General features: G+C 69.8%; 45 protein-coding genes and 2 pseudogenes. 23 read left to right on the forward strand and 24 right to left on the reverse strand.

All coding sequences use genetic code 11. The features are described 5' to 3' along the window. Window positions 1-84: 84 nt before the first annotated feature. Window positions 85-264 carry a hypothetical protein gene (locus tag ACH34R_RS37415; RefSeq protein ID WP_397566323.1) on the forward strand — a complete coding sequence of 60 codons (180 nt, stop codon included), beginning with the start codon at window positions 85-87 and terminating at the stop codon, window positions 262-264. A 27-nt stretch (window positions 265-291) separates the two neighbouring features. Further along, window positions 292-456 (forward strand): hypothetical protein, encoded by a 165-nt coding sequence (locus ACH34R_RS37420; protein ID WP_397566324.1) that lies wholly within the window; start codon window positions 292-294, stop codon window positions 454-456. A 40-nt stretch (window positions 457-496) separates the two neighbouring features. Here ACH34R_RS37420 and ACH34R_RS37425 read toward each other — a convergent pair whose 3' ends face one another. The 7 genes and pseudogenes from ACH34R_RS37425 to ACH34R_RS37455 form a co-directional block, all read right to left on the reverse strand. Further along, complete coding sequence (locus tag ACH34R_RS37425) at window positions 497-6,769, reverse strand: trypsin-like peptidase domain-containing protein (RefSeq protein WP_397566325.1); 6,273 nt, start codon at window positions 6,767-6,769, stop codon at window positions 497-499. A 1-nt stretch (window position 6,770) separates the two neighbouring features. After that, window positions 6,771-7,079, reverse strand: a complete 309-nt coding sequence (locus tag ACH34R_RS37430) for a CU044_2847 family protein (protein WP_397566326.1) — start codon at window positions 7,077-7,079, stop codon at window positions 6,771-6,773. Window positions 7,080-7,201: 122 nt separating this feature from the next. Continuing rightward, window positions 7,202-7,891 carry a TetR/AcrR family transcriptional regulator gene (locus ACH34R_RS37435; protein ID WP_397566327.1) on the reverse strand — a complete coding sequence of 230 codons (690 nt, stop codon included), beginning with the start codon at window positions 7,889-7,891 and terminating at the stop codon, window positions 7,202-7,204. Window positions 7,892-7,932: 41 nt separating this feature from the next. Then, on the reverse strand, window positions 7,933-9,516 hold the full coding sequence (locus ACH34R_RS37440) for an FAD-dependent monooxygenase (protein ID WP_397566328.1): 1,584 nt from the start codon (window positions 9,514-9,516) through the stop codon (window positions 7,933-7,935). 223 nt (window positions 9,517-9,739) lie between these two features. Then, window positions 9,740-10,009: pseudogene (locus ACH34R_RS37445) on the reverse strand (hypothetical protein); the annotation flags it as partial. Window positions 10,010-10,111: 102 nt separating this feature from the next. Next, window positions 10,112-10,306, reverse strand: coding sequence for a hypothetical protein (locus ACH34R_RS37450; protein WP_397566369.1), 195 nt, complete (start codon window positions 10,304-10,306; stop codon window positions 10,112-10,114). 217 nt (window positions 10,307-10,523) lie between these two features. Beyond that, window positions 10,524-10,949, reverse strand: a pseudogene (locus tag ACH34R_RS37455) (helical backbone metal receptor); the annotation flags it as partial. 23 nt (window positions 10,950-10,972) lie between these two features. On the opposite strand from ACH34R_RS37455, the gene ACH34R_RS37460 reads away from it, so the two are divergent. Both ACH34R_RS37460 and ACH34R_RS37465 read left to right on the forward strand, forming a co-directional pair. Continuing rightward, window positions 10,973-11,950 (forward strand): L-threonylcarbamoyladenylate synthase, encoded by a 978-nt coding sequence (locus ACH34R_RS37460; protein WP_397566329.1) that lies wholly within the window; start codon window positions 10,973-10,975, stop codon window positions 11,948-11,950. Window positions 11,951-12,629: 679 nt separating this feature from the next. Further along, entirely contained in the window at window positions 12,630-14,738 is a 2,109-nt protein-coding gene (locus ACH34R_RS37465) for a tetratricopeptide repeat protein (protein WP_397566330.1), read from the forward strand. On the opposite strand, the gene ACH34R_RS37470 is transcribed toward ACH34R_RS37465, so the two are convergent. The 6 genes from ACH34R_RS37470 to ACH34R_RS37495 all read right to left on the reverse strand — a co-directional run bounded on the left by ACH34R_RS37470 (window position 14,720) and on the right by ACH34R_RS37495 (window position 21,699). Then, a complete protein-coding gene (locus tag ACH34R_RS37470; protein WP_397566331.1) occupies window positions 14,720-15,856 on the reverse strand; it encodes a hypothetical protein in 1,137 nt (378 codons plus the stop codon). The genes ACH34R_RS37465 and ACH34R_RS37470 overlap by 19 nt on opposite strands. A gap of 128 nt (window positions 15,857-15,984) precedes the next feature. Next, window positions 15,985-16,503 carry a hypothetical protein gene (locus tag ACH34R_RS37475; RefSeq protein ID WP_397566332.1) on the reverse strand — a complete coding sequence of 173 codons (519 nt, stop codon included), beginning with the start codon at window positions 16,501-16,503 and terminating at the stop codon, window positions 15,985-15,987. 1,397 nt (window positions 16,504-17,900) lie between these two features. After that, window positions 17,901-18,458 (reverse strand): hypothetical protein, encoded by a 558-nt coding sequence (locus tag ACH34R_RS37480; RefSeq protein ID WP_397566333.1) that lies wholly within the window; start codon window positions 18,456-18,458, stop codon window positions 17,901-17,903. Between the two features lie 4 nt (window positions 18,459-18,462). Next, the gene (locus ACH34R_RS37485; protein ID WP_397566334.1) at window positions 18,463-19,584 is read right to left on the reverse strand and encodes a hypothetical protein; all 1,122 of its coding nucleotides are present in this window, start codon (window positions 19,582-19,584) and stop codon (window positions 18,463-18,465) included. A gap of 25 nt (window positions 19,585-19,609) precedes the next feature. Then, window positions 19,610-20,071 (reverse strand): hypothetical protein, encoded by a 462-nt coding sequence (locus tag ACH34R_RS37490; protein ID WP_397566335.1) that lies wholly within the window; start codon window positions 20,069-20,071, stop codon window positions 19,610-19,612. Then, window positions 20,068-21,699 carry a hypothetical protein gene (locus ACH34R_RS37495; protein WP_397566336.1) on the reverse strand — a complete coding sequence of 544 codons (1,632 nt, stop codon included), beginning with the start codon at window positions 21,697-21,699 and terminating at the stop codon, window positions 20,068-20,070. Before ACH34R_RS37495 ends, ACH34R_RS37490 begins: the two co-directional genes overlap by 4 nt. 157 nt (window positions 21,700-21,856) lie before the next feature. Between ACH34R_RS37495 and ACH34R_RS37500 the strand changes: the two genes are divergently transcribed. Next, entirely contained in the window at window positions 21,857-23,068 is a 1,212-nt protein-coding gene (locus ACH34R_RS37500) for a sensor histidine kinase (protein ID WP_397566337.1), read from the forward strand. Then, window positions 23,065-23,781 carry a response regulator gene (locus tag ACH34R_RS37505; protein ID WP_397566338.1) on the forward strand — a complete coding sequence of 239 codons (717 nt, stop codon included), beginning with the start codon at window positions 23,065-23,067 and terminating at the stop codon, window positions 23,779-23,781. Before ACH34R_RS37500 ends, ACH34R_RS37505 begins: the two co-directional genes overlap by 4 nt. On the opposite strand, the gene ACH34R_RS37510 is transcribed toward ACH34R_RS37505, so the two are convergent. The 3 genes from ACH34R_RS37510 to ACH34R_RS37520 all read right to left on the reverse strand — a co-directional run bounded on the left by ACH34R_RS37510 (window position 23,782) and on the right by ACH34R_RS37520 (window position 25,948). Further along, window positions 23,782-24,198 carry a hypothetical protein gene (locus ACH34R_RS37510; protein WP_397566339.1) on the reverse strand — a complete coding sequence of 139 codons (417 nt, stop codon included), beginning with the start codon at window positions 24,196-24,198 and terminating at the stop codon, window positions 23,782-23,784. Between the two features lie 374 nt (window positions 24,199-24,572). Beyond that, the gene (locus ACH34R_RS37515) at window positions 24,573-25,352 is read right to left on the reverse strand and encodes a hypothetical protein (protein ID WP_397566340.1); all 780 of its coding nucleotides are present in this window, start codon (window positions 25,350-25,352) and stop codon (window positions 24,573-24,575) included. A 26-nt stretch (window positions 25,353-25,378) separates the two neighbouring features. Further along, a complete protein-coding gene (locus ACH34R_RS37520; RefSeq protein ID WP_397566341.1) occupies window positions 25,379-25,948 on the reverse strand; it encodes a carboxymuconolactone decarboxylase family protein in 570 nt (189 codons plus the stop codon). A gap of 126 nt (window positions 25,949-26,074) precedes the next feature. Here ACH34R_RS37520 and ACH34R_RS37525 point away from each other — a divergent pair, with 126 nt between their 5' ends. Continuing rightward, on the forward strand, window positions 26,075-26,218 hold the full coding sequence (locus tag ACH34R_RS37525) for a TetR family transcriptional regulator (protein ID WP_397566342.1): 144 nt from the start codon (window positions 26,075-26,077) through the stop codon (window positions 26,216-26,218). 317 nt (window positions 26,219-26,535) lie between these two features. Here the strand turns inward: ACH34R_RS37525 and ACH34R_RS37530 are convergent, their stop codons facing one another. Both ACH34R_RS37530 and ACH34R_RS37535 read right to left on the reverse strand, forming a co-directional pair. Then, window positions 26,536-27,390, reverse strand: a complete 855-nt coding sequence (locus tag ACH34R_RS37530) for an enoyl-CoA hydratase/isomerase family protein (RefSeq protein WP_397566343.1) — start codon at window positions 27,388-27,390, stop codon at window positions 26,536-26,538. Between the two features lie 75 nt (window positions 27,391-27,465). Next, entirely contained in the window at window positions 27,466-28,476 is a 1,011-nt protein-coding gene (locus ACH34R_RS37535) for an Lrp/AsnC family transcriptional regulator (protein WP_397566344.1), read from the reverse strand. Between the two features lie 112 nt (window positions 28,477-28,588). On the opposite strand from ACH34R_RS37535, the gene ACH34R_RS37540 reads away from it, so the two are divergent. From ACH34R_RS37540 to ACH34R_RS37570, 7 genes are read left to right on the forward strand one after another with little or no spacing between them, the layout of a single operon-like run. Then, entirely contained in the window at window positions 28,589-29,872 is a 1,284-nt protein-coding gene (locus ACH34R_RS37540; RefSeq protein ID WP_397566345.1) for an amidohydrolase family protein, read from the forward strand. Further along, window positions 29,869-31,350: an MFS transporter gene (locus ACH34R_RS37545; protein WP_397566346.1), complete on the forward strand. Its 1,482-nt coding sequence runs from the start codon at window positions 29,869-29,871 to the stop codon at window positions 31,348-31,350. The genes ACH34R_RS37540 and ACH34R_RS37545 overlap by 4 nt, the downstream gene beginning before the upstream one ends. 16 nt (window positions 31,351-31,366) lie before the next feature. Continuing rightward, window positions 31,367-31,750, forward strand: coding sequence for a RidA family protein (locus tag ACH34R_RS37550; RefSeq protein ID WP_397566347.1), 384 nt, complete (start codon window positions 31,367-31,369; stop codon window positions 31,748-31,750). Next, window positions 31,747-32,712 carry a threonine/serine dehydratase gene (locus tag ACH34R_RS37555; protein WP_397566348.1) on the forward strand — a complete coding sequence of 322 codons (966 nt, stop codon included), beginning with the start codon at window positions 31,747-31,749 and terminating at the stop codon, window positions 32,710-32,712. The genes ACH34R_RS37550 and ACH34R_RS37555 overlap by 4 nt, the downstream gene beginning before the upstream one ends. Then, a complete protein-coding gene (locus ACH34R_RS37560; RefSeq protein WP_397566349.1) occupies window positions 32,709-33,242 on the forward strand; it encodes a hypothetical protein in 534 nt (177 codons plus the stop codon). Before ACH34R_RS37555 ends, ACH34R_RS37560 begins: the two co-directional genes overlap by 4 nt. Continuing rightward, window positions 33,242-33,820 carry a thiamine pyrophosphate-dependent enzyme gene (locus ACH34R_RS37565; protein WP_397566350.1) on the forward strand — a complete coding sequence of 193 codons (579 nt, stop codon included), beginning with the start codon at window positions 33,242-33,244 and terminating at the stop codon, window positions 33,818-33,820. The genes ACH34R_RS37560 and ACH34R_RS37565 overlap by 1 nt, the downstream gene beginning before the upstream one ends. Beyond that, on the forward strand, window positions 33,817-35,196 hold the full coding sequence (locus ACH34R_RS37570) for an aldehyde dehydrogenase family protein (RefSeq protein ID WP_397566351.1): 1,380 nt from the start codon (window positions 33,817-33,819) through the stop codon (window positions 35,194-35,196). The genes ACH34R_RS37565 and ACH34R_RS37570 overlap by 4 nt, the downstream gene beginning before the upstream one ends. A gap of 443 nt (window positions 35,197-35,639) precedes the next feature. Here the strand turns inward: ACH34R_RS37570 and ACH34R_RS37575 are convergent, their stop codons facing one another. The 3 genes from ACH34R_RS37575 to ACH34R_RS37585 form a co-directional block, all read right to left on the reverse strand. Next, a complete protein-coding gene (locus tag ACH34R_RS37575; protein ID WP_397566352.1) occupies window positions 35,640-36,074 on the reverse strand; it encodes a hypothetical protein in 435 nt (144 codons plus the stop codon). 231 nt (window positions 36,075-36,305) lie between these two features. Continuing rightward, window positions 36,306-37,112: a methyltransferase domain-containing protein gene (locus tag ACH34R_RS37580; RefSeq protein WP_397566353.1), complete on the reverse strand. Its 807-nt coding sequence runs from the start codon at window positions 37,110-37,112 to the stop codon at window positions 36,306-36,308. Then, on the reverse strand, window positions 37,109-39,601 hold the full coding sequence (locus ACH34R_RS37585; RefSeq protein ID WP_397566354.1) for a hypothetical protein: 2,493 nt from the start codon (window positions 39,599-39,601) through the stop codon (window positions 37,109-37,111). The genes ACH34R_RS37580 and ACH34R_RS37585 overlap by 4 nt, the downstream gene beginning before the upstream one ends. 101 nt (window positions 39,602-39,702) lie before the next feature. Here ACH34R_RS37585 and ACH34R_RS37590 point away from each other — a divergent pair, with 101 nt between their 5' ends. Then, complete coding sequence (locus ACH34R_RS37590) at window positions 39,703-40,875, forward strand: hypothetical protein (RefSeq protein WP_397566355.1); 1,173 nt, start codon at window positions 39,703-39,705, stop codon at window positions 40,873-40,875. Here the strand turns inward: ACH34R_RS37590 and ACH34R_RS37595 are convergent. Then, entirely contained in the window at window positions 40,818-42,599 is a 1,782-nt protein-coding gene (locus tag ACH34R_RS37595; RefSeq protein ID WP_397566356.1) for a hypothetical protein, read from the reverse strand. The two genes, ACH34R_RS37590 and ACH34R_RS37595, sit on opposite strands and share 58 nt — an antisense overlap. Window positions 42,600-42,795: 196 nt before the next feature. Here ACH34R_RS37595 and ACH34R_RS37600 point away from each other — a divergent pair, with 196 nt between their 5' ends. The 7 genes from ACH34R_RS37600 (at window position 42,796) to ACH34R_RS37630 (ending at window position 49,565) form a co-directional block, all read left to right on the forward strand. After that, entirely contained in the window at window positions 42,796-43,041 is a 246-nt protein-coding gene (locus tag ACH34R_RS37600) for a hypothetical protein (RefSeq protein WP_397566357.1), read from the forward strand. A 362-nt stretch (window positions 43,042-43,403) separates the two neighbouring features. After that, window positions 43,404-44,024, forward strand: coding sequence for a tyrosine-type recombinase/integrase (locus tag ACH34R_RS37605; RefSeq protein ID WP_397566358.1), 621 nt, complete (start codon window positions 43,404-43,406; stop codon window positions 44,022-44,024). A 625-nt stretch (window positions 44,025-44,649) separates the two neighbouring features. Then, window positions 44,650-44,967 carry a DNA adenine methylase gene (locus tag ACH34R_RS37610; RefSeq protein WP_397566359.1) on the forward strand — a complete coding sequence of 106 codons (318 nt, stop codon included), beginning with the start codon at window positions 44,650-44,652 and terminating at the stop codon, window positions 44,965-44,967. Between the two features lie 53 nt (window positions 44,968-45,020). Further along, window positions 45,021-45,623, forward strand: coding sequence for a hypothetical protein (locus tag ACH34R_RS37615; RefSeq protein ID WP_397566360.1), 603 nt, complete (start codon window positions 45,021-45,023; stop codon window positions 45,621-45,623). Then, a complete protein-coding gene (locus ACH34R_RS37620; protein WP_397566361.1) occupies window positions 45,620-47,761 on the forward strand; it encodes a hypothetical protein in 2,142 nt (713 codons plus the stop codon). Before ACH34R_RS37615 ends, ACH34R_RS37620 begins: the two co-directional genes overlap by 4 nt. Further along, the gene (locus ACH34R_RS37625; protein WP_397566362.1) at window positions 47,742-48,149 is read left to right on the forward strand and encodes a hypothetical protein; all 408 of its coding nucleotides are present in this window, start codon (window positions 47,742-47,744) and stop codon (window positions 48,147-48,149) included. The genes ACH34R_RS37620 and ACH34R_RS37625 overlap by 20 nt, the downstream gene beginning before the upstream one ends. Window positions 48,150-48,326: 177 nt before the next feature. Continuing rightward, window positions 48,327-49,565, forward strand: coding sequence for an MFS transporter (locus tag ACH34R_RS37630; RefSeq protein ID WP_397566363.1), 1,239 nt, complete (start codon window positions 48,327-48,329; stop codon window positions 49,563-49,565). A gap of 57 nt (window positions 49,566-49,622) precedes the next feature. Here ACH34R_RS37630 and ACH34R_RS37635 read toward each other — a convergent pair whose 3' ends face one another. Beyond that, the gene (locus ACH34R_RS37635) at window positions 49,623-52,844 is read right to left on the reverse strand and encodes a S8 family peptidase (RefSeq protein WP_397566364.1); all 3,222 of its coding nucleotides are present in this window, start codon (window positions 52,842-52,844) and stop codon (window positions 49,623-49,625) included. A gap of 711 nt (window positions 52,845-53,555) precedes the next feature. Here ACH34R_RS37635 and ACH34R_RS37640 point away from each other — a divergent pair. Continuing rightward, entirely contained in the window at window positions 53,556-54,896 is a 1,341-nt protein-coding gene (locus ACH34R_RS37640; RefSeq protein WP_397566365.1) for an IS630 family transposase, read from the forward strand. A gap of 33 nt (window positions 54,897-54,929) precedes the next feature. Here the strand turns inward: ACH34R_RS37640 and ACH34R_RS37645 are convergent, their stop codons facing one another. After that, entirely contained in the window at window positions 54,930-56,018 is a 1,089-nt protein-coding gene (locus ACH34R_RS37645) for an IS630 family transposase (RefSeq protein WP_397566366.1), read from the reverse strand. Window positions 56,019-56,181: the final 163 nt, after the last annotated feature.

Consider the following 56,181-nt stretch of genomic DNA (forward strand, 5'->3'; position numbering starts at 1 on the left):
TGACAGTCACGCCTCGCCCATGGTCTTCATCATGGAGCGCGGCTTTCCGGGGCTTCGGGCGGTACGGCGTGGACGAGTCGCACCGTGTGTCGGCCGCCGATCAGCGTGGCCGCGGTGTGCGCCGAGCGCGCCGGCACCCGGCGTTCGCTGCGGCTCACCGACGGCGTCACGCTCGACCTCGACCCCGACGACCGAGCCGACCACGACAGGCCCCTACAGGTCCGGCCCGGCCCGCGAGCACTGGACAGGGATCGTCAGACATGATCACCAGCCGTTCGGCATACGACGCCGGTGGGCGGACGCCACCCCTGCAACGACGACCCGATCGCGTGTCTGACGCTGCGGTCGCGCGCCCGTACCAGCGATGAGATCGGCATCGTCGGCCATGGCCCCGCCGGTTCGATCCTGGTTGCCGGTACCGCCGATCTGCGTCACCAGTGGGACCGGCGCGGGTGAGTGCGCATCAGAGCGCAGTCCGCAGGTCCGGGGCGGCCGACTAGTCTTCCGGCGCCGGCCGAGGGCGGAGTTCCTTGACGCGGCCGGTGGAATTGACGATTCGGCCGAGTGCGTCGGCGGCGGCGAAGCGGCCGTCGGAGTCGGTGCCGGGATCGACGGCGAGTTCACGCAGGATCTCGATGGCGGCGTGGGTGTGCTGGTATCCGAGGCCGGCGAGCGATTCGGCGATCTTGGTCCTGGCGTCATGGTCGATCGACGGGTCGATCGCCGACCGGTGGAGGGCCCCGGCGGCGGCGAGGCGATGAGTCGCGTCAAGGGCGGCGAGCGAGATGTGCGTGGCGGCCACGTGGACGGGATCGGCTTCTTCGAGCAGGTCCTTCAATACGAGGGTGGCCTCGGTGCGGTGTTCGTCGTCGAGGTCGGCCAAGGCCTCGGCCGCCGCCCTGCGGTACTTCGGCGTGGCGGTCGTGTCACGGGCGAGCCGGGCGAGCTGCTGGGCCGCTCCCGGCCAGTTCCGTTCTCCGATATCGGCGATCTCCAGGGCGGCCAGCGTTCGATCCGCCGCGTCAAGTGACGGATCCTCCGCCATCTCCTCAAGAACGCGGAGAGCGCCGCGTCGCCGTTCGCCTCCGAACCGAGCCAGCCGGCGTACGGCGTCGCGGCGGTCGGCCGGTGGCGTCGAACCGTCCGCCGCCACAAGACGCAGCGACTCGGTGGCCTGGCCGACCCATGCGAGACCGAGCTCGGTCAGGTCGTTGCCCGCCCTGCGACGCTCGACGGCCGCGACACGCCCGTCGGTGGAGATCGCACGCAGGGCCTCCGCCGCCCGCTCCGCCGCGGACGGGCCGAACCGTGCCAGCGTCATGGCCGCATACCGCCGCTGCGCAGGGGAGATGTCCGGATCTTCGGCGATCATCTCGATCAGGCCGGCGGAACGGGCCCGGCAACCGGGATCCAGTTCGGCCGCCGCGAGCGCGGCCTCGGCCCGCTCCCAGGGATCGGCGGACGTCTCCTCGGCGAGCACGGCGAGTCGCCGCGCCGCCTGGGCGCGATGGCCCGGGCCGAGCCTGGCGAGCAGGTCGGCCGCCTGGCGTCGCTCCCACGGGCGCAGGCGAGCGTCGTCGGTGAGGTCGCCGAGCAGGCGCCCGCCTCGTTCGCGCAGCGCGGGGTTGAGCCGGAGCAGGGCCTCCACGGCCTGCAAGCGGTCCCACCCGCGGGCAGAGCAGTCGGTGGCCAGCGTCGCAAGGCCCTCGGCGGCATGGTGATCGGACAACTGCTCCAGGCAGGTGAGCGCGGCGGCGGCAAGAGCGCGATGCAGCCGCCCGGCCTTGGTGTCGGCCGTCAAGCGGGTCAGGACGCCGGCCGCTGCCTCGCGAGCACGTGGGCCCAGCTCCATCAGCGCCTCAGCGGACCACAGACGGTTCCAGTCGTCGGCGTCGTCCCCAAGATCGCGCAGTACGGCCAGGGCGCGATCGAGGAGACCGGGCCCGAGGCGGGCGAGGGACGTTGCGGCGCGGCGCCGGGTGAACGGGTCGATTCCGGCGGCGGTGCACAGGGCGAGCAGGGCGCGTCCGGGCGGCTCGTGATCCGGCGACCCGAGCTGCGCGGCCGGTTCGGCGGCATCGAGGCGGTCCTCGGGATGCAGGGACGGCAGGGCGGAGGCGCGCGCGAGCGCGTCGGAAGCCATGCTCTGCTGCTCCGGGCCGAAGCCGGCCAGAGCCATCGCGGCGTCGCGGCGGAACCACGAAGACACCTCGGCCGTGGTCACCCACGCGGCCATCGTCCTCGCGGCCTGGTCGCGGTGACCTCTGCCCGCCGCCGCCACATGCTGGGCCGCGCCAAGAAGGGCAGACGTGTCTTCGCTCGGAGGCGGCGCCGGAGTCGTGATGATCTGGGTCAGTTCCTCGATCGCATGCTCGCGGGCCTCGGGGTCGTAGCGCCACAGCGACACCAGCGTGCGTGCTCTGCCGGCTCGGCCTTCCGGTTGCCTGCCCAGCTCGTGAAGCTGCTCCACGGCGATGGCGCGGTGATGGCCGCCGAGGTCGGCGAGGCGCTCGGCGGCGGTGCGGCGAAGCGGGGCGGAGCGCTCGGGGTCGGCGGCCAGCCCGCGCAGCAGGGCGGCGAAGCGGTCATGCTGGGCGTCACCGAGAGCGGCGACGACCTCTGCCAAGCGGCGGGACTCGAAATCACGCGTCGTATGCGCGGCGTCATCGGCGATCACCTCGAAGACGCGCTCATCATCGGCGCCGATCGTGATCAGTTGCTGCGCGCATCCTGCTCTTGTGTAGGTGCCGATGGCGCTCCCCATCAGGGCGGTCAAGATCTCGGCGGCGCGCGGGATGTGGTCGTCGCCCCATTCGATCAGGGAGTCGATGATGCTCGCGCGGTCCTGGCTTTTGATCCCGGGGCCAAGGCAGGTGGCGGTGGCCTCGCCGGCGGCGGCGTCCCGGTCGGCCGGATCGAACCAGCCCAGCGCCTCCAACGCCTGCCATCGGGTGAAAGGGGCGGTCAGCGGGTCGGCAGCGACGGCGTCAAGGGCCGCTCGCCGCGATTCGTCCTCCGGCCCCAGGTATGCCAGGTGCATGGCGGCGGTCAGCCGGTTCCGGGGGGCGACGGTGGGATCGGTGGCTACCCGCCCGAGCGATTCGGCGATCTGCTCACTATGCTCCCCGGCCAGGTCGGCCACCGTCTGGATGGCCGTCCCACGGATGTCGGTGAGCGGGTCGGCGACGACCTGAACCAGCGCGTCGATCGCTTTCGCCCGGTACCGCGGTCCCAGCTCCAGCAGCGCCTCGGCGGCCTGCAGCCGGGCGGACGGCTCGGTGCCGGGATGCCGGGCGATGGCCTGGACGACCAGGGACGCCAGCGGGCTCGCCTCAGGCTGGAGCGTCGCCATGACGCGGGCGGCGGTGATGCGGTCCGGCTGGGCGGAGAAGGAGTCGTGCAGCAGGTCACCCATCAGCGCGAGCACGCTCATACGGTGTTCGGGGCCGAGTTTGGCCAGTTCAAGGGCCGCCAGGCCGCGCAGGGACGGGGCCACCGCAGGCATGGCGGCGATGTCGCCGAGCGCTTCGGCGGCATGTGACCGGTGGCCGGCACCCATCTGGGCCAGCATCTGCGCGGCCTCGAAGCGATCGTCTGCCGAGAGCACAGGGTCCGCCGAGAGTCGCCGCAGGGCGTCCGCGGCACGATCGCGATGGCCCGGCCCGAGCTCGATCAGCTTCTCCGCCGCTTCGAGGTTGTAGCCCTGTGAGCGTTGCGTGACAATGCTCGAATACAGCGCGCTCGCGACGCGGTCGTGGAACCGCTCTCCCAGGTTCGACAGGTGCATGACGCTGATGAAGCTGCGACTGTCGTGGTGGCGAGGATCGGCGATGAGCGATTCCAGCACATCTGCCGCGATCGCCCGATGTTCGGCACCGAGGTCGGCCAGCGCCTGAGCGGCTTCCGCTCTGTCCCAGAAAGAGTTCGCCGGATCGACGGCGATGTCGCGCAGGACGGCCGCCGCCTCCCCGCGGCAGGCCGGGTCGATCTTGGCTCGCGCGGTCCAGATCTCCAACCGCGCGGTCGCCATCAGCCGGGAGCTCGCCGCCATCCGGGCGAGGATCTCGTTCGCCTGCCTTCGGTGGTCGCCGCCGAGTTTGGCCAGTTCCACCGCGGCGTGGCAACGGCTGTCGACATGGGCCGACGCCTCCTCGGCCATGCGCCGCAGCGCGGCGCCCGCGCGCAGGCGGCCGGCGTCGTCGATCTTGGCGAGCTCCCTGGCCCGGTCGAGCCGCTTCCAGAGGTCCTGCGACGTGTTGTCGGCCATGTGTTGCAGCGCGTCGGCGGCCCGGACGCGGTGGTCGCCGCCGAGGTTCGCCAGCTCGATCGCCGCGTCCTGACGCACGTCATCCTCGCCGTGCAAGCGGTTCGCCAGGTCCGCGAGTGCTTCGGCGGCTCGGGTGCGGTGTGGTTCGCCGTACTTCGCCAGGACGGTGGCCGCGGCGATGCGCACATCTGGCGCGCCGTTGTCCGTCGCCAGGCTGGTGAGCAGCGACAGGACGTCCTGGCGAGCGATCTCCGAACGCTCCCGGAGCAGGTCGATCATCACCACCTTGGCCGCCGGGGCGACATCGGGGTGACTCAGCAACCGCTCCAGCCAGGCGCGCACGTCTTGGTGCCGGATCAGACCGGCCATCGGCTGGAGATCGGGCTTTCCGCCAGTGAGGAGCCGGTCCGTGATCCAGGCCAGGTACGCCCTGCGTTGGCCCTCGCCGCACGGCACACCCTGGGCGATCAGCTTTCCGGCGAGCTCCATGTCGTCGCGAGTGCCGCCCTGCAGATGGTCGAGTACGGCGCCGTCGTGGCCGGAACGGTGCAGGTGGTGGACCAGCACCCGGCCGGCCTTCTCCTCACCGAGCCGGAACCGGATGAGGAGGTCCTCCCATTCCTGGTCGCCCGGGTGGAACGGCGGAAGCGCCTTCGCGTCGGCGTTGGCCGCGAGGTGCTCGGCGAACGTCTGATGGATGAACTCCAGACGCGTGCCCACACGGCGGATGATCCCCGTCTGGACGAGCCACTCCTCGATCTCCTGCTCCCAGCCCCCCGGTGACGGCATCTCCTCGGCCAGCATCTCGCGGGCGACCGCAGGCAGCGGGCGCTCCGTCGAGGTGTAGGCGACGGCCAGCCGTTCCATCAGGTTCGCGCGGCGCTCCTCCAGCCGGTGCGCGAGCGCGCCGTCATCCGGCAGCGCGGCGGCTCTCGCCTCGCGGCGGGCCTCGGCGAAGCGCTCGATGCATTCCTCGTACAGCTCGTAGCGGCTGGCCGGGAGCGAGCGGCGGGACTCGAAGACCAGAGCCGCGACCGTGGCGAGCAGCGGCACGTTGAGGATGCTGTCCAGCCCGGCCAGGCGCACCTGCTCAAGGAACTCCTGCGCGGCCCGGTCGCCCGCCGGCGTGCCGCCGGGGTCGAACCAGTTACGGGCGAACTTGGTCAGGGCCTCCTCATCGAAGGGCTGTAGCTCGTACAGGCCGATGCGAGCGCCGCGCAGCCGCTCCACCTCGCCGGGCGGCAGCGGCCGGGTGGTGATGACGAGCCGCGCCGGAGCGTCGGGGTCGGCCATCTGGTCGGCCAGCGCGTACAGCAGCGTCTCCCGATCCGACTGATCGGGCACCTCGTCGAGTGCGTCTACGACCACCAGCCAGCGCAGCCCGTCCACCGGCCTGGTGAAGCGGGCGGCGTTCAGCGGGCCGCCCGCCAGTCTGCCGTACTCCTCGGCCACCGCGGTCGCGAGCGCATCGGCCCAGCTCAGGTTCATGTGAAAGGCCAGCCGCCGGGCCGGGATCACGACCGGGACCAGAGCGTCGGCGGCCGGAGCACGAGACAGCAGACCTTCGGCGAGCCGGCCGGCCAGGGTGTTGCCCAAAGTGGTCTTGCCCAGGCCCGCCGCGCCTTCCAGGACCAGGTGGTCGTGCTGGCCGAAGATCTGCTCGAACGGCTGCGCCAGGCCCGACACCCGCAGGTCCTCCACCGACGGAGGGCCGTCGTCGGGGGTGCCGTCCTCGCGCATCCTGCGGGTCTCCTCCAGGGCCGCCGCGCTCTGCCGCACGTAGACCGTGGACAGGGCACGCCTGCCGCGCGGACCGGACGGCTTGTAGGGCAGTTCGTCGGTCACCTGGCGGACCCGGCGCAGCAGTGCGGCCAGCTCCGATGGGAGCGCCGCGGCTCGCAGGCCGGGCCAGTGGGCGTCGATCTCGCCGAGGGGCAGCATCCACGCTACTTTCGCGGTTTCCTCGACATCCTCGGCCACCACGATGCCCAGCACGTGACCGGTGCGTTCGTCCTCGACCGGTGTGCCGCTGAAGCCGTGCTCGATCCTGCGTCCGGTGACGCGGATGGCGTCCAGTTGAATCCACTCCGCGCCGCCGCGGTCGCCGACCTCGTAGCCGGTCGCCCAGACGCCGAGGTCCATCCCGGGCGGGTAGCCGTACGCGCGGATCGGCGTGCCACGCTGGACGTCCCGGCTCAGCGAGGCGGGGGAGGCATCGCGCGGCGGCGGGGACAGCAGGCGCAGCACGGCGACGTCGCCGCGTTCCCCCGTGGTGATCGGGAACCAGCCGTCGTCGGTGACCTTCGCCTCGATCACGCCTTGCCCGGCGAACGCGGCGAAGTCGACCTCCACCGTCTCCGCCGGGTGCTCGGATGCGCGCGCGTGCCTGCGCAGGGCGTCGTTCACCACATGGGCGCAGGTCACGATGTGCCGGTCATCGACCAGGACGCCCGCGCCGCACGGCCGCTCGCCCCGGCGGACGCGGACCAGCCAGGGCCGCATCTCACGCCTCCGGGTGCTGCTGCCAGGTCAGTTTGACGGTGAGGTGCCCTTCGGCGGTGGTCTTGGCGATCACCGCGCCCGCCTCGGCGTTGAGGCGTACCCCGAACTCGATCTCGATCCCGTCGGGACGGGCCTTGCGGAAGGTGTCGAGGGCGGTCTCGGCGGCCTCCTGGATGGGCTGGAGCGCGGTTTGGAACGTGTCCATGGCCGCGTCGATCATCTCACCGGATCGCGACGCCCGCCGTACGCCCGCGTCCTGCTCGGACACCTCCACGATCAGACGGCCTCCGCTGGGCAGAGGCACGCGCATCAGCTCACTCACGGCGATCCCATCCGAACGTGGAGCGATTCCTCCGGGTTGGACATCGAATCGTAGCCTGCGCACGCGCCTGGCATCCTCCACACGCTCAAGTGGTGTGAGCGTGGGCAGGGTCAGTCGCCCACGGGCGTGTGGGCGATGCCGTTGATGAGCATCCGGAAATGCCACGACAGGCGCTGCTGCGGGGTGCCGTCGAGAAGTTGGGCGGCCAGGGCGTGCAGGTGCGGGTGGGCTCGTTCGTCGGCTCCGTGCAGGGCCTCGCTCAGCGCGTCCCACTCCTGGTCGGCGTGCGGCGCCTGCGCGCGCGCCGATGTTTCGGCCGCGGTGGCGGTGGCCGCCTGCAGCAGCGCGTCCACGCCCCAGGCCGCCTGCGCCGGTGGCACCCCGCCCTCGTCGAGCAGCGACAGCAGCCGCTCCAGCAGCTTCAGGTAGTGCTCGCCGCTGGGCCGGGCGGCCAGGGCGGCTCGGGCCAGTTCCGGATGCGCGAACAGCACCAAGGTGTAGGAGGTGAGCACTCCTACCAGCCGTTCGTGCCAGTCGCGGCCGTGGGCGGCGGCGTCCAGATCGACCTCGCCGAGCAGTTCGTCCAGCATGGCGGCGTGCAGCTCGTCGGTGTTGGCCACGTAGACGTACAGCGAGGCGGGGCCGGTGTCCAGCTCCTTCGCCAGCCGCCGCATGGTCACCTTCGCCGGCCCTTCGGCGCGCAGGATGGACACGGCCGTGGCCACGATTCCCTGGCGGGTCAGGGCCGGCTTGGCGGGGCGCTCGCGGCGGCTGATCGGGGTTTTGGAGCGTGGCGGCATGGATCACAGCGTAACGAACGCGTTCGTCGCCAGCCTTTCGATCAGCCCTCTCCCGAGCTTTGCCCGGCCCCGGTCAGGTGGCCGAGCGCCGCTGTCAACGCGTGGGCGCGGTCGGCGGGGGCGTCGGTGGTGCGCCAGGCGATGTATCCGTCGGGGCGGACCAGTGTGGCGCCGGTGGCGGTGATGCCGTAGGCGGCCGGGAAGGCGTCCGGCTTCACCGGCTTCGCGTCGGTGCCGATGCCCACGAAGGTGATCGGGACGCCCAGGCGTCGCCCGGTATCGCCGGCGGCGATGGCCCAGCGGTCGTCCTCCGACAGCAGCACCCAGTCGCGCTGGAACAGGTCCAGGATGGACTGCTCTCCCTCTCCGCCGCCGGCGAGGACGGGCAGGTGCGGCGCCCGGGTGCCGGGCTGCCCGGCCCATTCGTCGGGACGCCGTGCCGGCGGCAGATCCGGCCCGGCGCCGAGGATCGCGGCCGAGCGGTAGAGCTGCCCGAGTTCGAGGGCGACGTCGTCGAGGACCGGTACGTCCGGCTTCGGCGTCTTCAGATGGGCCTTGTAGTCGGCGCGGGCGAAGAGCTGCTCGTGCCGCAGTGTCGCGATCGGGCGGCGTTCGGCGTCATAGGTGTCCAGCAGTGCCGGCGCCGCCTGCCCGGACAGGACCGCGGCGAGTTTCCAGGCCAGGTTGTGCGCGTCGTCGATGCCGGTGTTGGCGCCGAACCCGCCGCGGTTGGGCGGCAACTGGTGGGCGGCGTCGCCGGTCAGGAACACCCGGCCGGAGGAGAAGCGGTCGGCGATCAGGGCCGCCAGTTCCCAGCGGCCGGTGGTGATCGGTTCGATGGGGACGTCGGTGCGTCCGATCGCCTTGCGTACCAGGTCCCGCTGCTCGTCCTCGTCGCGGCCGACGTCGTCGCCGAGCATGAGGACCCAGCGGCCGTCGGAGTAGGTGGTGAGGAACGCCCGGAAGTCCGGCTGCTCGATCTCGAACTGGACGACGCCGTGCTCCAGATACTCATCGAGAGGAGCGCGGAACAGGATGCTGCGCTGTGTCGAGAGCAGCCCCTCGCCCGTACGGCCGATGCCCAAAGCCGTGCGAATCCCGCTGGCCGCGCCGTCGGCCGCCACCATGTATCGGGCGCGCACGCCGTACTCCTGGCCGTTGTCGCGGTGCCGCAGCACTGCGCTCACCCCGTCGTCGTCCTGGGTGAAGCCGGCCAGCTCGGTGCTCGGCCGGATGTCGGCGCCCAGTTCGAGGGCTCGCCGCCGCAGGATGGGTTCGAGCCGGTCCTGGGGAATGGCCGTCGCCCGAACCGGCGAGGACTCGATGCCGGGCGGTGCGCTGCCCGGTGTCCAGGCGTACTCCTCGAACCAGGCGCCCGCCAGGCTTTCCACCCGGGCACGCCGTGGTGGTCTCGATCCGTGCGGGGATTCGGGCACCTCGATGCCGGCGGCCCGGAACAGTTCGAGGGTGCGGGTGGTGTACCCGATCGCGCGGGGGTGTGGCGAGCTGCCCGGGTGCCTTTCCACCACAACGGCAGGTACGCCCCGCCAGGCGAGGAACACCGCCGCGGACAGGCCGACGAGACTGCCGCCCACGATGAGGATCGGTACCGATTCTGTGGTCATGACACGTCCTCCTGCATAGGTTCGATAACACGATCGTAGCGAACATGTTCGCTACGATCGCGTTCGCCCTCACATCAGCCCGATTCGGGCCGGTCAACGTGAGGTGCTGGTCGGCCGCATCGTCATCGTCGACGCGGCCCTTGAGCAGCGACAATCGGTCAGTGAGGGAGGCGTGACCGCGAAGGGCTTGAACCTGGGCGACGTCGGCGCCGCCTTCGCGTAGGCGGGTGGCGTAGGTGTGACGCGGCCGATGCGGTCGAAGCCCAGGCAGGCCGGCTGCCTGGCCGATGGACAGGATGACCTGGACGATTCCGGAGATGGTGAGTGGGCCGCGCTGCCCGGTCCACAGCGGACCGGGGTGGCGTCCGCGGATGTCGAGCCAGGCGGAGATGCGGGTGCGAGCGATCGGTGGGATCGGGGCGGTGCGGACCTGATCGCCCTTACCGTGCAGGCGGATCGTGCCGGTGCGGGCGGTGATCGCGATGTCGTCGATGTCGAGGCGGGCGCATTCCTCTTCTCACGCCCCGGTCGTAGAGCAGCACGGCCGTGATGGCGGCGTCACGCACGCCACGCCGCCCGGCGAGGCCGCGACGAGTCAGATCATGCGTCGTAGGGCGATCTCGACGGCGTCGCTCAGGGGGTCGCCTTCGGAGCGCGGGTGGCGGGCGAGGCCGAGCTCGACGTCGGGGAGGGCGGGCAGGGCGGCGGTGTGGTGGCAGGTCATGGCCGGTTCGAGGTTGGCGGGCATGAGGGCGGCGACGCCGAGTCCGGCTCGTACCGCGGCCAGCACGCCGAGCAGGTTGACGACAAGGCGGTTCCATGGGCGGGCCGCATCGTCCAGCCGGGCCGCGCGCGGTGAGCGGCAGGCGATGTGAGGATCCCGTCCGGGGACTCCGGCGCCTCATCGACGGTCCGGGTGACGGGCGTCCGCACCGGAAGGTCCGAAGGTCCGTTCGCCGCAGCGCGTCCAGGCCGGCTTCATGGTTCTCCTCGAAGTTGGCGAACACGACGTCGGGACGCAGTGTGACGATGCGATTCAGCTCAGGGCTCTTCGTGCCGCGCACGCGCCGGACGTCGAGATCGGCGGCGTGGGAGCACCGGTCGGTCGCGCCGGCGAGCAGACCGGGCGAGGTCGCCGCCATGGCATCGGTCAGCGAGGGGACCAGAGACACGACGCGGCGCACACGCCGGGGGAGGGGCGCCGCATGGCCGAGATCGTCGTTCTCCACGCCCCCATCCTGACGCGACCACCCGCACAGCACAGACCGGCAGGCCATGCGTGGGCATGCGCGCGCGCCAGGCAGGGACACAAGGCACCTTGATCGCCACAGTCGTCCTGTCGCTGTCGGCCCACAGGGACAACCGTCCGCACCACGCGCACGTCGGCGACAGCGCGTTCGGCCGGGTGCGATGAGACCACGGATGTGCGGCATGGAACAGTGAGAGGATTGCGAGGGTGACGGCAACGACCAGTGACATCGACAAGGCGGCCGGTGTGCTGCGCGCCGGAGGCCTGGTGGCCTTCCCGACCGAAACCGTCTACGGCCTGGGCGCCGACGCCGAGGACCCTACCGCGGTCACGCGCATCTTCCAGGTCAAGGGGCGCCCGCCCACCCACCCGCTGATCGTCCACATCGGCGGTGTGGAGCACCTGAGCGACTGGGCCGAAGACGTGCCCGCGACGGCGCGGCTGCTCGCCGGACGCTTCTGGCCGGGGCCGCTGACTCTGGTGGTGCGGCGCGGCCACCGCGTGCCCCTTGAGACGACGGGCGGCCTGGAGACGATGGCCGTACGCGTCCCCGGCCACCCCGTCGCGCTCGCGCTGCTGTCGGCGTTCGGTGGCGGTGTCGCGGCCCCGTCGGCCAACCGCTTCGGCTCGGTCAGCCCCACCACGGCCGGCCACGTCCGCGCGGAGCTCGGTGAGGCCGTCGACTTCGTGCTGGACGGCGGTCCCTGCGAGGTCGGCGTCGAATCGACCATCGTCGATGTGACGGGTGATGTGCCGAGCGTACTTCGGCCTGGCGGGGTGACCCGCGAAGATCTCCAGGCGGTGCTGGGGCGCCCGCTCGCGGTCCACTCGGCGAGCCGGGTCCGGGTACCCGGCCGGCACCCGTCGCACTATGCGCCGCGTGCCCGGGTCGTCCTGGCCGAGCCGCAGAGGGTCATCGCCGAAGCGGAGCGCGCGCAGGACCTCGGGCACCAGGTGGGCGTCCTCGTGCCGCAGCCCTTCGCCGGTGCCGCGGTGAAGGCGCACGCCGTGGTGATGGTCCCCGGCTCGATGGCCGCTTACGCGCGCCGGCTGTACGGGTTCCTGCGCGAGTTCGACGGGCAGGGGTGTGACCTCATCGTCGCGTCCTTGCCGGTGGAGGAGGGGCTGGGACTCGCGATCGCCAACCGGCTCCGCCGCGCCGCAGGCCCCCGTCCCGCCGAGTGACCGGCCCCCGCCCCGTTCGGCGAGCGCGCGCTCGTGCGCGCAGCCAGCCCTCAGCTTCAGGCGATGGTCGCGTACAGCGTGTAGTCCCGGCGGCGGGGCGATGAACAGTCCCCTGCGCCGCTGCGCAGGCCGGGGTTCAGGGGAGCGGGGTCCGCCGCTTGAGCCGGGAGATGGCCGCAGGGTGGCATAGAGGGCGGGACCGGCCATGCAAGGGTGTCTGACCTCGGCGCACGCCGGGACCATCTGGGCGGCACTGGCGCGATGAAGAATCGGTGCGGCCATTCCAGCGGCCACTCCTGGCTACGCCTGCCATGCCTGGCCGTTCCGGCAGGGATGAGGTCGGCGTTGATCTAGGAGTCGGCCTCGATCGTTACGCGGATGCTGACGTACTCCCACACGCTGTGCCGGCGCAGCACACGGTGCGGCGGTGCGCCGGTGCGCCGATCCGAGCAAGGGCCCCCGCGATGCGCCCATCCGCTCGAAACCGGCACCAGCCAACTGCGCGTAGAGTATCGCCCGGCCGGCTGCGCAAACCAAGATCGCCCTGCTGGCCTGCATGTTTCGTCCCTACGGTATTCGTGTCAGGGCTGTTGTTCGCACCCGACCTGACCTTTGAACCCCCATAGCAGTTCCTCAACACATTGGTAGTGCCCCGAATTATGAGTCAAGATGGGGACTCGTGAGCGCAGGCGTCAATTTATTCGATGGCCGATCCGGCACGGTGGTTCAAGTTGGCACGCTCAACGGGTCGGTGGAGCTAGGACAGCAGGCTCGGCGGGCAGTTCGGCTGGTGCCCGCGGTCACGTCGGTGTTTCGGGACCGTGCCCCTGAGTTCACAACGCTCAACATGTGGGCCGAGAAGACGGAGACCGGCGGGAGCCGTCTGTGGAACATCACCGGGCCGTCGGGCATAGGGAAGACGACCCTTGCCCTGACCTGGATCAACGAGAACCGGCAGCGTTTCGATCATGCCCAGATCGCGATGGAGTGCGGTGGTGGTCCAGGCGAGGGCCACGGGCGGAGCGTCGAGGAGGTATGTGACCGCTACTTCGCGTTGACCGGCCAGACATACGGGCTGTCCGCCGAGACTCCTGCGGCGAAGATGAGGCTCTTGAGCTCGTTGATCGATGGGGAGAAGGTGGCTCTGCTCTTGGATGACGTGCGGTCGGCCGCGCAGGTTCTCCCTTTTCTGTCGAACCTGCCAGGGGTGCTCATCATGGCCACCAGTCGGTTGCCCCTTTCAGGGCTCGCACCGTATCAGCCGCAGCGGTTGAGCCTGCAACCGCTGCCCGATGAGGCGGTGAGGGAAACGCTGGTCGAGATCGTTGGCGCGGACCGTATCGCGGCCGAGCCGAAGGCCACAGCGGATCTCGTCCGGTTGTGTTCGGGGTTGCCCATCCTGGCGAGCCATGCCGCCGGCCTTTTGCATGATGATGAGGGACTTCGCCTTTCCGACCTTGTGGAGCGGATGGCCGAACAGGGACGCTTGGCAGCATTGGAGGCCGGGCACGACGACCTCATGGCCAGGCCCTCTGCGGTGTTCGAGGTGATGTACCGCGAATTGGGCGCGTCGGCGGCCCGGCTCTACTGCGCGCTCGGGCTCCATCCGGTCCGGGACTTCGACCCGGGCCTGGTGCCCGCACTGTTCTCCGAGGCGCCCGCCGACGGCGCGGCAGGGTTGGAGCAGTTGCGCAAACGCGCGATGGTCAGATCGGATCAGCGTGGCCGCTACTTGATGGAAGACCTCACCTACGAGCATGCCGCGCTGGCCGCGCGACGAGACCTTGAACCCGCAGAGCGGGTACGGCTGCGCTCCCGCATCGCCGACTACTACCTGCACGGCGCGGTCGCGGCGAGCACGCGGCTGTCGCAGCGCTGGACGCTGAGCCCCCTCTACGGGCGCCCGGCGCCGTTCCCGCTGCCGGATTTCGCCGCTTCCCAGGGGCAGCGAGACCCGATCGCGTGGATCGGCGACAATCTGCCCGCGATCATGGCATGCATGGAGCGGGCGGGCCGCGTCTGGGAGGGGATGGGGCTACCGCCGGGCTATCGATGGCAGATGGCGGAGGCCACCCATGCCTACTTCACCGGCAGGGGCCGGAGTGACGAGCGAGCCACGATTCTGGCTTGGGCCGAGCAGGACGCTGATGCCTGCCAGAATCCGGACGCGCAAGCCCGCATCCAGGCTCAGTGGGGTGAGATGTACTTGGGGCAGGGACGACTGGAGGAAGCGGAGCAACGGTTTCAGCGTTCACTGGCGGCGGCCAGGCAAGGCGCCGAAACTCGCGGAGTGGGCGCGGCACTGGAATGGCTGGGCATAACCGAGCGCCGCCGCGGCAATCCTGAGGCGGCATTGGAAAACTTCGATCGGGCGGTGCCATTCCTCGATCCGGCACGTCCGCGGAGTCAGGCGCTGCTGCAGATGCACCGGGGGGACGCGTACGCGGTTTTGGGCAACGTGGCGGCGGCGCTGGACGGCTACGCGGCGGCGGCCGCGTTGTTCCGCCGCCTCGCCGCCGAGGGCAGGCGTGATCACGTCAACGAAGGAAAGGTCCTCGTGGGGCAGGCCGAGCTGCTGATGCGTGAGCATCCGCACCAGGCGCATGCCCTGTTCGAGGAGGCGCTGAGCCTGTTTCAGGCCGCACGCCGTCCCTACCAGGAGGCAAAGGTCTGGGAGGCGCTCGGTGACCTTGGCGATGGAGCCGAAGCGTGGCGGACGGCGCTGCGGCTTTATGAGAGCGTCGGCGCGCAAGAGGCATGTGCGCGGATTCAGGCGAAGCTTTCGTGAACGTGCACCTCGAACGTGGCCTTGATCGACCGATCTGGCCCGGTGTGCAGGGTAAGGGGGCTGAGTGCAGCGATATCGTCCAATCCGCAGAAAAGACGCTCGGCCAGGACGACGAACACCAGCTCGGCATCTTCGAGGCTGCCGCTCTGGTCGAGGGTCACCTGGATCAGTGAGCCGTCTCGGGTGCGCAGACGGGCAGTGCGCTCGTCGTGAACGAGGGTGAGCACAACGCCGGGTCGGTACTCAAAGGCAGCAGCCGACCAGGTGGCTTCGTCACAAGGGAGTTCATCCTGCCCGATTCGAATGATGTCGGCCGTGCCGGCTAAGCGGTGGTCCAGTTCTTGATCGGAGACGATCAATACTCCGGCCGGATCGGATCGAGCGATGGAGGCGGGCAGTCGACTCACCGACAACTCGCTCGGATCATCCGTGGGCTCGACATGTGCCCAAAAGGACGCGGGTGAGATATCGGCGACCTCAGGAGAATCAACGGCCGCCAGCATGGGCTCGGTGTCAGGTGGTATTGCATCCATCATCCGGTAGACCTCGTCGCGGATCAGAGGCAGCGAACGCCCTGGCGCGGAACTGATCCACGTGGCGGCGATCTCACGGCATCGATCGCGCAGTTCCTCAGCATGGCGCAACTGGGGAGCAAGGGCGGCGAACAAGTCGAGACTTGGCGCGATGGTCAGGAGCCTGCCGAGCGCGGATCGCGGATCGATCATGTCCTGGCCGGTCTTGTCGAGGAGGACCGGCCGGCCGAGGGCCGCTGCGTAGACACCGATCGACCCGTGGTCGGACAGCACCCAGTCGGCAGCGATGATCGCGGCTCGCCAGCCTTCTTCCGGGCGCAGGAGAATCAGCCCGGCACGGAGGGCTTCTGCCAGCCACGCCCTGATCTGAAAACTGCTGTGCGAGGCCCAGATATTCGGGTGAAGGATCAACGCGACCCGATATCGGTCATAGGGCAGTTCACTCAGCAGACGAGATGTGAACAGGGGATCAAGGCCGAACAAAGAATCCTCTCGCCAGGTGGATGCGACGGTGATCAGTCGCTGGCCTGGGCGCAGGCGAAAAGCATGGCGATAGTGGAGTCTGCGGGGCAGGCTAGCGAGCATCCGGTCATAGCAGGGGTCGCCGGCTATGAACGCCCGGGGAATCGCGTCGGGGCACCCCTCGGCCAGACGTTCGAACTGCTCTGTGTGAGAGAGTGCGATGGCCGCGGGAACGATTCGTTCGTGGTGTTTCAGCGTGTCGGCAGACAGGCCAAACGTTGATTGTTGATTGTTGATTGTTGATTGTTGATCGCTGATCGCTGATCGCTGATCGCTGATCGCTGATCGCTGATCGCTGATCGCTGATCGCTGATCGCTGATCGCTGATCGCTGATCCAGCGTTTATTGTAGCCATTCCCGTGAGAAATTCGCAATATGGGCGACTGAATCTCATGCAGGTTATCGCCCAGGCTGGCGGTAATCACCGCATGGAATTCCAGGGCGATCGCCTGCTCCCAAGTCAGGCAAAGAAAGCCTCGGTCTTGCATGAATTTCTCGACGCCGGACGGGAACATGGAGTCGCTGGTCTGTGTGCAATATAGCTGGATACGCTGGTCCTGGAAAATAGGAAGAAGGTCGGCTAGCCTGGTCGCGGCTGTAAGGCTATGGATGACAAACAGCACACGCCTCGATGTCCGGGCGGTCCGCCACCCGGCCAGCACCGAACTGATCCGCTGGACCGCCGGGGGAAGATCCGCTACCCAGTCCATCGCAACCAAGCATAGTGGGACAGAAGGTACGGACTGTTCGCTCTGGTGTCATTCCCCAGACTGGCCCGTCCGTCAGTCTTCACGCGTTTGCTGTGTGTCGGTTTGTACGGCGGCCTGGGCGGTCGGCCGGGGCAGTGCCCTGCTAGTGGATCGGAAGCGCCCCGGTGCGCTGCTGACTGGGATGGACGCGGCCGGTCGGCTCCGCAGTACCCCGCCGCGCAGCCGACACTGGGAATGTGTTCCATGTTGCCGGAGGCCTGTGTGAAGGCAGGCTACCGAGACTGGAATGGCACTGGTGCCTTCACGCCGGCCAAGGCGTCATCGTAGCGGTCTTCACAGGACACCCATGGAAAGGCGTCAGCCGAACCGCCAGCCGGCCGTCCATCCGCCGGATCGCCGGCGGTGCCGCTGTATCAGGCGATGTGGGACGCCGCAGGCGTCGGTTCGACCGGCCGGTGATCAACGTGTACGGCTCTACCGACGAGGTGAACTGCCACACGGGCCGCGGCCCCGGTAGCTGGCGGCCGGGGCCGGCCGGACGCCCCGACCGCACCGTGGCGCACATGACCATCCGCGAACGCCGACGGAAGACCCGCACCAGCCGGGACGGCGGGCGAGATCTGGGCCGTGGGCCCGATGACCCCGCTGTGTCATGTGGCCGCCCCCGAACTGGACGACCGGCACCGGGCCCCCGGCGGATGGGGCCGTACCGGCGACCTGGGCCGCCTGGACGCCGATGGCACCTTGTGGATTCTCGACCGAATCAGGCGCGTCGTGGCCAGGGCGGGCTCACCCTGTCGCCCGCTGGAAGTGGAGCGGGAACTCGCCCCCCACCCGCCGTCGCGGACGTGTGCTGTATCCCCATCTCCGACGATGATCTGGGCGAACAGATGTGCGTGTGCATAGCGACACCGAACGTGCCGACACCGTCCCCGCCGCCCTGACCGCTTACCTGCGAGACGAACGCGGCCTTGAGTCACGCAAACTCCCAGAACACTTTCTGCTCTTGCCCGAACTACCGCCCGGCCCTACCGGCAAGATCTGCGTCGCCACCCTGACCCGCATAGCAGCCGATTCGGCCGTTGCGGTACGCCGGGACAGCGGACGCCGGACCATATCCCCTGAGGACCAGATGGTGAGCACATCACGGCACCGGCGACATGGACGCCGAACTCATTCCGCGCAGGAAGGAGGCGTTCCGCTCGTATCAGGCGCTCACGCCGCCCCGGATCCTCACATCGGACCGCGGGAGTACGGTCTGCCGGCCGTCGTGGGTGTGGTGCGGGCCGGGCCGCCCAGCTGATCTGGGACGGCCAGCGGATCTGCGTTCAGGCAACCGAGGGGTACGTGCAGATCCTCGACTGAAACGATCCCATCGTGAGCAGATCACCGAGCTGTCAGACGCCCAGCTTCGCGAGATGGCGGGAGGGGCGGTGCCGCCGCCAGGCGGCGGCCAGGAAGGCGATCAGCCCGAGTACGGGCAGCGTGCACAGCGTCCAGCTCAGTGCCAGCGGCGGGCCGGGCTGTTCCAGGACCGTGAGGTTGCCGAGCGTGCCCGTGCCCTGCCCTTTCGGGCCGTTGATGGTGAAGGTGAAGCTCCACTGCCCGGCCGTGGGCAGCGCCTGGATGTCGAGGCCCCAGACGTCCCGTTTGCGTGGATGGCGGGACAGCGCGGGCGCCCCGCGCATTCCCGGGTTCATGCCGGGGCCGGTCATGCTGAGGGTGCCGGACTTGCCGGTCAGCCCGCCGTCCGGGATGAAGGTGAAGTCCAGCGACTGCATGGCGCGCAGCGGCCAGGTGGAGAAGCCGATGGTCAGGTGGTAGGGGCCGGCCTGCACCTGCTCGGTGTGGACGATCTCGACCGGGGCGTACACCGGCTCGGCCTGCGCGGGCCGGGCGGTGAGAAGCACGGCCGCGCTGGTGACGCACAGCGTGAGGAGTGTTCTGTAGCGCATCGGTTCAGCGGCCTTCCTGGTCGGCGGCGGCGGGGGCGTTGAGGCGCAGCAGGACCGCGAATCGGGCGGCGAGGAATCCGGCCAGCGCACCGAACGCCAGCCCGACGAGCACGTGGGTCGCCATGGCGGTCAAGGACGTGGCCGACCGGCCCATCGGCCCTCCGGCGCGGAGCATCGACGTCTGCACGAGCAGCGACACGCTCACCACCACGCCGCCGGCGGCACCGGTGAGCTGGGGCAGCCACCGGGCCGGCCATCCGCGCCCGCGTCCCAGCCTGAGCAGGCCCTCGATCACCAGTGCCGCGGCCAGCATGAACATCGGGATACCGGACGGCAGCACAGGCGGGACGTCCATGAGGTTGTCGCGCAGCGGCAACCCGACGTAGCCGGCGTAGACCCTCGCGGCCCACGGCGAGAACCACCACAGGAACACTTGCATGAGGCCGAGGACGACCGCGATGAACAGCGCCACCCGCGGGCGGCGCAGAGTCATCGTCCCCAGCAGGACGAAGCAGACGGCGAAGAAGACACCGGCCGCGAGCTGGGGAGGGACGGGCAGGCCGATCCTGTTGAAGGCGCTGGTGGTGAGCGGAGTGAACACGATCAGCACGGGGATGCCGACGATGAGCCCGATCCGGCCCCAGCGCTGGGCACGGGCGGCGGCGAAGACGATGACGCTGCCCACCATGGTCACGCTGATGGAGATGAACAGGGCGACGTGAGGCGGGGAGTCCAGCACGGCGTCGAAGCCGTACAGGGAGTGCCACCACAGGTCGAGCAGGCCGTACAGCAGGAAGAGCGCGCCGCCTGTGCCGGCGATGAGGTAACCGAGCGGCGCGGTGAACGTGCCGCCGAGAACCCGGACCGGACTGCCGCCGACGGCGGGATCGGGTGCGTGCCCGGCCCGTTGAGCGAAGGTCGCACGCAGCACCATCACCAGGCTCGCGATACCGGCGACGGCGCTCCCGCTGTACAGCAGGAGGTGGGGGAGGGTGAAGAAGGTGTCCGGGCCGACGTCGACGTGCCATTGCACGTCCCAGTTGACGCCGACCAGCGACAACAGGGTGCCGGCCAGCACGGCGTACGCACCGGCCGGCGGGGACGTGGAGGTGGGAGAAGGGGCCATCGGGCTCGTGTCCTTTCTGGTGGAGTCAACGGGGGACGGTGAGGGGGAAGCCGAGCCTGCTGTGGCGGCCGGCGGCATCGATGACGACCAGGACCTGCCAACGGCCGGCCATCATCAGCGGGAGGTCTGCCACGTGGTAGATGTCGTCCGCGGTCCTCACCGCGGTGTACTCCGGTACGGCGTGACCCGCGGTGGGCAGCACCGCGGAGATCGTGACCACCGGTGCGGCCCCGCCGGCCAGTGCGTACGCCGCTTTGTCGCGCGGTACGAGCCGGACATCGACGGCGGTGGTGCCGGTGACGGGCGTGGAAACCGTCAGGGTCACCGTCTCGTGGGCGGTGCCGCCGGTCAGCGTCGCCGCGCCTTGCGGGGCATCGGACGCGGGCTGTGCCGTACCGTGCCACGGGGTCCACAGCGCGTGCACCGACAACGCGGTGAGCAGGGTCGCTGCCAGGAGCACCGCGGCTACCAGGACGCGCCGGCTCACGGGGTCCGCTCCGCGGTGCCGGTGACGTGGAGCAGGTAGGGGGCGGTCAGGATGGTGTGGTCGCGTTCGGCCTGGATCCAGATTCGGTAGAAGCCGGGTGTCGGAAAGGTGTAGACGAAGGAGACGTCGGGGCCATAGGCGGCGACGGTCTCGTCGGCGGTGCTGTCGCCGTTGACGGAGGTCAGGCCGCTCATCGCCGGCATGCCCGAGCCCATGGACGGGTCCGGCGTCGCGCCGTGCACGTGTCCGCTCGTCGTGCGCTGTGCGTCCGGCATCGCGCGGTGCAAGTGTCCGCTCGTCGTGCGGGCGCCGTCCGGCATCGCGCCCATGGAGTGGGAGTGGGCCCACACCTGGGCGCCCTGCGTGGCCGTACCCGCCGCCGCCTCGGGTGAGAGCGGGCCGGCCACGACCAGATGCCCGAGCATGCCGAGCCAGGGTTGCAGCGTCGCCCTGTCGCCAACGCGGGCGGTCAGTACGGCGGCCTTGCCCGCCACCAGGGCGGACGCGGTCAGCCGCACCTGGACGCCGGCCACCGTCCGCGACCCGGTTCCCACCGGGAGGTCGGCGGGCGCCGCAGGCCCGGCGGCGGACACCGCGTCGATGCCGGAGGCGGAGCGTAACTGCTGGACACCGCCGCCCCGGCGGGCGAACTCGGCGGAGACGGCGTAGTGGCCGGCCTCGGGCAGGGGCAACCGGACCTCGAACACGCCGGCATCGGTCCTTACGGGGTGCAGATGCCACAACCGTCCAGAAGGGCCGACGACCAGCAGGTGCAGCAGCCCTCCATCGTGGACGACGACATCATCCAAGGGCAGACCGGTGGACGCGTCGGACAGGGTCAACCGTAGATCGGTGACCTCCCCCGCCCGGGTCGTGGAGGTCGACAGCACCATCGTGCCCGGCGGGCGAGCGTAGTCGCCGGTCTGCTGACCGGCATCGGCATAGGGATCGTTGACGCCGTCGACGGTGGCGTCGACCTGCCCTCCCTGGGACGGTGGCGGCGGCAGCCGGGCGGACAGCACCGCGCCGGTGACCGCCACGGTCAGGCAGGCGACCAGACCGCCGACCGGCGCCAGCGCCCACCAGCCGCGGCGCACCCGCACGGCGACCACAACGGCGACGAGGACAAAGAGCCCGGCGCCGACGAAGCCCAGATAGGCCGCGGTTTCGGGCGGCGAGGTGAGCTGCTTCGGCACGATGAAGGGGATCGTCGCGGTCCGCTTCTCGTCGCTGAGCGACAGCTCCCATGGGCCGACCTGGGTGACGTCCAGTACCGCCGAGTAGGTTCCGGGCCGGCCGGCCAACGTGACCACCGCGGCGTCCACGGTCGTGCCCGCCGCCGAGGCAGCGGACGCGGACGCGGATACGCCCGTGGGGACCACCGCGAGTTCGATACGGCCGGCGGCCGTGCCCGCATGGGTGATCACGTCCACATGCAGGGGCCCGGGCACACCGGTGATCCGGCGCAGGATGACGGTCAGTTCCCGGTCACCGAGCGTCTGGGCGACCTGGACGTCTCCACCGGCGGTGCCCGCTTCGGCCATGGGGCCGCCGGCGAGCAGCAGCGTCACAGTGCTCAGCAGGACGGCGAGCGCGGCGCCGAGGCGGCGTGGGGGCGTGTCGTTCATCGTGCGCGCAGCCTAGGGACGCCCGCCCGCCGCTGTCGTCACGGTGCCAGGGGAGGCGGGGTCCCCCGGGCGGGGGACTGACCCATGGTCCATGAACAGGCATTATGTTGTGTCCGCCCGCCCACATGGCCGCGGGCCGTAGGACGGAAGGGGTCCGGTGCCCGGCAGGGAAGGGCGCGGTGCGGAGTCGGTCCGCATCCGCGACGTCAGCGGGTCGCTGACCCGCCAGGCGATCGTGATCGCCGCGGTCACGCTGGCGATGGATGCTCTGGCCTTCGTCCTCTTCGCCAGATCCGCCTCCCATCCGATGTGGAGCTGGGCCGTTCTGGTGGCGATCATCGTGGTGGATGCGGGCCTGGCCAGCGCGCCGCGTCTGTCGGGCGTGGTGGCCGTCGCCCAGGCGGCCGTCATGGCGGTCGGCGCGGCACTCTTCGCCCACGCCGGTCAGGCACTGCCCGCCGGGCCGCTGCAGACGCCGCTGCTGAACAGGGCGGGCCTGCTCATCGCCGCCTACCGGGCGGGCGCCTGGCTGAACCGCGGACCGGCCGCGCTGTCCCTGCTGTGCCTGACCGCGGTGGTGGTCATGCGGCCGCTCCTCGGAGGGGCGCCGCTCGAGCTCGGGGGGTTCCTGTACGGCGTCATGGGCGACGCGCTGCTGCCCTGGCTCGTCGGGCGGTACACCACCGCGCGCCGCGCGCACATCGCCGAGATGGAGAAGCGCTCCGAGCGGGCGCTGTCCACGGCCATCGCCGAAGAGCGCAGCAGCATCGCCCGTGACCTGCACGACGTGATCTCTCACCAGGTCAGCGCCATCGGCATGCACGCCGGGGTGGCCCGGATGCGGGCCGCGACAGCGGCGAACGCACCGGAACTGACGGCATCGCTGGCCGCCGTGGAGGCCTCCAGCCGGGCCGCCATGCTCGACCTTCGGCGCCTGCTGGACGTCCTGCACGGCAACCCGGCCGGAGAGGACAGCCAGCCCGGCCTGGACAACCTGCCCGAACTTCTCGACACGCTGCGCACCGTCGGGCTGCGGGCGCGAGTGACCGTCCGCGGCGTCCCGTCCCGGCTGCCGGAATCGCTGGACATCGCCGCCTATCGGGTGGTGCAGGAGATGCTCACCAACGCGCTGCGGCACGGCGCCGACGGCGTCGCGGAGGTCGACCTGCGCTACGATCCCCTTGGCCTCACCGTGACCACCTCCAATCCCCTCGTCACGGGAAACCGCGTCCGGCCGGACTCACCGCACCGCGGGCTGCAGGGCATCCGCAGTCGTGTCACCATGTTCGCGGGTTCGACCAGTTACGGGCCCGCCCCTGACGGCAGAACCTGGATCACCTCCGTGACCTTCCCTTTGGACCCCGTATGACCTTGCGCGTCCTGATCGCCGACGACCACGCCATGTTCCGCTCCGGTCTGCGTGCCGTCCTGGACACCCAGGACGACCTGATGTGCGCAGGGGAGGCGTCGGACGGACAGGCGACCGTGAGCGAGGTACGGCGGCTGCGTCCCGACGTGGCGATCATCGACATCCGCATGCCGCGCCTGGACGGCCTGCGCGCCGCGGAGGCGATCCTCGCCGACCCGGCCAACACCACCAGGGTGATCCTGCTGACCACCTACGATCAGGACACCTACGTCCATCGTGCGCTGCGGGCAGGGGCCAGCGGGTTCCTGCTGAAGAGCCTTCCACCGGAGGAACTGATCGCGGCCATCCGGGTGGCCGCCCGCGGCGAAACCCTCATCGATCCCTCGGTCACTCGCCGCCTCAGCGCCCGCCTCGCCGACGGTATCGCCCCGCCTCCCACCACGGCCGACCTCGACCTCCTCACCACGCGGGAACGTGAGGTCCTGCTCCTGCTCGCCCAAGCCCACAGCAACGCCGAGATCGCCGATCACCTCGGCATCGGCGACGAGACCGTCAAGACCCACGTCTCGCGGATTCTCGCCAAACTGAACCTGCGCGACCGGATCCACGCGGTCTCCTACGCCCACCACCACGGCCTCATCAAGCCGGCTGCGGACCGCCGCAGGCCCAGGCTCGCCCCATGGGTCAACGATGCCCACAGCGAGGAGGGGTAGCTACGAGGGGGCGGTCGTGGGCGTGCTTCGGCCGCCGGTGACCTGCCCGTCGGGCTTGTGCCTACTGGTGGGGCGCGGCGGCAGCACGACGATGAGCAGGGCGCCGAGCGCTACGCAGACCGCGCCCGCGGTGAGGCCGCCCCCGTAGCCCATGAGGGCCAGGGCGGCGACCCCGACGGCGCCGATGACGACCGGATCGCTCCAATCGCTCTCGCCGACTCGCAGCAGGCCGTACACCAGCGACACCGCGGCGCCGGTGACCAAGACCGCCCCGGGAACGTCGAGGCGGTGCCGGCCCTCGGCGCGCGACTTGGGGACCAGGCGGGGGAGCAGCACCAGGGCCACGGCGACGACGGGCAGGTTGATCAGGAAGATCGCGCGCCAGGACACCAGGTCGCTCAGCGCTCCGGACAGCACCAGGCCCGAGGTGCGCCCAGGGCCGCGATGCCGCCCCAGATGCCCAGCGCCTTGGCCCGCTCCTGCGGCCCGGGATACAGCAACGTGATCATCGACATCGCCGCCGGGCCGACACGCTTCGGCGCTACCTGGTCAGCCGTTGACTTCGGCCTTCTTCTTGGCCGGGCCGCCAGAGTAATGACCTGGCACCTTCGCAAGCAGCGGTGATCTTCCCAACCGGGCGGCACATCGACGGCGGGTGGGCCGACGTGACCAGGCGGAGGCGGCCCCACAGCCCGTGCGAGCGGCGGGCCCGCGAGGGATGTGTGGTGATCACAGCGCGGGTCGGGAGTTCGGTGCGGAGGGCGGGCAGGCACGGTGCCGCGCCGCCGCGGTCACGGTTCGGATGGGGCGCCGATCGCGTCGGCCCATGCGCGGATCGCTTCGTCGAATCCGGTGAAGTGCCCGCGCTGGAGCACGCCGCTGGGGTCGATGTGGCGTGAGCCGGAGAGGCCGAACCGGCGGAGGAGGTCGAGGACGAGTGGTCGTGCCGTCATCGTGAGGTGTGGCGACAGGCACCTGGCCAGGTCGATCGTGCGGCGCGTGGAGACGGCCTCGGAGAGCCGGTGGCCTCCTGCCGGTCCGTACATCGAGCCGGCGTGGTTCCACACCTCCATCGCCGTGCCGGCACCAGGGGTGATGGTCGCTTCGGCGGCGGCCTCGCCCAGGACCATGGTGCGATGGGCGAAGGCCGCCATGAGGCGCAGCAGGGCGATCGTGATCCACGCGATGGCGCCTTCGCCGAGCACCCAGACTTCGCTGTCGTCCGTGGGGCTGTCGCGACGTGTTCCCAGTTGCAGCGCGCCGAGCGCGGAGCCGTCCGCGTGGAGTTCGCAATAGTACGTGGTGGCCGGTCGGCCGGGGCTGCGCGATGGTAGGAAGGTCAGCTTGTCCGCGTACGTCGCCGGCTGTTCGGATGCGATGGGGATCGGTGCCGGCCAGTCCGCGACGTGCTGTTGGAGCCAGCGCCGCAGCTCATCGCCGCTCGCAGGGACGAGCTCGACCGGCGTCGGCTGGATCGGCACCGCGCCGACCACGAGCCAGGGCGACTCGCCATCGATCTGGGCGGTCGCGTCCGTGACGAGGCGCCCCAGGCGCTCGTAGTGTTCGATCACTGTTGGCGTTCCGTGTGCATCGGGCGTTACTCCGCATCCGGTGGCAGTGGGACGTCGTAGGCGTTGAGGACCATGGAGATCGCGGCGTACTGGGCGATCAGGAAGACGAGTTCCGCCGTGCCGTGCTCGCCGAAGCAGGCGACCACGGAGCGGTAGAGCGCCCCTGGGAGCGGCGCGCCGGTGTAGAGGCGGGCCGCCACATCGTGTGCGACCGACTCCTCCGGCGTCAGTCCCGCGGGTCGTTGCCCGGCGGTCAGGCCCGCGACGACGCCGTCCGGCAGTCCGATCTCCGCCGCGATCCTGCTGTGGGAGTAGAGCTCGTAGGCGGCGCCGTACCGTGAACCGGTGGTGAGGATGGCGACCTCGCGCACCCGCGGCGAAAGCACGCTGCCGCTCGTGACGGTCGTGAACCATTCCAGCAGTGGCCGGGCGAGTCCGGGAAAGCGCAGCATCACGGGAAACGGCCCGATGAGCGCGCCGCTCTCATCCGTCGAGGTGAACGGTGTCCGCAGGCCGCCCATGACCTGGCGGACATGTTCGTCGAGCGGGCGTTGCTCGTCGGACAGTTCGTTCGGACAGATGGGGGGCATCCTCACGATTTCCTCCTGTTCGCCCTGTTGGGCGCGCCTGCGACGGGCATACGGCCTTCCAAGAAAAGCACACTACACCGTGCAGTGTAGTATTCGGGCAAGGTACTGCGGTTCCAGAACAAGCGAGCCGCCATGCCGAACGCCGCCGAGGCGCTGTTCGTCTCCGAGGGTTACGAGCTCACCAGCGTCGATGCCATCGCGGCCCGGGCAGATGTGTCCATCGGAGGGCGATCGAGGAGGGGCCCGCGGAAGGGCGGAACCTGCGCGACGCGCTGACGGCGTTCGCGTCGCGGGTGGCGACCGAGGCGTTCCCGTCGCCGGGCTACGCGACCTTCCGCCGGCCGGCCTCCCTGGGACGGCCGGCGCCCCGGCTGCCCGAGGCCGTGCGCGAGCGTCCGGAGCGCATGCTGAGGAGCGGTTCGCGAAGCTCGCGGCCAAGGATGGCCCGTCGGGCACGGTGAACGAGGCACAGATCGTCGCGATCATCGCCGACGGAGTGGACGCGTTTCTTCGCGCCTACCGCTGACCGCGAAACCCGCCGGGGCTGACCGGGCTCGACGACACGAATCCGGATGGCCCGCCGAACCCGCAGGTCAGAATAGCTTGCGGGTATCGGAGTCGGCCAGCAGCTCCGGGTCGGGCACCAGGGACTTACTGGCGACGTTGGCCAGCATCTGGTGCGCCATGTGGAAACCGAAGTCCTCGGCCACCAGCTTCCTCCAGTGCCGCGAGACGATGTTGTGCGTCGCCCACCTGGTGTAACGTGGCCGTTTCATGATGAACCGAGCCAGTTCCCACGCCCGGTCGAGGAGCTGCTCGCGGGGCAGCACGTCACTGACGATGCCCCATTCGAGAGCCTTGTCCGCGGGGATCGACTTGGCCGCGTAGATGTGGTAAGCCGCGCGCTTGGGGCCCATCAGCGCCTGGAGCGCCAGGCCATGGCCGTCTCCCGGCGGCGAGCCGAGCCAGAAGTGCGGGTCCATGAAGTCGGCATCCGGTGCCGCGAACGTGACATCGCTCATCATCGCGAACTCGGTGTGCACCCCAGGGCCGTTGACGGCGGCGATCGTCGGGATGTCGATGTTGTTGACGAAGCTCTCGATGAGCTTCCAGCCGTCGGCCATGCGCTGGTAGATGTGGTCCGGGTCCAGGTCGGAGGCGGGCTTGGGGTTGAGTCCCTTCGGGTTGCCCGTCATCCACCTGTCGCCGGTGCCCGTGATGATCAGCACGTGGTTCTCGGGGTCGTTGCCGATCTCCTGCCACACGCGCGTCCACGCGTTGTGTGCGGCCGGCGTGTGGGCGTACGGGCCGTCGTTCGTGTGCAGGCGAACCTCGATGATGCCGCCTTCGCGCCTCATCCGGAAGAAGTCCGCATACCTGGCCGAGTACTCCTCGAACGCGGGCGGGGCGAGGTAGCCCTCCCAATGCTCGGCCGGATCGAATGCCATGTCATTACCTCCATGCGGGGCCGTCGTCGCTCGACGGACTCCGCAAAAGTACACCAGTCAGTGTGGATTTCGACCCTACCCGTTCTCCTCGGAGACGAGCGGCACGGCGCGGACGGATCGCCCCTCGGCGTCCAGGACGCGTCCCAGCAGCTTGGTCATGCTCAGCACGACCGAGCGGTCCTGCATGCGCAGCGCCGGCAGTTCCTGGCCCATGCGCCATTCGAGGTCGTGCACCTCGGCCGTCGTTCGCAGCGACGCGTCGACGATCATGTTGAAGGGCCCGGCGACGAACGTGGCGGCCCGAACCCCCGGAAGCGAGCGAATGCGTTCCTCCGCGGCGCCCAGGTCCTGGATGTCCAGCGAGCCGAAGTACACCGCGGAAACCGACCGGCCGGAAAGATGCCGGGAGGCGTCGCAGCGGAAGGTGATGAGCCCGGTCCCTTGCAGGCGCGACAGCCGGCGGCGCACGGACACCGGGCTGATGCCCACGTGCTCGGCGAGCCGTTCGAACGACATCCGCCCGTCGGCGTGCAGCGCGCGGACGATGCGCAGGTCGGTCTTCTCGATGCCGTCGGCCTCGCCGGGCTGCGGCCGAGGATGGGAACCGAGGCGACGCCGCTGCTCGGGATCGAGCGCGCCCTCCCGCCAACGGCTGGCTTCGAGGGCCGATCGGGTGATCACATGGCTGCGGACCTTCGCGATTCCCGGCACCTGGCCCACCAGATTGAGGAGGTAGCCCGAGAGCGAGGCGAGGTGGGGCGCCTGCGCCAGCACGAGCACGTCCCTGCCGCCGCTGGTCACCTTGACGGTGGCCGCCTGCGGGTGTTCGGCGAGGGTGCGCGCCACCTCGCTGATCCGCCCCGGCGCGCAGTCGATCTCCACCAGCGCGCACGCCGGGGTCGCGCTTCCCGAGAAATGGGCGGCGACCCAGGCGACGCCCTCGGACTCCATGCGCGCCCAGCGGCGGCTCACGGTCACCGGATCGACCCCGAGCACCTCCCCGAGCCTGCGCCAGCTCTCGCGCGGGGCAGAGCGCATGGCATCGACGATGGCGACATCCAGCTCGTCAAATGATGTGGTTGACATTTCCTGCACATATCTGGGGTCTGATGAAGGTTTCCTGCGATTCGCGGCCGAATTGCAGAATCACTCTACTGTGTCGCTCGTCACAGCAGAGCGAGCGAGAACAGGTCGGCGAGTGGGATTCAACTACGGGGCCGCGCTGCGGGTCCACAACGTGCGGCTCATCGACGGCGTCAGCCCTTATGTGGTGGACGATGCCGTACTGGAGTGCGACGCCGACGGCCGGATCGCCTACGCGGGTCCAGCGGCGCGGGCGCCCGCGGGGCACGCGGACGTCAGGACGATCGACGGCCGAGGCGGAACGTTGCTTCCTGGGCTGTTCGACTGCCACACCCACCTCGGGATCCCCTCCGACCGGTCGCTCGTGGAAGCAGCCCTCCTGACGAACCCCGTCATGGGCGTCCTCCAGACCGCCGAACGCATGAGCCGGACACTCGCGTCCGGAATCACGTCCGTCCGGGACCTGGGCGGCCTGCCCGCCGGGTTCCGCGACGCGGTCGTCGCCGGACTGGTCACGGGGCCTCGCGTGCAAACGTCGGTCGGCGTGATCAGCCACACCGGCGGGCACGCCGACGGCACCCTGCCCAGCGGAAAGAGTCTCGGCCTGGACTACTGCGAACTCGCCGATGACGTACCGGGTGTCCGCAAGGCCGCGCGCCGGATGCTGCGCGCCGGCGCCGACGTGGTCAAGATCTGCACGAGCGGCGGGATCAGCAGCGCCCATGACGATCCCGATGACCAGGACCTGCTGGACGATGAGATCGCGGCGGTCGTGGACGAGGCGCGGCGGCACGGCGGACGCCCGGTCGCCGCACACGCGCAGGGACGAGCCGGCATCCTCGCCGCGATCCGTGGCGGCGTCCGCTCGGTCGAGCACGGCTTCGGCATCGACGACGAAGGCTGCGACCTCCTCGGGGAGCGGGACGCGTTCCTCGTACCGACCCTGTCGCCGCTCTTCCAGCGGATGGACCCGAAGAAGACGGCGCCGTGGCGCTACCAGAAGAAGCTGCGCTGGAACGAGCGCGCCAAGGAGAACCTCGCCGGTGCCATCGCGCGGAAGGTGAACATCGCGGTCGGGACGGACGCCGGCATCACGCCGCACGGGCAGAACCTCTACGAGCTGTCGTACCTGGTGGAGCTGGGCATGTCGCCGATGGACGCCATCCGCGCGGCGACCTCCACCAGCGCTCGCCTGCTCGGCGTCGACGACCGGCTGGGCGCCCTGCGGCCGGGTCACCTCGCCGACATCGTGCTGTGCGCGGCGGACCCGCTCGCCGACATCCGCTCGCTCAGCGATCCCACCCGCATCACCCTCGTCGCCCAGCAGGGCGTCGTGCGCACCACCTGTCTTGACGATTCCACCGTTGAGGCGCCCAGCACAGAGAGAAAGCACTCATGACCGATCTCAGCCCACCCACCACGGCCGGCAGGCCGGCGGTCGTGCTCCATGACGGATGGAAACCTCGGGTCATCGGCTATGTCGCGATCCTTGTCCTCGTCAACGTCATGGTCGACAGCGCGATCGGGGCGCCGACGTACGTGCTCCCCGACCTGGCGCGGGCCTTCGGCACCGATCAGTTCGCCTGGATCGGCTCGAGTGCGATGTTCGCCGGCGCCCTGTGGTCGCCGCTGCTGGGCAAGAGCGCGGACATCTACGGTAAGCGCAAGGTGCTCGTGGCCACACTGCTCGTCGCGGCGCTCGGCGGGCTCGTGTGCCTGTCCGCGCCGAACCTCGGCGTGTTCGTGCTGGGACGCCTCCTGCAGGGTGCTGTCGTGGCGGCGCTGTTCCTCTCGGTCGCCATCGTCCGCGATATCTTCGAGCCGAAATTCTCCATGGTGGTCACGGGAATCGTGACGGCCGGGTCGGCCGCGTTCGGCATCGTGACGCCGTTCGTCGTGGCGCCGGCGATCGAGGCCTTCGGCTGGCAGGCCGTCTTCGTGATCTCCACGTCGTTCGCGGCCCTCGCCGCGCTGCTGGTCCGCCTGCTCGTACCCGACAGGGGGAGCCGGACGCCCGGCAAGGTCGATGTCACGGGCGCGCTCGTCCTCGCCCTCGGTGTCGCGGGTGTGCTCGGCTACATCAGCCTCGGCCAGGTCTTCGGCTGGCTGGGTGTGGTGTCGCTGCTGGTGCTCGCGGCGGGTGTCGCCGCCCTGCTGTTCTGGTTCCTGGTGCTCAGCCGCAGGCCGGAGCCCATCATCAACGTTCGCGGCATCTCCCTCGTGTTCGGGGTCATGCTGCTCGTGGTCGTCATGGGCACGGGCGCCTATCAGAGCAAGCTGCAGCTGATCAGCATGCTCCTGGAGGTCTCGCCCGAGCAGGGGCTGGGATACGGTCTCGCCAGCCCTCTCGCGCTCGGGCTGATGTTCGGCATCCCGTCCATCGGCATCGTGCTCGGCGGTATCGGCGCCGGGGTCCTCGCCACCCGCATCGGCCCCGCGCGGTGCCTGGCGGTGGGCGTCCTGACCGGAACGGCCGGCACCGCGCTGATGCTCTTCGGCGGCGGCCCGAGCAACCTCGCCGTCGCCGTACCGGCCTCGTTCCTGCTGAGCATGACGGCCGGCAACCTCATGACCTCCGCGTTCAACCTGGCCTCGATCCTCGCCCCGAAGGCGCGGCAGGCCACGGTCTCCAGCATGGTCATGTTCATGGTCGCCATCGGCGCGGTGACGATGAACTTCGTCGGATCCGCGATCCTCGGCCAGACGGCCATCGTCGTCGACGGCGAGACGGTGAACTCGGCGACCGGCATCTACGCCTACATCGCCACCGTCGGCGGCGTGTTCGTCCTGGCCGCGATCCCGGCGGCGATCCTGGTCCGCAAGGTGCGCGGCAAAGCCGGCGCCGGCACGGAGACCACCTCTCTCGGCCACCTCTGACGCTGTAAGGAAAATGATGACCGACTCGGCCCCCACCAGCCCCGCGCAGGCGCGGCACCCGTACAGCCCGGTTCGCGAAGCCTCCGGAGGGCTCGTTTTCATCTCCGGGCAACTGGGTCTGGCCAACGGGGCGCTCGTCGGCGGCGGCGTCGCCGACGAGACCCGGCAGGCCGTCACGAACCTGCGAGCCCGGCTCGCCTCGGCGGGCCTCGGCCTCGAAGACGTCGCGAAGATCACGGTCTACCTGGCATCCATGTCCGACCGGAACGCCATGGACCAGGCGTACCAGCAGTCGCTGCCGGAACCGCTGCCCGCACGCACGTGCATCGCCGTCGCGGAACTGCCCTACGGGGCCCGCGTCGAGCTCGACGCGATCGCCGTACGGGGCCCGAAGCCATGACGGTCACGGCTTCCGACATCGTCGAAGCGCGGGCCCGGATCGCCGGCGGCGTCGTCCGGACGCCGCTGCTCGCAGCGCCCTGGGCTCGGGGGGAGCTGTATCTGAAGGCCGAGAGCCTCCAGCCGATCGGTGCGTTCAAGATCCGTGGCGCGCTCAACGCGGTACGGCGGCTCCGCCCGGAGGCGCGGGCGCGCGGGGTGGTCACGCATTCGAGCGGGAACCACGGCCAGGCCGTCGCCTGGGCCGCGCGAGCAGCCGGGGTTCCTGCGGTCATCGTCATGCCGGAGGCCGCGGCGCAGGTCAAGGTGAACGCGACCAGGGAGCTCGGCGCCGACGTGATCTTCGCTCCCGCCGCCCGCCGCGAGCCGGTCGCCGAGGAGGTGCGGGCCGACCGCGGGATGGCGATGATCCCGCCGTTCGACCATGCCGACGTGATCGCCGGGCAGGGGACGCTCGCCCTGGAGTTCCTCGAAGAGCTCGACGAAATCGACACGGTACTGGTGCCGATCGGCGGGGGCGGGCTGATCTCCGGGGTCGGCGTGGCGGTCAAGCAGGTGTCACCAGGTACGCGGGTCATCGGCGTAGAACCGGAACTGGCCGCCGACGCGCGTGACTCCCTCGCGGCCGGCCGCCGGATTCCGTGGAACGCGGAGGACACCTCGCGCACGATCGCCGACGGGACGCGGACACCAGTGGTCGGTGAGCTGACGTTCCCGCTCATCCAGGCGACGGTCGATGCGATCGTCACGGTGAGCGAGCGCGAGATCCTGGCCGCGGTCGCGGTGCTCGCCCGTCGTTCCCGTCTCGTCGTCGAGCCGAGCGGCGCCCTCGGTGTCGCCGCCTACCTCTCGGAGCCCGGCGGGTTCGGGCGAGCCGTCGCGGTCGTGTCCGGCGGCAACATCGATCCTGGCCTTCTCGCCGGCGCCCTCGCCCTTCCCTACTTGGAGGAATCACACCCATGACATACGCGAAAGCCGTCGCCGACGGCATCTGGTCGGCCGGCACGGCACGTGTCGGGTACATCCCGTCCGTGACAGTGGCGCCGATCATCAACTCGCTGGTCGCGTCGGATGACGGGGCGAACGGCGTCTCGCCGCGCGTCACGCCGCTCTCGCGGGAGGAAGAGGCGATCGGCGTGATGGGAGCGGTGGCGTTCACCGGCGAACTCGGCGCCGTGGTCATGCAGGACAACGGCTTCGGCAACGCGCTCACGGCGCTCACGACGTTCACGCTCGCCTACCACCTGCCGCTGCTCGTCTTCGCCAACACCCGCGGCGGCCTCGGCGAGTACAACTCGATGATCCACTCCATCAGCCAGCCCGTGCCGGCCATCCTGCGCGCCGCCGGACTTCCCGTCATCGAGCTGGATCGCAGGAGCGGCCCCGAGGACTGGCAGGACGCCGTGCAGGAGGCCGGGGTGCACGCGGTCATGACGTATCGGCCTGTGGTGGTCCTCGGGTCGTTCTGGAACACCGACGGGAAGGTCGCGTGATGAAGCGCATCGAAGCACTCGAAGTACTGGTGAGCCTGACGAGCCGGCATCCCGTCGTCGTGACCTGCGCGGCGACGAGCCGGGAGCTGGCGTCGGTGAAGGACGGCGACAACCACCTCTACCTCCTCGACTCGATGGGCCTGGCGGGATCGGTGGCGACCGGGCTGGCGCTCAGCGTGGGCCCGTCCGTGCCCAAGGTCGTCTGCGTCGAAGGGGACGGTTCGCTGCTCATGAACCCGAACGTCTTGCCGACCGGCGGCTACCTCGCGCCCGGCAACCTGCTCCTCGTCGTCCTCGACAACGGGGTGTACGCATCGACCGGGGCCCTGCCGACCTACTCATCGAGAGTCGACCTGGAGAAGCTGGCGGCAGCCGCGGGCTGGGCCACGCGCTCGGCCGACACCACCAGCGGGCTGAGCGCCGCCTTCAACGAACTGCTCGCCGTGCCGGAACCGGCGTTCCTGCACGCCCGTATCGAGCCAGGGAACGCCGAGGGTGTCGAGAAGCTGCTGATCGACCCGGTCTCGATCACGGGCCGGTTCGCGCTCTGGCTGCGTGAGGCGGGGAACGCGGTATGACGCGCGCGGACGCCGGCATTGTCACCGTCGACCCGGCATCGGGCGACGAGCTGGACTTCTACCCGTACACGACTCCCCAGGTCATCGACCGGGTGCTCGACGTCGCCGCGGCCTCGCGCTGGGAACGGTCCCGCCTGGAGGAACGCGTCACCGCGATCGGACGGCTCGGCGACCTCCTCACGGAGGGGCGGGAGCCGCTCGCGACGCTCATCACCCTTGAGATGGGCAAGCCGATCACGCAGGCGCGAGCCGAGATCGACAAGTGCGTCGCCGCCTGCCGCTACTACTCCGGGCGGCTTCCCGAGATTCTGCGGCCGGAGATCTTCGACGTAGACGGCGACACCGCGATCGTCCGGGTCATGCCGCTCGGAGTGGTGTTCGCGCTCCTCCCATGGAACTACCCGTGGTGGCAGGTGATCCGCGCGATGCTGCCTGCGATCGCGGCCGGTAATACCGTCGTGCTCAAGCACGCGGAGTCCGTCACGGGAAACGCGATGGCGATCGAGAAGGCGTTCCTGGACGCGTTCGGCCCCGGCGTCCTGCAGGCCGTCGTCGTCGACCCGGCCACGGCATCGGACATCATCGGTGACGGCCGAGTCGCCGCCGTCACCTTCACCGGCAGCGATCGGGTGGGCGCCCTTGTCGGCGCGCGCGCCGGCGCCGCGCTCAAGAAGTGCGTGCTGGAGCTCGGCGGATCTGACCCGTTCATCGTCTTGGCCGACGCGGACGTCCCCGCCGCGGCTGCCGCCGCGGTGCGATCCCGGTTCCTCAACAACGGGCAGAGCTGCATCGCCGCAAAGCGGATCCTCGTCCACCGTGACGTGCGTGACGCGTTCGTGGAGGCATTGGTCCCGCACGTTCGCGAGCTGAGGGTCGGCAACCCGGCGGACGAGACCATTGACGTCGGGCCGCTCGCGCGCCATGACCTGCGCGACGTGCTACGCGAGCAACGTGCCCAGGCCCTGGCGGCCGGAGCCCGGGTGATCGCCCAGGCCGAAGCGCCCGAAAGTTCCCGCGGCGCGTGGTTCTCGCCGTCGGTCGTCGAGGTGGACGGGCGCGACTCCGTTCTCCTCTCCGAGGAGACGTTCGGTCCGCTCGGCGTGCTCACGACCGGCGCGTACGACGACGAGTTGATCGCCATCGCCAACTCTTCACGCTACGGGCTGAGCAGCAGCCTGTGGAGCACCGACGACGATCACGCCGCCTCCGTGAGCACGCGAATCCATGCCGGGGCCGTCTTCATCAACACGATCTCCGCGACCGATCCGCGCCTTCCCACCGGCGGGGTCAAGGCCAGCGGCCATGGGCGCGAGCTCGGCAAGTGGGGGGTGTACGAGCTGGCCAACCTTCAGGCGGTGCGCATTCACACGACGTGAGAGCCTCACCTCGCCCTGGCGACCTCCAGGACGAGTGTCGACGAGCCCGTCGGACGGAGCAGGGCCGGCTGGTCGCCGGCCGGTACCAGCCGCCCCGCTGCCGCAGTGCGGCCACCGTCAGGCGAGGGCGCGGCCGGCCGGGGTGAGGTGGTGCATGGACCGGGTGCGCCGGCCGGTCCACGGTACTCCCGCCGCTCCAGGACCCGGCTCGCGACCATAGCCGCCATGCGATCGGCGAGCACGTCAGAAGCGATGTCGAGCAGGGACGGGCCGATCCGCCGACGCGCCCAACCCGGCGTCGACCTCGCGCGGAACCGCCGCGAAGGCGTCGGTCTTCCGGGAGCAGTATGCTCCCGTTTCCATGGCCGACACTGATCCCCAGGCCGCAGGCCTGGGGAAAGATGGTGGGCGATACTGGGATTGAACCAGTGACCTCTACCGTGTCAAGGTAGTTCGGACTGTCCGCTGGCCTGCGGCTTTTCCAGATTCGCAGGCCAGTGGCGTTTGATGGGGTCGGTTGACGGCGGTTGAGAGCGTTCGGGATCGATCGGGTGCTCCTGTTGATCTTCTATGCGGCCGGGAGCATTGGGAGCACGCGACCACAGCGCGTGCTCAGAGCCTCTTAGCGCCTGTAACCCGATCTGCGCGACCCGGCTGAGCGGCAGCGCTCTCTCGGCCGTCGGTAGGTCCTGCAGGGAGCGCCCGCGCACCAGTTCCATGATGACCCGAGGACGTCCGTCATCATCCGCTCGCTCGGCGGACGGGTGGATCAGCACGTTGCCCAGTAGCCCCTTGGTGGCTTCATGGCCGGTGCCGTGGGCCAGCGGGTAGATCAGCGCGGCCGCCAGGAGTTCGTTCGTGTCGGCCAGGACCAGCAACCCGTCGGGCCGAACCGTTCATCCGCTGGGACGACCAGTGTGACGGCCGCAGGGGCGGCCGGCCGTGCGCGTGCAGGGCCAGCCGGTAAAAGCCGGTATGCCACCGTGGAGAGCTCTTCACCCTCAGGCGGCGAAAGACCCGCCAGGAGGCGTGGTAGCAAAAGCAGCCGCGATCGCAGCAGGAGCGGGCGGCCCGCCAGCTGTCGGTCACCGTCAGCGGCGACCGGCCGATCACCGCGTACCCGCCGTCCCCGTGCGGGCGATCACGTGGATCTGCCGCCCGACCCGCCGGTAGGGGTCGCGTCGTCCCGCTTCCCATTCGGCCTCCAGGACCTGGTCGAATCCTTCGCCGACGGGTTCGTCACCGAGATGGTCGGTGAACACGCGCACCCCGTACCACGCCACCGTGGCCGCCCCCGCCCCCGCCCCGGCCAGCAGGGCCTGCAGCGCCTCGAGGCTGTCGGCGCGGGTGGCCACGCCGAGGTTTCCGATCTCGGTAGCGGCGTCCATGACGGCCAGGGCGTCCGCCCACCGCCGTTCCAGCGCCGGGCGCATGGCCAGCGCCGTGGCGTTCTTCGTCAGCAGCGACACCAGCCCCCCGCCGGGGCGTGCCGCCTTCACCGCCGCCTGCACCAGCGGCCGCGGGTCCTGCACGTACATGAGCACCCCGTGGCAGCACACCACGTCATGGCCACCGCCGACGAGATCCACCGCGTCCTCCCCGGCGCCCTGGACCAGGTGAATGCGCTGCCGGACCGGCTCGGGCTCACCGGCCAGGCGTTCCCGGGCCCGCTGCAGCATCTGCGGGTCGGTGTCGAGCACCGTCACCTGATGACCGGCGCGGGCCAACTGCACCGCCTGGTGGGCGTCGCCACCGCCGATGTCCAGGACCCGCTGGGGCGCGGCGGGCAGGTGGACGCGCAATGCGCGGGCGACCAGAGCCTGGCGCAACGCGCCGCGCAATGTCCCACTGTGGCGCGCGTACCCGGCCGACAGGTCGCCGCCGGATGCCGATGTCCACGTGTTACCGGCGTTCACGATGGTGCCTCCTTGAGCTGCTGCCTGGTCAGAGTGTCGAACAGCGGCCGGTGCGTGAGCACCAGCAGGATCGATAGGTAGCGCGTCTTGAGCAGTTCCCGCAGCCGGTCGGCCTCCGGCGTGCCGGGCAGCGCGCCGTCGCGGGCCGCGCAGCGCAACGCCAGGAGAGCGGGCACCTGTTCCTCCAGGCCGGACAGAACCTCGGGGGAGCGGCCCAGCCACGCGCCGAACCGCTCGCCGTCATCAGCTCCCACACCACCGCCTCGCCCCAGCGGCCGCGCCCGGGATGCTCGACGGTGAGCAAATGCGGCACCCGGACCACACCGCCGCGCGGCAGCGGCGGAATGACCGGGCTGGTCACGCACGCGCCGTCCATCCCGCGGCGGCGGCGGATCGCGTACAAGTGCTCGGCGAACGCCAACGCCAGGCCCGCCTGTGCCGGTGAGGCGGCGGCCGGGGCGGCGGTGACCGCGTCCAGCCACGAGCGGCGCGCCACCGCGAGCGCGACCTGTACCGCGGCCGCCGGATCGGCCTCGGGATACCAGCCGGGCTGGCGCCGCATGCTGCGGGTCGCCACCCCGAGGCCGGGGATCCTTCACGTCGTGGGAGGTGAACACCCGCTCCACCCGCTCGGTGATCACCATCGTGGGCCGAACCGGGTGTAGTAGCGCTCCAACAGCCCGCACCCTTCCAGGACCCGATCGGTCAGGGCGACGTTGTGGCCGGGCCTGAACGCGTGGCCGGGGGGCGAGCGTGGCCGCGCCGACCAGGAGAGCGGCCAAGATCAGGTCGGAGGAGGAATTCGGCAGGCTCTCGGCGAAGTGGAAATTGATCGGCAGGCCGTCGCCGACCAGCGTCACATCCGCCCCGGGCCGCAGCCACAGCCGGGTTCCGACCACGCCTTCGCCGGTGATGGCGGTGGCCTCCTCGGCCAGTTCGGCGATCGCGAACTCCCGATCGCGGGACGTGGTCGAGACCAGGAAGCAGTCGCGGGTGATGGCGGCCGCGTGCTCGCCGCGCACACTCGTCCGGCCCGTGCTGCCGACCACGAGCACGGGCCGGCGGCTGCGCCACAGCGTGCTCAGGCACCGCGCGGTGAGCAACCCCCGCTCCTGCGCGGCGATGAGCCGCACGATCTGCCGGTCGTAGACGGCCACCCGCATCCGCCGCGCGTTCAGCACCGCGGCGATCTGCTCGCCGATCCGGCCGAACTCGATCACCAGCGCGGGCTGTCCTTCGAGCTTTTCCTGCGGCAGCACGTGCAAGAGGTTGCGGATCGCCGCATCGGCAACGCCGTAGGACTCGATCGTCGCCTTCAGCCGGGACTCGGCCACGCTGAAGACGGGCAGCGGCAGGCGCGGCCACCGCTCCAGCCGGGTGATGCCCGAGATGGTCTGCTCGACCAGTCCATCGAAGAACGGCAGCAGGTGCGGGCGGTGGGTGAGCAGCACCGGCAGTGTGTAGCCGCCGTCGTCGATGAGTAGCCCGCGCCGGCCGAGCGCGGCCGCGCGCCGCACATGGCTGTCCAGCGCGTGCGCGGTGTGCTGCCACGGCCACACCGCGATTCCCTGCCGCACCAGGTGGGCATCGACCCGGTCGGCGTGCTGGTAGGGGTATTGCTTGTCGATGACCGTGATGGCCTCGGGCGGGACGCCCATCGCGCGCACCGCCTCCACCAGCACCAGGAAATCGGTCATGTGATGCACGGTTAAAACGGGCGCCACCGCCGACAGGCAATCCGGTGGGAGGAACAACGGCAGCTCGGCTGTCAACGGCATCTGATCGCGCAGCGCTGTCATCTCGGTCGGCGTGAACGGCACCCGCCGCATCGCGCCGAGCAGCGCCGCCACCTGGCGGGCGGGCAGGGTGGCCGTGCCGTGCAGCATCGCCGTCACCGTGAACGTCCCCCACGGGTGGGCCGCCGGCTGGGCAGGGACAGCGGCCACCAGGCGCACGACCGCGCCGCCGGCCAGGCGCAGCTTCGTGTCCTGGACGTCACCGGCGACCTCGATCACCTCGGCGACCTTCGCAATGGCCTCGATCAGCGCGTCCCGCACGACGGGCAGATCGCTGGGTCGGCCGCGGAACTCGGCGCAGGCAACGCGGACGCTTCCGGCCGGTTCGCCGGCTTCATCGGGAAGCCGGTACTGACCCGGCTGTTGCCGTAGCTGGGTTTGGGGCATGTCTGCTCCCATCGTCGCAATGATCATGCGTTGACCGCGCACCGGCCGGTACCGGCCTTGTGGCATGGTTGGCCCGGGCCTCAGGCCGTAAAGCGCGAGGTCGGGCATCGGACCAAGTCCTCCTTCACGGGCAGGTGATCGCTGATGCGATCGGTGGCGCCCCGGCGATCGCGGCAGGTGAACACCGCCGTGATCGCCGCTCAAACCGACCGGGCCGATCGGGCTGGCCGGGGCCGGCCCTTTCGGGGGTGCGCTTCCACCGTCGCCGCGCGATGCCCCGTCAATCAATGCCGCGCCCCGGGACATTGCCGCCACGGCAATGTCCCGGGGGCGATCGGCGGGTTATCGTCGACGGCGGATGGTTGCGCCGGAGGTCACGAGGGTCACGTACGAGGGGCGCCATGACCATGAGCCGAGCACGACGGGCCGAGCTGCAGCGCCGGGCCAGGGAGATCCGCCTGGAGGCCCGGCGGCGCGGTCTGGGGGTGGACGACATTGCCGAGGCGATCGTGGCCGCCCTGCCCGATCTGCTGCCGCTGGAGGCCTGGCGGCTGGCCTGCGGCTGGTCCCGGCCGGTCGCCCTGCAGGCCCTGGCCGCCTTGTATCAGGCCGACGGGCTGAGCGCGCCGCCGGTGAACTCGGCGATGCTGTGCCGCTGGGAACACGGCACGGTCGCGGTGAGCGCCGGGTACGCGGCGGCGTTGTGCCGCCTGTACCAGGTGCCGCCGAAGCGGCTGGGATTGCCGCATGAGGGCTCTGCGACGACGACGCGTGGATACCCGCTCCGCCGCCCGCCTGCGGTTACAGTGGGCGGACACGACGACAGGCAGGGAGCTGATCCGATGCGGCGACGCACACTGCTGGCCGCCGGGGTGAGCATCCCCGCTGCGGTATTGGAGCGGGTCGATGACATGCTCGCGCTACCGCCCCGGCTAGGCCCGCGCCGCGCGCTCCCGCAGATCCAGGACCGGCTCGCGCACGCCCGCCGCCAGTTCGACACCAGCGCGCTGGGCGACTTGGTGGCCGCCTTGCCCGGCCTGCTCACCGCGGCCCGCGATACCGCGGAGCAGTCGAACACCCCGGGCGGGTGGGCGATGCTCGCCGCCTGCTACAACCTGGCCACCGACACCCTCAACAAGGTCGGCCGCAAAAAGTCGGCGCGGATCACCGCCGACCGCGGCGTGCTGTACGCCGAACGCTCTAGCGACCCGGTGGCGATGGCCTCCTCGGCGCGGGCACTGGGCATGATGCTTCGCACCGGAGGCCGCCACCAGACCGGCATCGGGGTGTTCCAGCAGGCCATCGACCGGCTTGACGCGACCGGGCTGCGCACCCGCGCTCAAGCGTCGGTGCTCATGCGACTGCAGTGCGCGTCGGCGTACACGGCGGCCTGGGCCGGTGACCGCGACGGCGCGCTGGAAGGCATCAGGCACGCCGAACACGCCGCCGACCGAGTCGGACGCCTGGCCGCCCGGCCCGGCACCGCCCGGCCGTTCACCAGCCTGTACCGGGTCAACATCCATCACGTTCTGGGGGATACCGGCAGCGCGTTGCACGCCGCCAGCAGCGTCCGTACCTGATCCTCGGCTCCGGCCTCTCGCAGCCTGTCCAGCAGTTCGGCCACCCTGTACGGGGCGTCCAGGGCGGCGTGTCTGGCGGCGTGCTGGGCCGGGCGGCGGTCTGTGGGATGCAGGGCGTGCAGGTTAAGGACAAGCGCTGCAGCAGCGTTCGGGTCTCCGTGGGAGGTGGCGTGTTTGTTCAGCTGAGCGGCGTCGCGATACAGTCCGCGTGTCCAGGCGGCGTGGCCGAGTTCTGCCAGGTCGGCGGGGTGGGCGTGCGCGGCGGCCGCGGTCCAGAAGTCGATCGGAGGGATCTGTTCGGCGCGGTGGCGCCGGCCGTGCTGGTCGAGGTAGTCGGCCAATCGGTACAGCGGCCCGGACGCCGCCCCGGCGCGTGACGGCGCGGCAGGGCCAGCCGCTCCCCGGGGACGACGGGTGCGCTGGTTGCGGGGAGTGCCGGTCTTCACAGGGATCAGGATGCCGGGGATACCGTTGCACGGGGTCGTGGCGTAGTCCAGGGCCTGCTGCAGCCAGCCGTCGCCGGCCTGCTCCCATTGGGTGTCGGTGAGGTAGCCGGGTGCGGCAGCGGCCAGCAGCGCCAGCGGCAGATGCGGCCCGGCGCCCATGCGGCGGGCGTCTATGGCGGCCCAGATCAGCGCTTGGGTGGCGGGCGAAGCCTGGGCGTAGCGGGCCAGCAGCACCGGTACCCCCGCCAAATATTGAGTGATCTGGCCGTCAGCAGCATGCTCGGCGGCCTCGTCCAGGCGGCGGTCCCGGGCGCTGTGGCCGGCCAGCACGTCAAGGTCGGCGCGGGTGAACGCGTCCGGAACCCTGATGTCATGCCCGTTCAGCAGTAGCAGCCGAGCCTGAGCGTGCGAATCGAACTGTCCGGCATCCGGGCCCGCGGTCAGGGCCTCCCAGTGCTGCGGCCACAAGGTGGCCAGCACCAACACCGGCCCCCGGCCCGGATCGCGCAGCAGCTCGCGCAGCCCGGCGGCGACCTGCTCACCCAGCTTGTCCGGTCCCAGGTAGAACTGGGCCTCGTTCAGCCACACCACCGTGTACGGCGCAATGTCGTGCACCTCGGCCAGAGCCGCGCCGGGACGGGTCGGATCGATCGGATGCCACAGCCGCCACGGCTCGGGGCGCTCGCGCAGCAGGTGCAGGGCTTCCCAGCAGGCCCGGGTCTTCCCGGTGGAGGATCCGCCGACCAGCACCGCGGTGCCGCTGTGGCCCTTGGCGGCTGCCGCCACCACCTTGCCCAGTACCTCGTCGTGCAGGCGCGGCACATACACCGGAAGCGCCGGCAGTTGGCCATCTCCGGTGTCGATGGCTCGGTGCACCTCCAGGTCGAACCGGAACGGGTCGGTCACCTCGCTCAGCGGCCAGCCCGGTGCCGGGGCCGAGGAAGTGGCGGGGGTCGGCAGAGGACAAGCCGGCGGCCGATGGCCTTGCGCGTCGTTGTAGGCCCGTTTCCAGCCGCTCATGAGCCCGAGTACCGCATCGGGATCTTCTTTGCCGCGCTCCACCCACAGGCGTAAGGCGATCAGCAGCGGCTCAACCTGGTTCGTCCAGTCCGGCAGTCGTTTGCGACGGCCGCTGATCAGGAACTCGACCGTGGTCTGCGGGATCGGGGACTTCGTGGCCAGCCATTGGGCTGTTGGCCTACCGGCCGCGATATGGGCCTGCTCCAGATATGTGATGAAGGTGTGCGGGCCCTGTACAGGATCGGTCGCCTGCCCCATCCTGCCGCTCCTTCCCGGAAAGATCGCCGTCCTTTGCCGTTGACCTGGATAAGCGGCAGCGTAGACACCCGCGATCGGCTGCGCAGGGGAAAGAGACGGCCTTGTCTTCATCGTCGTCGTCATGCGCGGATTCCGGGCGACCCGGGGTTACCCGGATTACCGGACTGATACGGCACCGGCCCGCTGAAATCGAGGCATGCCCCGAACGACGTCGCGGTACGGCCGCGTGGTCACCGTCACCACCGCCACCGTCAGCGCTCCGGCTGCCGTCTGGCTCGTCCACCCGGCGCTGAGCATCATCATCGCCGGCCTGCTGATCGCCCTCGGCATCGTCATCATGGCCAGCGCCCTGTTCGGCTCCGAACGGCTCAGCGAACGCGCCTTCCGGCTGCTGCGCTGGATCGCGAACAGACCCGAGCCACCAAGCGCCAGCCCTGGATGACACCCGGCTTTGCCCGGCATGCACTCATGTCGCCTGTGCGCTGACTACGGACACTGCTCGTCGGTGGCGTACCACTTCATCGGCTTCGGGGATCGCCTCCCGGACGGGCGGTCACCTTGTACCCAGATGGCGCACGTGGAGCCGAGGCGCTGGGCAACGCCTTCGGCGAGCGCCCATCCCGGGGCGAGAGAGCGTCGAGATCGACATCCTCGGGCCGGTCAGCGCCGTTGCGCGGGGCCGGCTTGATGATGCTGGGCATCAGGCGCCGTCCTCGGCGAGGTTTTCCATCCGCTCGGCGTCCCGCTCTTCCCGCTCGATGAACGCGACGGCGCGGGCCATCGCCGCGGCGTCGGCGGGCCGGTGTGAAGGTGGCCGAGCTGTCGGGGCCGCTGTTCGTCACGGACTCCGGGATGCGGTTGTGGCGATCGACGGCGAGCGAGGCGGTGCATCGGGTCGGGCGTCTGGCCGGGCTGGGGCAGGTGCAGGTGCATCCGCACGTGCTGCGGCACGCCTGGGCGACCCGCGCGGCCGAACTGGGCGTGGACCCGCGCCTGATTCAGGAGTACCCGAATCATGAGAGCCTGAACACGACCATGGTCTATCTGGATGCGGCGAAGACCGTCGAGCGTGACCCGTGGCAGCTCGTGGCGTCGTCGTGGAGAGGGGTGACGGCGGAGGACATGCCATCTGGTCACGGGACTTTCACCGCATATCACGCGCGAGGTAGACGCGTCACGATCAACGCTGAGCATCCATCTCGCGCGTCGACATGTGAGGGGATGGGTGTACGGTTCGACGTCTCAGAATCGACTACAGCGCTTCAGTGCTGGTCGGCGAGGTGTGCTGCATCGCAGCAGATACGAGCGGATCACTCCCTGTACGGTGTTTCCGCTGGTCGAACCCCGAACGCGGAGTGGGAGAGACGCGTGACAAGCGAACTCTGTAGCAGCCCGTTGCTCGTTCGACACCACAGCGACGCGTGAAACGACATAAGAGGCCGCCAGACCGAAGTAAAACTAAACAGCACGGCTCGGATAAAATAATGCCGCGCGGGGTGATTAAATATAACCCGCGAAGATAAGTTAGCACTCCAGCGGCGCGCTAAAATAAGAAGAACCCCGGGGCGGGAGGGCTGCAACCCTCCCCACCCCGGGGCCTGGGAAGACTCCGGCCTGGCCCTCAAGCGTAGGCGGGGTCACCATCGGTCCTGCTGGGCTGGTCGCTCAGCAGGACCTTCCCATCTTCTCCGCAAGATCCAGCAGCGCTAAAAGCAGCTCTGATGTGCACAGCGCCACCTGTAGCCACCAGAACGCCTCCTCTCTGCGCCTGTCTGGATCGCCCGGGTCTCAGTCCTCCAACGAGGACCACTCCCTCCAGTTGATGATCGGACGCGTGAGGCGGCGATCCTTCGGCCGCCTCGCGAGTATCGCGGCCGAAAATCCGAGCTGGGTGAAGTACGACCCGGTAAATCATTATTCTGTGCCCCATTAAGTTATCATCTCACATGGTCGCCAATTGGTTTAGACCAATCGAGGCCAACCGTGACGATGGGCGCGACTACCGGTTGTTCTGGCTAATTCGCCCAAATGGGCACGGTGAGGAGGTCCTATGGCGCTACGGCCTCCGTTCGCCTACTACGGGGCGGAAGGCCGTCTTGCGCCGCTCCTCGCCGGGTTGCTCCCACCGCATGAGGTGTACGTCGAACCGTTCGCCGGGGTCGCCGCCGTGCTCTTCGCGAAGAGACCGGCGCAGGGCGAGACGATCAACGACATCAACGGCGACCTCATGGCGTTCATGCGGGCCCTGCGGGACCAGCCTCGCGCGTTGATCCGCGCATTCGGCTCACCCCGTACGCCCCCGCCGAGCATCAGGCCGCGCGCCTCGGCGACACCACCGCGAGCGATCTGGAACGCGCCCGCCTGCTGAGGAATCTGGATCGGCTGCCAGCGGTCGGCCAGTTCCATTTCGGCGTCACCTCCATGAACGCGCAGAAGTGGGCGCGATCGCAAGGTCTCGCAGGTTCGCCGTTTCGCCGGGGACGCCGGACCGTCAACGCGCTCGACCGCCGAGAGCCAGGGCAGAACAGCCAGGACGTCCACGACCGGCACTACGTTCTGGTCGACAAGCGAGTCCAAGCCGAGATGGTCGAGGTGATCGCCGCCGGCGCCGAGGACGCCGCCGACCGGGCCCGCGCGATCGTCTTGGTCGCCGAACTCCGCGACCAGCCGCAGGATGGGGACCTCGAGACGGCGACCGCCGACTGCCGCGACTACGACAACAGCCCTTACCCAGCGCCCGGCGGTGGCTGCGGCGCTTCGTTCCTGATGTGTCTGGCTTGCGAGAACGCCCGCGTTCACCCTGGACACCACTGCCGGCTCGCGCACCTGCACCAAGCACTGTCCAATCTGCGCTCAACCTTGCCGCCCACCGCCTGGTCGCGAGACTGGCACGACCCCCACGCCCGTCTGGAAGACCTCCGATCCAAGCTTGGTGAAGGCATCTGGCGTCGATCGCTGGCCACCGTCAGCGACGCCGACCGCGCGCTCATCGCCGACCTGCTGAGCGGAGAGCTCGAACCGTGATCCTCACCGCCCCCCTCGACGACCCCTATCGGCTGCCCTTGCCCAACCCTGACACTCCAGTCGTTTTGCCGCATCATGTGAGCGCCGGACACGCTCACCTCAACGGCCGCTATAGCGATGAGATCTGGCCGCTGGGCGCGCTGACGGAGAACCCGAGCGCGACCAAGGTCTGCCTGCGCTGGAAGGCTTGCCCTGATGCGTTCCGTGACGAGCTGCGGCTGATCGCCTGGACCATGATCAATGGTGAGTTGCGACCCAGCTTTCTTGCCGAACGCGGCGTCCGCATGCGAAGCCGACTGAGCCTGGGCGAAGTCTCCGAGACGATGCGGCAATGGTTTCACCTGGCCACCTGGCTGGTCTCCAGGGGCATCGACAGCCTCGCCTTCTGCAGCGCGAGCGACCTGCACGACTACGGTCTCCATCTGAGAGGAAGGGGTCGCAGCCGCGGCAACACTGGCCGCATCTTGGCAGGCCTGACACGTTTGTGGGCTTTCGATGGGCTCAGCGCCCGCCCGACTGGAATGGCCCGACCGCCCTGGGATGAGCTCGGGATCGATGACTATCTGCCCCCGGCGACCTCGTCCACCGGCGGAGAGAACGCGACCGAACCAGTGGCGGCCCAGACGATGGGCCCGCTGCTGGTCTGGGCCATGCGGATGGTCGACGACTTCGCCGACGACATCCTCACCGCCTGGAAGGAGAGGCAGCGGTTGAAAGCGGCCGCCCGCGCCAACCCCGCCACCTCTGCGGGGAAAGCTGCTCTGCACGCCTACCTCGACCCGCTGGTGGCCGGCATGGCGCCGCTGCCGACCACGGCACTTCCCGGCCGCGTGGTTTTGGCCCGCACCTACATCGGCGGCATGACCGGCGCCTCTGCGGCACAGATCCAGAAGTACTTCGCGCAGAACGATCTGAAGGACGCCGTGTCCAGCAGACCAGGACCCTGCCCGCTGAACGTCCCGGTCACCGGCCAGATCGCCGGGGTCTCGTGGCGGGAAACGATCGACTACGACGAGGCGGCCAGCCTGATGCGCCACCTCGGAACAGCGGCTTTCATCGTTTGTTCCTTCCTGACCGGCATGCGCCCCGGAGAGATACTCGGCCTGCACACCGGCTGCTGCCCCGACCCCGAGCCTGACGGTCACGGCCTCCTTGGACGGCACCTGATCCGGGGCGTTGAATACAAGAACGCCGTCGACGAGCACGGCAACCACCGATCCGCGGGGATGGAACGCGAGGCACCCTGGGTGGCGATCGCTCCGGTCGTCAACGCCATCCGAGTGCTGGAGCGCATGGTTCCGGACGGCTGCCTGTTGTTCGACCACCATGCCCACGACTTGCGCTTCGGCCGAGCTGGGACAGGTTCACTCAAACCAGTCGTGCTCAACAACCGCATTGAGGACTTCATCTCCTGGGCGAACACGGAGGCGACCGCTCGCGGCCTCAATGATCAGTTCATCCCGCCCGACCCCCACGGCAACATCGGAATCAGCCGGTTCAGAAGGTCGCTGGCCTGGCATATCGCCCGCAGGCCGAACGGCCTCGTCGCGCTTGCCATCCAATACGGCCACCTGCGCACTCTCGTCTCCGAAGGCTACGCCTCCCGCAGCCGCGGCGGCATCCACGAACTCATCGACCTGGAGACCGTCCGGGCGGTCGCCGACACCGTCGCCGACCTACGAGACGGCATCCAGGCCGGAGAGGGGCTCTCCGGCCCCGCAGCCCGGCGCGTCATCAATGCCGCCACCCGCGCCACGGTCTTCGAGGGCGCGATCACCAACGCGGCCACCGCCCGGAAACTGATCGCCAACGAAGACCTCATGATCTATGACAACCCGCAGGCGTTCGTTCTTTGCCACTACAAACGGGCCCAGGCGCTCTGCCACCGCGACGGCCTGAAGGACACCCCCACCCTGGATCACTGCGTCCCCGGCTGCGGCAACATCGTCCGCACTGACCGGCACGCTGCCAGCCTGCGCGCCCACGCCGACGCTCTGGACAACCGGGCCGCGCACGCCCCCAGCCAGTCGGCGACCGGCTGCGCGGGCGCGCCAGCAAGTTGCGCGATCTGGCCGACACCCACAACCGCACCCGCATCACTCTGCAGGAGAGCACAACGTGAGCCCCGCGCCCGATGAACGCGACCGCATCCGCGCCGCCATGACCCGCATCCTGGCCGGCACTCCGCAGAACTCCACCGGCGCCCTCACCATCGTCGCCCTGGCCCACGAAGCCGAGGTTCCCCGCAACGCCCTGACCCAGCGCCATCCCGATCTGAAGAACGAGTTCTATGAGCAGGTCAAAGCCCGCGGGGCGACACCCGACGTCGAAGTTCGTCTCCGCGAGACCATCGCGAAGCTGAAGAAGACCATCGCGAACAAGAACAAGGAACTCGCCCAGATCCGGGAAGACGTCCCAGCCTTAGTTCGGGCCGTCCACCAGCTCACCCTGGAGAACCAGCAGCTTCGAGCACAGCTGGAACTGCCTGAATCGACCGTCACCCCGCTGCACCGTCACCGGCCCTGAGGAGACCGCTGAGACAGCGACAAGATCCTCAACACGCAGACTTGACGGGGAACTCGACCTCGGCGATCAGCGCGATGCCTTGTGCGCCGATCCTGTTCCGGTATTCCGCCACCGCGAGCGGGTCGCCCTGAACCAGGCCGCCCGCCGATCGTCGCCCCGACCAGCGCGCCGACCCGGGTGAAGTGGCCGCCCGCGACCTGCGTCACCGCCAGCGACGCCTGCACGGCGTTGCGCATCAGCTGCGCCCCGACCTGGAACCCGGGCCCGGCCGCCTCCACGACCGCGCGGGTGATGAGGGCCATGGCCGCGATCCGCGGCGCGGCCGTGGCCGCCGTCTTCCACACGGTCGCGCTCATCCGCCAGACCTGCGCGCCCCGCATCGCGATGACCGTCACCGGGATCGTGACGTCGGGCTCGGCGATCTTCGGCGTCGCCTCACCGTTCCTCTTCCAATACCTGGCCGAGCAGTACGGCTTCCAGATCGTGTTCGTCGTGTCCGCGGTCCTCGCGGGCATCGCCGCGATCATGGTGCGAGCGCTCCTTCCAGAGTCACCGATCAAAATCGTGGGCAGGCTCGACGTCGTCGGGGCCGGCCTTCTCGGCGGGGGCTTGGCGGCGGTGCTGAGCTACATCAGCCTCGGCCCGGAGTTCGGCTGGTCCGCCGTGGGACCGCTCGCCCTGCTCGCGGGCGGCGTGGCGCTGCTGTTCCTGTGGGCAGTGGCGGTGCGGCGGGTACCCGAACCCGTGATCGACCTGAGGAATCTCAGCCTGCCGCTGGTGCTCACGCTGCTCGTCGTCGTCCTCTCGACCGGGGCGTACCAGAGCATGCTCCAGCTCTTCGGCCTCATCGCCCATGTCTCGCAGGACGAGGGCCTCGGGTACGGCCTCGCCGCCGACGGATCACTGGGCCTGCTGTTCGCCCTGCCGTCGCTGGGCATCACGATCGGGGGCGTCCTGGCCGGGGCGCTGGCGACCCGGGTCGGCCCGGCGTGGACCCTGGCCGGTGGTGTGACGATCGGCATGGTGTCCACCGTCGGAATGTACCTGTCGCCCTCCGATCTCTTCGCCGCGGTCGTCTTCGCCGGCCTGCTGGGCTTCACCGCCGGCTCGGTGGTGACGTCGGGCTTCAACATGGCGACGAGCGTGGCGTCCGCCGATCGGCAAGGCGTGGTGACCGGCCTGGTGCAGGTCATGCTCTCGATCGGCTCCGTGGTGATGAACGTGGTGGGCTCGGCCGTCCTCATGTCCACCACCGTGACGGTCGGCGGAGTGGCGAAGAACTCGGCCACGGGCGTGCAGAGCTACATCATGGTCGCGGCGGGTTCGTTCGTGGTCGCGATGGTGGTGGCGCTCGTCCTGGCGCGAAGGCAGCGCTTCACGCCGCTGCTCCGCTCCGGTGCCGTCTCCTCTTCGTGAGCCCCGGCACGTCGCCGCGGGCGCGCTCGTGGGGCGCGCCCGCGGGCATGGTCGCGGTTATGAGGTCAGGCCGTAGGCCCTGATGATCGTCTGGGTGAACGTGCTGTCGCCCGACTCCGCCGAGACGCGCAAGGACGCGAAGTCGCCGGCCGCCGGGTTGCGTACCATCGCCGTCCACTGGCCGCGGGTGTGGCTGACGGGGACGCGCCGCCAGGTGGCGCCGTCGTTGAAGGACACCTCGACCTTGGGGCGCGACCTGCCCAGGGCCGGGGAGGCGTGCCGCTCGAACATGAGCGGGATGCGGGTGAGCGAGGCGCGCTCGGCCCGGTTCAGGGCGTCCAGCCCCTGCGCGGCCGGGCGTACGGTGATCAGGGGCAGCGGTTTCGCGTCCACCGTGCCGGAGCGGAAGGTCCAGGTCGCGTCCACCGCGGTGGCCAGCGCCGAGTACGGCACCTGCCGCCGCCCCGACATCGTCAGGGTGTAGGTGGATTCCGCGCCGGGCACCTCGGCCCCGAGCGTGCAGCTCACCGAGTCCGGTGGCATGCACGTCACCCTCGCCAGTTCCACGCCGTCCCTGGCCAGTGCGATGGCGACATCGGCGTTGGACTCGTAACCGAACCGGGCGGGCCCGGAATCGGAGAACACCGCGCCGTCGACGACGACCGTGTTGCTGTAGCGGGCGGTGGACGGGGTCTGGGCGGCGCCGTACACGGCGGTGTTCCACACCTCGGTGCCGGCGCCGGGGGGCAGTTCGCTCGCGAGGTCCACGAGCCAGTGCTCCCCGGAGTCGTCGTAGGACGCCACCTGGTTCGCCCAGGCGAGGCCGTCGACGCGGGGCCGGTAGCGGATCTGGGTGGACGGCACGCGCGTGGGCGCGCCGAGCAGCCACATGTTCGCGGGGCCGCTGTAGACGTAGCCGTACGCCGCCACGCCCGCGCCCCGGTAGGTCACGGTGGTCTTGGCCAGGTCGGCGGTCCTGGCCTGGTGGGTGGGATCGGCGGGGAGGCCGTTCTCCGCGGTGTGGAGGAGGTCGTACCGGTAGGGGCTGGGCGACGCGTCCCCCTTGGTCAGTACCGAATGCGCCTGGTACGTGAGGCCGGGCACCTCCGACGGCACCACGAAGATCTGGTCATCGGACGCGATCGTGCTGAACCGGGCCCGGATTTGGCCCTGCTGCTGGGTGGCGGAGACGTCCAGGGCGGCCTGCCGGGCGGCCGGGTCGTCCACCGAATGGCGTACCTGCCTGCCCGCGTCGAGGTCGATCGTCAGTTGCTTCGTCCGCTCACTGAGCCGGAACGGCGGCACATGGGCGACGGTCCGCTTCTTCTCCGCGTCGAACACCGCCTGGACGTACCATCCGACGGCGGGGAGCCGGAGCGTCCCCTTGCCGTCCTGGATGTCCACGTACTCGAACTCGTTTCGCGCGAGGTCGAAGGCGACGGCGAAGCCTGACAGGCCGGCGCCGCCCTTCGCGGAGATGGCCAGGTCGTACGCCTCCGGCTCGACGTACGCGCCGGTCAGGGTGCGTACAACCGTGCCGCCCGCGGTCGCGGTGACGACTCCCGCGTACGCGCCGGGCGCGACCCCGTCGGCCGCCATCGTGACGGTGACCGACGCGTGGCCGCCCGCGGGGACCATGAGACGGTCGGCCGACAGGCTGAACAGACCGGCGGGCAGCTCGCCGCCGCCCTGGGCGGCGATGGCCAGGTCGAGGGTGACGGGCGCGTCGCCGGTGTTGGCGTACGCGATCGTCCTGGTCGCCTGCTGGCCCTTCTCGTGCGGCCAGCGCAGCGCGGCCGACACGTTGCCGGGGACGGCGACGACCGTCTGGGCGATCGCCTTCCGCACGTCCACGCGCCCGGCCCCCTGGGCGTACGGGCCGGCGTCCGGCTGTGGGGCGGCGCTGCTGATGAGGGCGGACTTGAGCCGGTCGGCCCGCCAGCCGGGGTTGCGCTGCGCCAGGATCGCCGCGGCACCGGCGACGTGCGGCGTCGCCATCGAGGTGCCGGTCTGGGTCGAGTACCCGCCGTACCGGGCGCGGGCGGCGGTGATCCCCACGCCCGGCGCGGTGATGTCCGGCTTGACGGCGCGGTCGCCGATCCGCGGCCCCCGGCTGGAGAACAGCGCCAGCGCGTCCTGCTTGTCCACCGCGCCCACGCTCAGCGCGGCGTCAGCGCTGCCCGGACTGACCACCGAGGACGCCGTCGGGCCCGAGTTGCCCGCGGCGATCACGAAGAGCGCGCCGGTGCTCTCGCTGAGGGTGTTCACCGCCTCTTCGAGCGGGTCGAGCGCCTGGGTGTCCCGTCCGCCGAGGCTCATGCTCACGACCTGGGCGCGGATTTCGGCCGCGGCCCATTCCATCCCGGCGAGAATCGTGGATTCGTCGCCGCCCCGCCTGCTCAGGACTTTGCCGATGGCCAGCTTGGCGTCCGGCGCGATCCCGCGATACCTGCCGCCCGAGGCCGCGCCCGATCCGGCGATCGTGGAGGCCACATGGGTGCCGTGGCCCACGCCGTCGTTGATGTCAGGGTCGTTCTGGATGAACGACTTGGCGTGCGCGACCACGCCTTTGAGGTCCGGGTGGGCCGTGTCGTATCCGCTGTCCAGTACGGCGACGGTCACGCCCTTGCCGGTGAAGCCCTGCTTCCACGCCTCCGGCGCGCCGATCTGCGGCGCGCTCTGGTCAAGTGTCGCGGTACGTCGGCCATCCAGCCACAGCCGCTTGACCCCGGCCGCGAGCGTCCGCGCGCCCGCGTCGCCGGTCAGCGCCCGCCACGCCGCCGCGGCGTCGCTCTTCGGCACCTTGACCGCGGCCAGCCCGAGCCGCCCGCTCCGCCACGCGGGCGCGGGCGCGCCCGGTAACCGGAACGTCGCCGCAGCCGCGCCGCTGGTTCTGGCGATCACGGGTACGTCCGCGCGGTGCGCGTCGTCGTAGTCCCAGGCGATGAGCTGGGTGACGTCGAACAGCCGCTCGTCCACCAGTCCCCGCGCGACCAGCGGCGCCGCGTCGGAGGGCAGGACCATCAGGTGGTCCTTCTTCTGGATCGTGGCGAACCGTACATCCCTGCCCTTGCCGGGGTGTACCGAGTATCCGGACGAGGAGAGCTTGACCCGGTCGCCGGTGATGAGCGTGACGCTCTTCGCACCGTGTCCGGCCTGGCGGTCCGGGGCGACTCCCGGGGAGCCGGGGGATGGGCCGGTCGCGCTCGCCGGGGCGCCGGCGCCGGTGGTCACAGCCGCCACCAGGGCGATCGCGGTCATCAATGCCCTACGTTTCATGGGTGAAACTCCCGTCTGTATTGCGGTGTTCCCCACCTCATCGGGATAATGACCGCACGGTCGGTGGCAGGCAAGCGCACATAATGCACGGAAGTCCCGGATGATGTCGACTATGTGGGCGTTGACGTGCGGGTATTTGCATAACGTCGCGATTTTGTGACATCTGGCGCCGGTCGTTTCAGCCGCGTCTCTCGGGTGGTTTGGAAATCGCTCTACCGGAGTCGCATGGCGATAGGTTGACGATGTTCTCCACCGAGGTTGACTGATTCTGTTGCGAATTTCGGCGCTTGGCACGATCGAAAGGATCAGGTCTCGGCGTGCTCGGCGTCGCCTGCCGGGGTGGATGCAGTGCCTGGCCTCGGCTCCGCCGGTGGGGAGCACGCGGTCGGCTGCCGCGGCGGCGCGGATCTGGGGGGTGAGGTAGCCGATCTTTGTGGAGACGGCCACGTCGAGCCGGGCGGCGAGCACCGGCGCGAGCTGGGCCTGGGCTCGGCCGCCGGCGTAGTTCGGCGCGATGTCGATCCACCGCGCTCCCGCGACCACCATGGCGGACGCCGGGCCGGCGACATCGCCGCTGGTCCGGTAGGTGCCCCAGCGCATACGCCAACGGGATGGCGCAGCTCGTGGAGAAAGGCAAGCTCTCCCTCCTGCTGCTCCGCGCCTAGTGTCATGCGCCTGAAATCTCAGCTGTAATTACGTACGCTATTTGGCATGTCGCATCGAGGACCACGAGCTGTCGAGATCGTGCTCTCGGAGAATGAACGCACCGAGTTATCGCACCGGGCAGAAGGAGAGACAAGCGCACGGGAGGCCGAGCGCGCACAGATCATCCTGGCCTGTGCGGATGGTGCGTCAAGTACCCAGGTGGCCGCCGACCTGGGGATGAATGTGGCGACGGTGCGCAAGTGGCGTTCCCGGTTCGCGGCCGACCGGCTGGCGGGCCTGGCGGACGAGCCGCGGCCAGGGCGGCGCAAGGCGGAACTGGTCTTGTCCGAGGCCGAGCGTGCGCAATTGACGCGCTGGGCCAGAGGAGCGAAGAGCGCACAGTTCCTCGCGCTGCGCGCCAGGATCGTGCTGCGCTGCGCCGAAGGCGGCACGAATCACCAGGTCGCCGCCGAACTCGGCATCGCGCCGGGGACGGTCAACCGCTGGCGGGCGAGATTCATCGCCAGGCGCCTGGACGGCTTGCAGGACGAGCCCCGCCCGGGCCGGCCGCCCTCGATCCTGCTCGATCAGGTCCAGGACGTCATCATCGCCACGTTGGAGTCCACCCCTGGCCGGGACACCCACTGGTCGCGCGCCTCGATGGCCAAGCGCAGCGGCCTGTCGAAGTCCACCATCGGCCGGATCTGGAAGAAGTTCGACCTCAAGCCGCACCTGCAGGACACGTTCAAGTTGTCCACCGACCCGCTGTTCGTGGACAAGGTCGTCGACGTCGTCGGGCTGTACCACAACCCGCCCGAGAAGGCAGTGGTGCTGTGCGTGGATGAGAAGAGCCAGATCCAGGCGCTGGACCGCTCCCAGCCGGTGCTGCCCATGATGCCCGGCATGCCCGAGCGGCGCACTCACGATTATCTGCGGCACGGCATCACCAGCCTGTTCGCCGCGTTCAACATCGTCGATGGGACCGTGATCGGCCAACTGCACCGCCGCCACCGGGCGATCGAGTTCAAGAAGTTCCTGATCTCGATCGACAAGGCGGTGCCGGCCACACTCGACGTACACCTCGTGTGCGACAACTACGCCACCCACAACACCTCCGAGATCAAGGCGTGGCTGGGCAGACACCCCCGCTTCCATGTCCACTTCACCCCGACCGGCTCCTCCTGGCTCAACCAGGTCGAGCGGTGGTTCGGCCTGCTGACCGACAAGCTGATCCGCCGTGGCGTCCACACCTCTGTGACGGCACTCGAGAACGACATCAAGGCATGGATCGACACTTGGAACGACGATCCGAGACCCTTCACCTGGACCAAGACCGCCGACGAGATCCTCAAATCCCTCGCCGACTACCTCGGCAAGATCAGCCCGCCAATCACCGAAAACCAGTAGCGTACTTAAGTGTAAAATTTCAGGCGCGCCACACTAGTGTCCTGAGTCGTTAATTCGCTGGCAGTAGGCGGCGAGGTTGTCGAGGATCTCGTCGGCGGTCTTGGTCCAGACGAAGGGTTTGGAGTCGGCGTTCCATTCCTTGATCCAGGAGTGGACGTCGGCCTCGAGCTGGGCGACGCTGCGGTGAGCCGAGCGGCGGAGTTTGCGATTGGTGAGCTCGGCGAACCAGCGTTCCACCAGGTTCAGCCAGCTTGAGCTTGTGGGGGTGAAATGGACGTGGAAGCGCGGATGACGCAGGAGCCACTTCTTGACCGCCTCGGTCTTGTGGGTGGCGTGGTTGTCGCAGACCACATGCACGTCCAGATCGGCGGGGACGTTCTTGTCGATGGTGTTCAGGAACTTGATGAACTCCTGGTGGCGGTGCTTGCGGTGGTGCGAGCCGATCACCTGGCCAGTGGCGATGTTCAGCGCCGCGAACAAGCTCGTGGTGCCGTGCCGTACATAGTCGTGGGTCATCCGGGCCGGCGTGGTCGGCAAGACCGGCAAGATCGGCGCAGTCCGATCCAGGGCCTGCATCTGGGACTTCTCATCCACGCACAAAACGACGGCCTTGGCCGGCGGGTCGAGGTAGAGGCCGACGACGTCCCGGACCTTGTCGACGAACTGCGGGTCCTTCGACAGCTTCCACGTCTGGACCAGATGCGGCTTGAGGCCGAACGCCCGCCAGATCCTGGAGATGCTCGACTGCGACATGCCCGTCGCCGAGGCCATCGACCGCGTCGACCAGTGCGTGTCGCCCTTCGGTGGCTTCCGCTCCAACGTCGCGGTGATGACCTCCTCGACCTTCTCATCCGAGATCAGCCGCGGACGGCCCGGCCGCGGCTCGTCCAGCAACCCTTCCAGCCGATGCTCCAGGAACCGAGACCGCCAGCGGGCGACTGTCCCGCGCCCGAATCCCAACTGGCGGGCGACCGCCGATACCGACTCCCCTTCCGCGCACGCCAGCACGATCCGACACCGGTCAGCCAGCGCCTGCGAGGACTTACGGCGACGCTCCCACGCCTCCAGCAGCCGTCGCTCTTCCTCGGTCAGCACCAACGGCTCCAGCTTCGGGTTCGGCACGGATCCTAGCCTGCGGCTTTCACGGCGAATTTGAGCCGACTTGATCGTTTACATATGAAAAGTGCCCTTGACCTGGAAGGATCGGACTTGTCTAAGGCCCCGTCCAACCCAGATCAGAAGGCACTTTCCGAGTGAACTCTACCGCCTCACCCCGCAAGATCAC

It is taken from the genome of Spongiactinospora sp. 9N601 (assembly GCF_044326295.1).
GTDB lineage: Bacteria > Actinomycetota > Actinomycetes > Streptosporangiales > Streptosporangiaceae > Spongiactinospora > Spongiactinospora gelatinilytica.

Excerpts from the sequence above, each read along its gene's own strand:
- ACH34R_RS37475 (WP_397566332.1), bottom strand. The coding sequence starts at position 16,503 with ATGGACTGGGTAGCGGATCTTCCCCCGGCGGTCCAGCGGATCAGTTCG.
- ACH34R_RS37485 (WP_397566334.1), bottom strand. The coding sequence starts at position 19,584 with ATGGCCCCTTCTCCCACCTCCACGTCCCCGCCGGCCGGTGCGTACGCC.
- ACH34R_RS37440 (WP_397566328.1), bottom strand. The coding sequence starts at position 9,516 with ATGACCACAGAATCGGTACCGATCCTCATCGTGGGCGGCAGTCTCGTC.
- ACH34R_RS37545 (WP_397566346.1), top strand. The coding sequence starts at position 29,869 with ATGACCGATCTCAGCCCACCCACCACGGCCGGCAGGCCGGCGGTCGTG.
- ACH34R_RS37595 (WP_397566356.1), bottom strand. The coding sequence starts at position 42,599 with ATGGGGCAGGCGACCGATCCTGTACAGGGCCCGCACACCTTCATCACA.
- ACH34R_RS37590 (WP_397566355.1), top strand. The coding sequence starts at position 39,703 with ATGAGCCGAGCACGACGGGCCGAGCTGCAGCGCCGGGCCAGGGAGATC.
- ACH34R_RS37530 (WP_397566343.1), bottom strand. The coding sequence starts at position 27,390 with ATGGCATTCGATCCGGCCGAGCATTGGGAGGGCTACCTCGCCCCGCCC.
- ACH34R_RS37435 (WP_397566327.1), bottom strand. The coding sequence starts at position 7,891 with ATGCCGCCACGCTCCAAAACCCCGATCAGCCGCCGCGAGCGCCCCGCC.
- ACH34R_RS37550 (WP_397566347.1), top strand. The coding sequence starts at position 31,367 with ATGACCGACTCGGCCCCCACCAGCCCCGCGCAGGCGCGGCACCCGTAC.
- ACH34R_RS37570 (WP_397566351.1), top strand. The coding sequence starts at position 33,817 with ATGACGCGCGCGGACGCCGGCATTGTCACCGTCGACCCGGCATCGGGC.
- ACH34R_RS37560 (WP_397566349.1), top strand. The coding sequence starts at position 32,709 with ATGACATACGCGAAAGCCGTCGCCGACGGCATCTGGTCGGCCGGCACG.
- ACH34R_RS37600 (WP_397566357.1), top strand. The coding sequence starts at position 42,796 with ATGCCCCGAACGACGTCGCGGTACGGCCGCGTGGTCACCGTCACCACC.
- ACH34R_RS37555 (WP_397566348.1), top strand. The coding sequence starts at position 31,747 with ATGACGGTCACGGCTTCCGACATCGTCGAAGCGCGGGCCCGGATCGCC.
- ACH34R_RS37610 (WP_397566359.1), top strand. The coding sequence starts at position 44,650 with ATGGCGCTACGGCCTCCGTTCGCCTACTACGGGGCGGAAGGCCGTCTT.
- ACH34R_RS37430 (WP_397566326.1), bottom strand. The coding sequence starts at position 7,079 with ATGCGCGTGCCTCTGCCCAGCGGAGGCCGTCTGATCGTGGAGGTGTCC.
- ACH34R_RS37480 (WP_397566333.1), bottom strand. The coding sequence starts at position 18,458 with ATGCGCTACAGAACACTCCTCACGCTGTGCGTCACCAGCGCGGCCGTG.
- ACH34R_RS37535 (WP_397566344.1), bottom strand. The coding sequence starts at position 28,476 with ATGTCAACCACATCATTTGACGAGCTGGATGTCGCCATCGTCGATGCC.
- ACH34R_RS37505 (WP_397566338.1), top strand. The coding sequence starts at position 23,065 with ATGACCTTGCGCGTCCTGATCGCCGACGACCACGCCATGTTCCGCTCC.
- ACH34R_RS37525 (WP_397566342.1), top strand. The coding sequence starts at position 26,075 with ATGCCGAACGCCGCCGAGGCGCTGTTCGTCTCCGAGGGTTACGAGCTC.
- ACH34R_RS37425 (WP_397566325.1), bottom strand. The coding sequence starts at position 6,769 with ATGCGGCCCTGGCTGGTCCGCGTCCGCCGGGGCGAGCGGCCGTGCGGC.
- ACH34R_RS37640 (WP_397566365.1), top strand. The coding sequence starts at position 53,556 with ATGTCGCATCGAGGACCACGAGCTGTCGAGATCGTGCTCTCGGAGAAT.
- ACH34R_RS37615 (WP_397566360.1), top strand. The coding sequence starts at position 45,021 with ATGAACGCGCAGAAGTGGGCGCGATCGCAAGGTCTCGCAGGTTCGCCG.
- ACH34R_RS37635 (WP_397566364.1), bottom strand. The coding sequence starts at position 52,844 with ATGAAACGTAGGGCATTGATGACCGCGATCGCCCTGGTGGCGGCTGTG.
- ACH34R_RS37565 (WP_397566350.1), top strand. The coding sequence starts at position 33,242 with ATGAAGCGCATCGAAGCACTCGAAGTACTGGTGAGCCTGACGAGCCGG.
- ACH34R_RS37495 (WP_397566336.1), bottom strand. The coding sequence starts at position 21,699 with ATGAACGACACGCCCCCACGCCGCCTCGGCGCCGCGCTCGCCGTCCTG.
- ACH34R_RS37585 (WP_397566354.1), bottom strand. The coding sequence starts at position 39,601 with ATGTCCCGGGGCGCGGCATTGATTGACGGGGCATCGCGCGGCGACGGT.
- ACH34R_RS37470 (WP_397566331.1), bottom strand. The coding sequence starts at position 15,856 with ATGCTCGCTAGCCTGCCCCGCAGACTCCACTATCGCCATGCTTTTCGC.